This is a genomic window from Pseudomonas sp. B20, assembly GCF_020515755.1.
GTDB lineage: Bacteria > Pseudomonadota > Gammaproteobacteria > Pseudomonadales > Pseudomonadaceae > Aquipseudomonas > Aquipseudomonas syringae.
Genome location: NZ_JAHPJG010000003.1, coordinates 57672 through 115342 on the forward strand (window position 1 = coordinate 57672; position 57671 = coordinate 115342).

A 57671-nucleotide genomic window follows, 5' to 3' on the forward strand; every position below is an offset into this window, starting at 1 on the left:
CGTCCTGCACATCTTCGCCCTGCCCTCGCTGCTGGCAAGCTTTTTCCAGAGCTCGTCGCGCATGACCCGCGAACAGATTCTGCGCTACACACGTGCACTGTACCCGTTCCTGCAATCGGAACTGTTCATTCGCTGGCCGCTGAACGAGCTGGATGAGGTGGTCGATCAATGGCTGGCTGCGTTCGTGGAACAAGGTCTGTTGCGCTTCAAAAAGGACGCCTACGTGCGCCCGGAGCCCAGCTCGCGCGAGTTCGTCTTGCTGACGCTGTTGTCGCGCGCCATCGCCCAGACGCTGCAGCGCTTCTACATGGCGATTGCCTTGTTGCTCAACAGCGGGCAGAACACGCTGAGCCCCGAGCAGCTCGAAGACCTGTGCACGGTCATGGCCCAGCGCCTGTCGATTCTGCACGGCCTCAATGCACCGGAGTTCTTCGACAAGAGCCTGTTCCGACACTTCATCCAGACCCTGCTGGACCTGGGCGTGCTGCGCAAGGACAGTGCCGGCAAGCTGAGCTATCACCCGATGCTGGGCGAACTGGCGGAAGGGGCGGCCAAGCGGGTATTGCCTGCCGAAATCCGTCTTTCGATTCGGCAAGTGGCCTTGCACAGCAATGAAGAGGAGCAGGACGTAGGAAGCGATCAAGAGAAAACGTAGGGCTTTTCCGTAACCTGGCAGGGACATTCAGACAGCTGTTTTCTGCTCTCTGGCCCCTGCTAGGGTTTGGTCTGTACCAATGACTGGTACTTAATCAAATAAGGAAATTGAAATGTCCAGCGAACCCCTAGTAAGCCTTCAGGGTGAAGTTTATTACCTGCCACGTATTGCGTTGCCAACGGGCTGCAAGCTGATTGTCGCCCTGAGTGACATCAGCCTTGCTGACGCACCGGCCCATGTCATCGATGTCAGCGAAACAGAGATTACTCACCAGGTGCCGCTGCCGTTTAAACTGAGCTACGCCGCCGACCGCTATCCCGTGCAGGGCCACAGCTATGCCCTGTCGGCACGAATCGAACACAACGGCACGCTGGTATGGATCAACGACACCGTTCATTCGGTCGAGCTGACCAAAGAAGACCAGAAAGGCCTGCTGATCAAGGTCATTCAGGCAGCCGGCTAATCCGTTCAACACTGATTGCTCCCTTCAACGGCGCGCCTCAACGCGCCGTTGTCGTGTCACAAGGCTTCATCCTCCTCGACATCAGTTGACGTCCATCGCTCACGGGTGCGAGTGCCTGTCGCGACTTCCTGATACGCTTGATCACGCACCGCACCATTATCGATCCGGGTTCAGGTCAGAACCCACTTCAACAAGGACGCTCTCATGCCTCGTTTTTCGTTCTCCCTGGCCGGCCTGTGCGCTGGCCTTCTGCTGTCGGCCAACGTCTTCGCCCTGTCACTGAGCGACCTCTCGCAATCGGACGCAACCGGTGGGCTCAAGGATGCCCTGACTCAGGGCGCACAAGTTGCTGTCAAACAGCTCGGCGTTCCCGGCGGTTTCAGCAAAAATGAAGAGGTGCGCATCGAGTTGCCGGGCAAACTCGGCCAGATCGCGAAAAAGATGAAAATGCTCGGCATGGGCGCTCAGGTCGATCAGCTGGAAACCAGCATGAACCAGGCCGCCGAAGCCGCCGTGCCTCAAGCTCAGGCGCTGCTTGTAGATGCCGTGAAAAAGATGAGCGTTACCGACGCCAAGGCCATTCTCAGCGGTGGCAAGGACTCGGCCACCCAGTACCTGAGCAGCACCAGCCGCGAGCAGATCCGCGCCAAGTTCCTGCCTATCGTCAAGAAGTCCACCGATCAGGTCGGTCTGGCGCAGAAGTACAACGCCTTTGCCGGCAAAGCGGCGGCGCTTGGCGCGCTTGACAGCAAAAGTGCAAATCTTGAAGGCTACGTGACCGAACAAGCGCTGAACGGGCTGTTTGAAATGATCGCCAAACAGGAAGAAAGCATTCGCGCCAACCCTGCTGCTGCCGCTACAGGTCTGGCGAAGAAGGTCTTTGGCGCGCTTTGAGTGTGGGGTTTGCGCCTGTATTCACAGGCGCATCTGCGTTTGATTCGGGCTCAGGCCGTCGACGATAGGCGCTATGCACCGCTCTCGTCTGTGGCTGCCTTGGGCTTCAAGGCCTTCTTCGGGTAGATGTCGTAGCGGCTGGATTTGCCGTCCAGCGCATAACCCGGCTTGAGGCCGTCGATGCAGGGGGCCTTGCGCGGGCGTTTGACCACCACGCGGTGGGTGGCAAGCGCCAGCGCTGCTTCAAGCAACGCAGGCGCATCCATGTCATCACCGACCAGCGGCCGGAACAGACGCATTTCCTTTTTCACCAGCGCGGTCTTTTCCCGGTGCGGGAACATCGGGTCCAGGTAAATCACCTGGGGCGGCTCCCCTGTCCAGGCGCGGATGATGTCGATCGAGTTGCCGGTCAACAGGCGCATCCTGGCAATGATGGAGCCGACGTCACGATCACCGCGCCCGCGGGCCAGACCGTCCTCCAGCAATGCAGCGATAATCGGCTGACGCTCGATCAGGCTCATGTCGCAGCCCAGACTTGCCAGCACGAACGCATCCTTGCCAAGACCTGCCGTTGCGTCCAGCACGCTGGGGCGAACGCCTGGCTGAATACCGACCGCCTTGGCAATCATCTGCCCGGTTCCGCCGCCGAACAGCCGCCGGTGAGCCACCGCGCCCTCGACAAAATCGACACGTACGGCGCCCGGTGCATCGTCGCCCAACTGCTGCAATTGCAGCCCGCCGTCAGTCAGTTGCAGTGCAAAATCAGCGTGCGCATCGCTCAACGGCAGGCCCAGGCGCCGCGCCCACTGCGCCGCCTGCTCCTGTTCGCCAACGGCCAGGGCTTCGACCCGGATACGACTGCCTGCTTGCTGCTCAATCATTGCGCTTACACACTCAAAAATTGTTAATGATCGGCAAACTCTGCCGATAACCAAGTATCCGGCATTTTGCCAGACCCAAGGCCAGTACTGATCGCTATGTCAGAGATTGTTCAATCATCCATCGGCTATTTGTCGCACTCAGGCGACTTTAGCGTACGCAACAGCCGCACACTGGGTGGTGTGACGCAGCTGTGGTCGGATGCATTTGCCCGAGCGATGGCGGATCAGGTCAGTGAAAGCGCTTCAGTACCCGTGCACCCGACGGCTGTCGAGGTGGATGTAGAAACCGGCGAACCGGTCGCTGGCGCAAAAACCCTGAGCAAGATCGTCGAACAACGTACCTGCCCGGTCACCGACACCGAGGTCAAGCCTCCAGAGCCGCTGTTCCTGCCGATTGCCGAGTTCGACCTTGATCTGCTGCCTCCGCCTGCCGAGCCGTTCAGCATGGCTGAAATGATCGAACAGCAACGCCATCTGGAATTCGAGAGTCACTGGGTACGCCCTACCGTTCTGAACCCTTATGACGATAGCGTCAACCCAGGCCCTGGCCCGCAGCCACGCCCGCTGCATCTGCCGATTGCCGAATTCGAATGGGAACTGGCCGACAAGCCTGCCCAGCCGCTGGATGAGCAGACCATTGCCGCCCAACAACGCCAGTTCGACTACGAGAATGGCTGGGCACGTCCGCTGATCCTGCAAAACCTGCGGATGGCGGCATAAGCCCCGAACGCTTACCTGCACACCGACCAGCGCCCCATGTCGACGTGAAAATGATCGCGATGTGCCGCGTTGTACTCCGGCCCGAGCACCGTACTGAAGTTTTTGCAGGCACCGTCACGTAACAGCCTCAGAAAACGCCCCTTGTCCCCCTCGTCGCCCCAATCCTTGAGCACACCGATGCGCTGACCGTCTGCCAGGCGAAAACCTGCCATGTCCAGCGCATTGGCCGTGGCGTGCTGGCTGAGCCGAGCATTGGCGCGGTTGTAGATGTTGCGGCAGGCAAAGCTGCCCAAGTGATCGATCCGCGCTACGCGCTGGCCGAAAACGGCCTGAGCGGCAGGTTGCAATGTGTGGATATCAAACAGCGCATAGGCGACCGCCAACGGGCAACTGGCCAGAAAGCTGCTGCTCAGCGCCACGTCTCCCCCCTGAATACACAGGGTATTTTGCAGAGGGCAACGAGCAGAAGGATCACTGTCGGCCTGGCGACTGAAACGCAACCCAGACGAACCCAGCACCTGATCGCACAGTGCGGGATCGTTCTGCAATCGCGACAGCTTGTAAGCCGTCAGAAAGTTGGGCTCGGCCCGCACATCCAGTGGCGCCCATGGGTTCCAGCGCTCGGGGACATCGACCCAGCCACGCCAGACCGCGAACGCAGCCATTGCACAGAGCAGCAGGAATACCAGCAGCACGCGCATGCTCAACCCTTGGACCGGGCAACAGGTGCGAATCGGATGAAGCGTTTACAAACAGGGGCAAAACAGCGCAGTTGCGAATCCATAAGCGGACTCTCCACAAGGTCGGACTTCATCAGCCCACACCTGGAAGACCTCAGAGCAAGCCCAACTGTTCCACCTGAGGCCCGCGATCCAGCTCGAACAATGCCGGCAAGCCAGGCAATCGCGCCATCAGTTGCTGATGAAAACGCAAGGCCTGTTCGGCAGCCCTGATGTTGTCAGGGGTGTGCAGGAACACATAAGGCGTGCGCCCCTCTTCGATCCACACGGCGACCTTTTCCACCCACTGCAGCAGAGACTGATCGTTGGCCTCCAGGTCAGGACCGCCGATGAAGCGCACTTGGGGAAACAGGGTCAGCGCAGCCGGACGAGGCGGCACCTTGGGCTTTTTCGATTGGGCGTGCAGGACTGCAGGATCACTCGATACACAGCTGAACAACGCCCGGGAATCAAGGCAGATGCGCTCGACGCCTCGGTCCAGCAACAGGCGATTGAGCATGCGCTCTTCGTCACCCTTCATGAAAAACGCCATATTGCGCACTTCCACGGCCAGCGGCACATTGAGCTCATCGAGAAAACCGGCCAGCTCGGCCAGACGCTGCGGCGTGAAGCTGGCGGGCAACTGCAGCCAGAACGGCGCGATGCGCCCGCCCAGCGGCGCAAGCAGGCGAATGAATTCCTCAGCGGCGCCCACCTGCTCACGAAGATCGCCGTTGTGGCTGATGTCTTTATGGAATTTGGCGGTGAAACGAAAATCGTCGGGCATTATTTCTGCCCAGCGCTGCACCGTGGTAGCGGCGGGACGAGCATAGAACGTGGTGTTGCCTTCGACAGCGTTGAATACCTGAGTGTAGAGATTCAGGAAATCATTGGGGCGGGCATCTTCGGGGTACAGCGATTCTCGCCAGGCGTTTTCACTCCATGACGGACAACCGACGTAGTAAGGCAGGCGAGACACAATCAGACGTGCAGATCGAGCCCCGATACTTCAAGGTCCCAATCGACAAAACTGGCAGTGGCCATATAGCTGGCCAGCGCGTGGGCGACACGAGAGCTCATGGAGCGCGGGAAAATGATGTCTTGCGGACGCGCAGGCACGTTGGCAGTGCTGCCAATCGTTGAATCACCCGTTTCACGGCGAGCGCGCGCTGGAGGCGGCGGCAACTCGGCATCAACTACGACTTCCTCAAAAGAACCTTCGACGGTCGAAGGCGTTTTCTGCGGCTTTCGCTTGATGGGGTACGAGCGTGATGAGGTTCCGTCTATGCGCATCGATTAAGTACTCGGCGTCGATAGTGGCAATTTAGCGTTACTGCCTTGTAGTTCGCAAATTGCGTAACGATAACTAGACCACATATCTTGCAACTTGTTATCGCCAAATGAGATTAAAGACCATTCAGACGATAAACGGTAGATGGCAAACTGACATTTTCCAGCACTGGCTGACCGGTTGGCGATGACTGAAAGGCATTTTCCCGAAACGCGGCAGCCTTTTGTGCAAGCTCTGCCCCATTCAGTCAACGTGCCTTCGGCGTAGCCACCTTGTCACGCAGGTAAACCGGCTGAGCATCATCTGCAGGCAGGGCTTCGCCGCGATGCCAGGCAAAGGTCGCCAGCGTCAACAGATCCTGCGCGTGGGGCAGCATGGCTGCATCCTGGCCCACCAGGCTGACCGGCATACGCTCTGCGTAGCCCCAGCCCGTACCGGCACCAAACCATTGCCCGCCGGCATGCGCAGGCAACGCGGCCAATTCGGGCGCCATCACAGCTTCTTCGCCCAACAGACGCATCTCGCCAGCGGTCTCGTGATAGCAGCCCCAGTACACCTCGTCCATGCGTGCATCGATGGCCGATGCCACCTGCGATACGCCGTGCTCGCGATGGGCGCGCTGCGCCAGTACGGCGAGGTTCGACACCGGCAGCACCGGACGTTCCAGGGCGAATGCCAGGCCTTGCACGACGCCGATGGCAATGCGCACGCCGGTGAACGCACCGGGACCGCGCCCGAAAGCAATGGCGTCCAGCGCCGACATGGCAATGCCCGCCTCGGCCATCAGGCTTTTGATCATCGGCAGCAGCCGTTGGGCGTGCAGGCGCGGGATCACCTCGTAGTGGCTCAGCACCTTGCCGTCATGCAGCAAAGCGACCGAGCAGGCTTCAGTGGCGGTGTCCAGGGCCAGCAAGGTGGTCATCGGTGTTTCCGTCGTGGTCAATGTGAAAAAGTGCAGCAGTATAAATGACAAATGGCCCGCAAGCGGGCCATTTATTGTTCAGCCTGCAAGCCTCAGCTCAAGGCTTTCAGTACTTTTGCAGTGATGTCCTCAACCGAGCCGACGCCCGGAATATGGCTGCACTTGGGCTTGCCGTTCTTCGCTTCCAGCTTGCTGTAGAACTCGACCAGCGGCTTGGTCTGGGCGTGATACACCGACAGGCGATGACGCACGGTCTCTTCGACGTCATCCTTGCGCTGCAGCAGCGGTTCGCCGGTCACATCATCGATACCTTCAACCTTCGGCGGATTGAAAATAGTGTGGTAGATGCGCCCGGAACCTTCGTGAACCCGGCGGCCGGACATGCGCTTGACGATTTCTTCGTCATCGACGGCGATTTCCAGCACATGGTCGATTTCCAGACCGGCTTTCAACAGGGCTTCAGCCTGTGGAATGGTGCGCGGGAAGCCATCGAACAGCACGCCGTTCGCGCAGTCCGGCTCGGCCAGACGGTCCTTGATCAGGCCGATGATCAGGTCATCGGAAACCAGACCGCCCGAATCCATGACGCTCTTGGCCTTCAGGCCCAGCTCGGTTTCAGCCTTGACTGCAGCGCGCAGCATGTCGCCTGTCGAAACCTGCGGGATGCCGAACTTTTCAGTGATGAATTTTGCCTGAGTACCTTTACCGGCCCCGGGAGCTCCCAGCAGAATCACGCGCATCGTCATGCTCCTCAAATTTTTTATAGTGAAATCATCGGATTCGCCTCGGGGGCCAATCTAAAAAATGAATCAGGCCAATAGGCCGAAAGGCTGATCAAGATACACAGCAGACCGAGGCCGCACAAGCCGCCGAAAGTCGCAGTAAGCGCAGGCATACCGCCTTGTCAGCCTTGATTTCAGAGTGATATGACCTGTATCAAGGTTTACGGCAGGCCAGCCTGCAAATCCGGCGCTGGCCATCGCCGGACCGAAAAGGCCCGACGATGACATCAGCCTGATCCATCAGCCCGTGTTGCGCAGACCGGCAGCAATCCCCGCTACAGACACCAGCAGCGCCAGTTCCAGAGGACTGTCCAGACTGGCTTCACGATTACGCGAGCGCGACAGCAGCTCTGCCTGGAGCAAATGCAGCGGGTCAAGGTAGGTGTTGCGCAGGCTTATGAATTCCAGCGTTTCAGGGCTATGCGCCAGCAGTTGCGTCTGCCCGGTCAACCCCAGAACCACATTGCACGCCTGCGACAATAGGTCGCGTAAATGTGCGCCCAAATGTTGCAGCTCGGCGCTGACCAGACGTTCGTCGTAGAGTCGGGCGATGTCCGCATCGGCTTTGGCGAGGACCATTTCCAGCATGTCGATGCGCGTTCTGAAGAACGGCCACTGTTCACGCATCTGTGCCAGCACCTCGCCCTCGCCGCGCTCCAGCGCCTTGCTCAGTGCAGCTTCCCAGCCCAGCCAGGCGGGCAGCATCAGACGCGTCTGCGTCCAGGCGAAGATCCACGGAATGGCACGAAGACTCTCTACACCGCCCTCGCGGCGCTTGGCCGGACGGCTGCCGAGTGGCAAACGCCCCAGCTCCTGCTCGGGTGTCGCCTGGCGGAAATACTCGACGAATTCCGGGTTCTCGCGCACCACCGCGCGGTAGGCGCTGACCCCGTCGCCGGCCATCTGGTCCATCATCGTCCGCCACGCCGGTTGTGGAGGTGGCGGCGGCAACAGGGTCGCTTCCAGCACGGCGGCCAGATAAAGATTGAGGTTCTGCTCGGCGATGTCCGGCAGACCGAATTTGAAACGAATCATTTCACCTTGCTCGGTGGTCCGGAAGCGTCCGGCCACAGAACCCGGTGGCTGCGACAGGATCGCCGCGTGCGCCGGACCGCCGCCACGACCGACTGTACCGCCGCGGCCGTGGAACAGCAGCAATTCAACCTGCTGCTCGCGGCAGATCTCCACCAGTCTTTCCTGGGCACGATACTGCGCCCAGGCCGCCGCCGTCGTGCCGGCATCCTTGGCCGAGTCGGAATAGCCGATCATCACCTCTTGCGGGCCGTGCAGACGCGAGCGATAGCCCGGCAGCCCGAGCAGCGTCTCGATCACCGGTCCGGCGTTGTCCAGGTCGGCCAGGGTTTCGAACAGCGGTACCACACGCATGGGCCGCTGCAGCCCGGACTCCTTGAGCAGCAGTTGCACGGCCAGCACATCCGAGGCCGAGCCGGCCATCGAGATCACATAAGACCCCAGCGACGCCGCCGGAGCGGCCGCCACCTCCCGGCAGGTTGCCAGCACCTCTGCGGTATCGGCTGCCGGCTTGAAGTAGCTCGGCAGCAGCGGCCTGCGGTTATTCAATTCACGCAACAGAAAGTCGATACGGGTCTGCTCATCCCACTCTTCGTAGCGACCCAGCCCCAGATAGTCAGTGATTTCGGTCATCGCTGCGCAGTGACGGCTGGAATCCTGGCGAACATCCAGACGCACCAGAAACAGACCGAATGTGACGGCCCGACGCAGGCAATCCAGAAGCGGCCCGTCGGCGATCACACCCATGCCGCATTCGTGCAGCGACTGGAAACACAGCATCAACGGGTCGAGCAGTTCACGGTTGTCTTGCAGCACCGCTTCCGGCTCAGGCAGGGTTTCGCTCAGCGAGGCATTGGCCCAGTTGCGCGTCGCACGCAGGCGCTCGCGCAGGCGTTTGAGTTCCGCCCGATAAGGTTCGGCGCTGTCACCCACGCTGGCACGCAGAGCATCGCTGGCCTGCTGCATCGACAGTTCTGCGGCGAGATTGTCCACGTCACGCAAATACAGGTCAGCCGCCATCCAGCGCGCCAGCAACAGCACTTCGCGGGTGACCGCGGCCGTGACATTCGGGTTGCCGTCACGATCACCACCCATCCAGGAAGCAAAACGGATCGGCGCGGCTTCCAGGGGCAGATGCAGGCCGGTAGCTGCATGCAGCGCATGGTCAGCCTTGCGCAGGTAGTTTGGAATGGCGTGCCAGAGCGAGTGTTCAATGACCGCGAAACCCCATTTGGCTTCATCGACCGGGGTGGGTCGGATGCGCCGGATCTCTTCGGTGTGCCAGGCCTCGGCAATCAGCCGCTGCAGGCGCGAAGTAATCTGTGTGCGCTCGATACTGTTGAGATCGCGATGATCGAGTGCGGCCAGCTGCGCAGCGATGGCGTCGTATTTCTGGATCAGCGTGCGACGTGCTACCTCGGTCGGGTGCGCAGTCAGCACCAGTTCGATTTCCAGCTTGCTCAGCTGACGTGCCAGGGCGTCGGGTGAGTGGCCTTCGGCCTTGAGACGATCGAGCAGCTCGGGCAGTACTCGCGACTCGAACGGCAGCGGCTGTTTATCATCGCGGCGGTGCATGAGCTGATACTGCTCGGCAATATTGGCCAGGTTGAGAAACTGGTTGAAGGCACGCGCAACCGGCAGCAGCTCGTCATCACCCAGCCCGTCGACGCTGGAACTAAGCTGCTCGGCACCTTCCGCGGAACCGCGTCTGCCCGCTTTGGCGCCTTTGCGAATACGCTCGATCTTGTCGAGAAATTCAGCGCCTCGCTGTTCACGAATGGTATTCCCCAACAGCTCACCCAACAGGTGAACGTCTTCGCGCAGACGCGCATCGATATCGGCCATCGTTCCTCTCCCGTTTTTTATCTGGGCTCAGTTGCGTACCCGCTCGGCAGCACGGGCGTACGTGAATTCAAATCCGCTGTGCCAACAGTGCACCAAAAGCCTGCAATTGGACAAATGCTTCAGCAAAAACCTGAACGCCATCAGGGTTATTGAACGTCGTTCGACGCGCCTTCATATGATGACCAACATATTGGCACTCGTCTGAATGCCTCTGAAAAATCCTGACCGCTCAGTAGATATTTATCTGAACTATTCAAAAACCGCGAAGGTCGGAACCATTAACCATTACAGGAAAGCCCGAAAGGCAGTAGGCGGTTGTACAACCTGATGCCCGGACTTGATGCAACGACTGTCATGGATAACCACGTTGGAGTCAGACATTGGAGTTGATCAACATGAACACCCTAACTGCCAAAACCAAGTTCAAAGGCCTGCGCGGTCTCAAGCTGGCTGCGCTGGCACTCGGTAGCACCTTTATCCTGGCCGGTTGTGCCGGTAACCCGCCCTCCGAGCAGTACGCGGTTTCGCAATCGGCCGTCAACAGCGCTGTCAGCGCTGGTGGTACCGAGTTCGCGGCGGTAGAAATGAAGTCGGCTCAGGACAAGCTCAAAGCTGCTGATCTGGCCATGCAGGATCACAAATACGATGAAGCACGCCGTCTGGCTGAACAAGCCGAGTGGGACGCTCGCGTAGCAGAACGTAAATCCCAGGCCGCCAAAGCTGCCAAGGCCGTGCAGGACGCTCGTCAAGGCGTCAACGAACTCCGTGAAGAAGGCCTGCGCCAAGTGCAGTGATTGCCCTGCACACCCTTCTGTTTTCATGAATTCGTAACTGATTAAAGGACGACCCTATTATGCGCAAACAATTGATGATCCCTGCTCTGCTGGCCATGAGCGTTGCTCTGGCAGCCTGTGCAACCAAGCCGAACCCTAACCTGGAACAGGCTCGCAGCAACTTCACCGCGCTGCAGACCAACCCTCAGGCCACTCAGGTCGCAGCCCTTGAAACCAAGGACGCCAGCGAATGGCTGACCAAGGCAGAACAGGCCTTCCGTAACGATGACGACGTACAGAAAGTCGACCAACTGTCGTACCTGACCAACCAGCGTATCGAGCTGGCCAAGCAGACCATCGCCCTGCGCACCTCTGAAGCAGCGCTGCAAAACGCTTCTGCCGACCGCGCCAAGGCCCGTCTGGAAGCGCGCGACGCGCAGATCGCCGCACTGAAAAACAGCCTGAACGCCAAGCAGACCGAACGCGGTACGCTGGTGACTTTCGGTGACGTGCTGTTCGACTACAACAAGGCCGAACTGAAGCCAACCGCCCAGGGCGACATCGGCAAGCTGGCTGGCTTCCTGCAGGAAAACCCTGACCGTAAAGTGATTGTCGAAGGCTACACCGACAGCACCGGTTCGGCTTCCTACAACCAGTCGCTGTCCGAGCGTCGCGCCAACTCGGTGCGCATGGCTCTGGTACGCATGGGTGTAGACCCGGCGCGCGTTGTGACCATGGGTTATGGCAAGGAATACCCGGTTGCTGACAACTCCAGCAACTCGGGCCGCGCCATGAACCGTCGTGTGGAAGTCACCATCTCCAACGACAACCAGCCTGTTGCACCACGCTCTTCGATGAAATAAGCGACTGAGCTGCTGCACAGAAGCCCCGCCTGCGCATACAGGCGGGGCTTTTTCATGGGCGAGGGTTTTTGCGGCGGTCTTATTGCCGGGGCGTTTGCTGGCCAAGGCAACGCACTGCCTGCCTGCGATCATCGATCAATACGCCCGACAGACCTTTTCGCGACGTATCGAACAACACCAGTACGCCATCAACGCACTGCGCCACCTCGGCGGCTGGCGTGGCAGCGACCTTGTAATCCTCGCCGGGGACGGTTTTGAGCAGGGTGAATTCACCGAGCAGCAGTGCATCCTCGGGCTTTGCGAAGTGCAGGTAGCCGTAAAACCACAGACAGCCCACCGTGCCGATGACTGCACCAATGGCGCTGAGGATCATGCCGTTGAGATTACGCTCGCGACTCATGGCGCTGGCGGTGTTGCAGGGGTCGGGTAGTTGGGCACTTCCGCAAGGCGGCGCAGGCCGTTGAAATGCGTCGGGTCGTCCAGATAACGCAGCATCACCTGACGCCAGAGAGGGTCTGCGAACGTCTGCACGTGTTCACCCCGGGTCAATTGCAAGACGCGCGGAGGCGGCGCGGCCTTGTACAGCTCGATGCCGTTGGCGAGCGGCACCAGCGTGTCGTCCATGCTGTGAAAGATCAGCATCGGTGTGCCGGCCAGTTTTGGCAGGCCGTTGACCGCGCTGTCGGCCTCCGGGATAAACCAGGACAGGGGCGTTTTCAATGGCCAGGTCAGCCACGATTTGCTCAGCGAGTTTCGCGCGACGCTGCGGTAGCTGGCCGGCACGCTGTCCAGCACCAATGCCTTGATCCGCGAGCGCTCTTGCGGGTGTTCGGACAGGTAATGCACCGCCAGCGCCCCACCAATGCTTTGCCCCAGCACCACAAGCGGTTTGCCTTGCACTTGCGGCGCAGTGTTCAACCAGTCGAAAGCGGCCTGAACGTCCTCGTAGACCGCTGGCAGGCTTGGCTCGCCCTGCGACTCGCCATAGCCCCGGTAATCCAGCATCAACACTTGATAACCCTGCTCGGGCAACCACCAGACGCCACCCAGATGCCAGGACAGGTTGCCACCGTTGCCGTGCAGATGCAGCACCGTGCCCTTCACCGGCACGCCTTCCTTGGCGGGCAGCCACCAGCCATGCAGGCGCGTACCGTCGGCAGCCGTGAGGTTCACGTCCTGATACTGCAGGCGCGCCTTGTCAGGGGTGAACGGAACACCCTGCTCGGGGTAGAACAACATCGAACTGCAACCGGTGAGCGCAAGGACCAGGGTGAAGATGCCGAGCAGTTTCAAATGAGCTTTCCTTGTTGTTTTCATCGCCACATCACTGCTGTGCTGGCGCGAGACTCAGATTCTCGTTCCCATGTTCCGCGAGCATTGGCCGATAGGCATAATCATGAGCTTTCGGAGAATGTACCTCTCCTTCGCGAACAAGTTCGCTCCTACGGCCTTCGGCCAGAGTCAAAAACAGGCTGGCGTACAGCGAAGATCGCTGCCTACAAAATATTCGAGTAATCCGCTTCGATGCGGTCCAGGCTCAGGTGGTTTAGGAAGTTGGAGAAGCACATCCAGGCCGACAGGGCGTTCATGTCACGGAACTGCTCGGGCAGGTACTTGGGTGCAACCACCAGCCCTTCGTCCACCAGTTGGCGCAGGGTACGCATGTCTTCCAGCGTGGTCTTGCCGCAGAACAGCAGCGGTACCTGTTCGAGCTTGCCCTTGCGCACGGCAAGCTGAATGTAGTTGTAGACCATGATGAAGCCCTTCAGGTAGGACAGGTCCTTGGTGAACGGCAGGCCGTTGGGCACCGAGCCGCGGAAGACGCGACTGGCATTGCCGTAGCTCTCGGACATGCCAAAGCCCTGCTCCTGGTAAAACTCGAACACCTGCAGAAAATCGGCCCCCTGCTCGGCCATGTGAATGGCGCGCGTGCGATTGGTCAGCTTGCGCAGGCGGCTGGGATAGGATGCAAAGGCGATGACTTCCATGAGAATCGCCAGGCCTTCCTGCGTCACCGTCGAAGATGGCGGACCTTTGGACAGGAACGTACAGATCGGCTGGTTTTGCCCGTTCAGCGTGGTGCCCACGTGCACCAGTCCTTCGTGCACTTCCAGCGCGCGTACATCGCGTTCGTTGAACATCGCGTCGGTGCGGATCTTGATGTAGTCGGCACCGGCAGCCGCATCGGCGACGATCCCGTCGGATTCGAAAACCCGGATGGTCTCCTCGGCCTCACCGAACACGCGGTTCAAACGCGATTGCAGCAGCGAAACAGCGTCCTTGGCGGTGAGCGTTTTCGGCTCGTCCTTCAGGTCGCCGCGTCCGGCAATGTTGTTCAGGTAATCCGAGAGCATCAAGCCAAGATCGGCCAGCGTCGGATCACCCGCATGGAAAGCGTCGGATGCCGCGCCGTACAATTCCTGAGAAATCAGCCCGAAGTCGGACGTGCCGCGTGCTTCAAGCATACGCACCACCATGCGGTACTCACGGCACATGCGGCGCATGATCTGCCCGACCGGGTTGAACTGCCCCAGTTGACGCGTGACGTCGCGCTCGATGTTCTGGAACTCTTGCTTCAAGGCGGAAGAGTCGAAACCCAGCGGACGGTTTTCGTAATAAGCGCGGTCCACGGCAGGCAGCGCCTTGCCCTTGGCGGCCAGAAACTCCTTGCGGACGTTCTCATCCCATTTAACTGCATCCAGAATGCGAATCGGCGTCTGTGCAACGACGATCCGATCCGATAAAGCACGAATAGTCTGTTGATACTCGTCCACCGGTACTCCTTGGCTGGCTGTCACGCTACTGCTTGGCGGCGCGGAACAACACGCCACCGCTGGAAAATATCGAAACTGGCAGGCTCGTCAAACCGTCTGAGCAGCCGATCCGGGCACTCGCGCAGCAGTATAGTCACCCTCGAAGCGGCTGCGGCGTCCCCAGCACCAGACGCATCTGCCGGGTCAGGATACAGAGCATTTCTTCGTCCGCCTGACGCTGCGGCCCATGCAGCAGGCCTTGATACTCAATGCGACGAATAAGCCCCGTCAACACCTGAGCATCCTGATAGGGCTGCAGGGAACCGATCACCTGAAAGAACTGACAACTGCCTTGCAGCAAAATTTCCTGGTGGGCCATGACCAATGGCGTCAGGCGCGGGTTGATCAGTGCTTCGTGGTAGAACGCCTGCTCGGCAATCAGATAGTCACGCCGGGTCAGCAGTTGATGGCGGATATGCTCCATCACCATACGCGCGATGTCGTCCGCCAGACGAAAACGGTCGGTCGGACTCCCGGAACTGCGGCTCATCATCTCGCGCAGAATGCCTTCGGTGTTCTGCCACAGCCGCGCCAGATAGTCAGCGCTGCGCTGTACATACTGGGCGAAGGCATCGGTCAGCAGATCATCGATATCCTTGAAGTAATAGGTGGTTGCCGACAGCGGCACACTGGCTTCAGCGGCCACTGCGCGATGGCGCACGGCGCGTACGCCATCACGCACCACGATACGCATGGCGGCATCGAGAATGACCTGCCTGCGCTGCTCACTGCCCTCGCGCGCAGCCTTGCGGCCCTGATACTTGACGCTTTTGGCCACCGCGCTGGCTACTCCGGCGGCCCCTTCTCTGGCAATCGTCACGACAGCTTCCTTATAAGTCGCTCTGAAATGAGTCGATCTGAAAAACACTTAAAAAAAAGCCGCCCAATGAAGGCGGCTGTTTTTCCACTGCTTACGCTTGCGGGCGCATGTGCGGAAAGAGGATCACGTCGCGGATCGACGGAGAGTCGGTGAGCAACATCACCAACCGGTCGATACCGATCCCCTCGCCTGCGGTAGGCGGCATACCGTACTCCAGCGCACGGACGAAGTCGGCGTCGTAGTGCATGGCTTCGTCGTCACCGGCATCCTTGTCGGCCACCTGCGCCTGGAAGCGTTCGGCCTGGTCTTCGGCGTCGTTGAGCTCGGAGTAGGCGTTGGCAATTTCGCGACCGCCGATGAACAGCTCGAAACGGTCGGTAACGTTCGGGTTTTCGTCATTGCGACGCGCCAGCGGCGACACTTCGAACGGGTACTGGGTAATGAAGTGCGGCTGTTCCAGCTTGTGCTCGACCAGCTCTTCGAAAATCATCACCTGCAATTTGCCCAGACCTTCGAAGCCCAGCACCTTGGCACCGGCCTTTTTCGCAATGGCGCGCGCCTTGTCGATGTCCTGCAGGTCGGCAGCGGTCAGCTCAGGGTTGTACTTGAGGATCGAGTCGAACACAGAGAGACGCACGAACGGTTCGCCGAAGTGGAACACCTTGTCGCCATAAGGCACGTCGGTGGTGCCCAGCACCAGTTGCGCCAGTTCGCGGAACAGTTCCTCGGTAAGGTCCATGTTGTCTTCGTAATCGGCGTAGGCCTGGTAGAACTCGAGCATGGTGAACTCGGGGTTGTGCCGGGTCGAAACACCTTCGTTACGGAAGTTGCGATTGATCTCGAAGACCTTCTCGAAGCCACCGACCACCAGACGCTTGAGGTACAGCTCCGGCGCGATACGCAGGAACATTTCCATGTCCAGCGCGTTGTGGTGGGTTTCGAACGGCTTGGCCGCCGCACCGCCGGGAATGGTCTGCAGCATCGGCGTTTCGACTTCGAGGAAGTCGCGCTTCATCAGGAAGCTGCGGATGTGAGCGATGACCTGCGAGCGCACGCGGAAGGTTTCGCGCACTTCCTCGTTGACGATCAGGTCGACGTAACGCTGACGGTAGCGCTGTTCGGTGTCGGTCAGGCCGTGATGCTTGTCGGGCAGCGGACGCAACGACTTGGTCAGCAGGCGAACGCTGGTCATCTCTACGTACAAATCGCCCTTGCCGGAGCGTGCCAGCGTACCTTCGGCAGCGATGATGTCGCCCAGGTCCCAGGTTTTCACCTCGGCCAGGGTTTCTTCAGGCAGGGTCTTGCGGTTGACGTAGACCTGGATGCGCCCGGTCATGTCCTGGATCACCATGAACGAGCCACGGTTGAGCATGATGCGACCGGCAACCTTGACCGGGATCGCTGCCTCTGCCAGTTCTTCCTTGGTCTTGTCGACGTACTGTTTCTGCAGGTCATTGCAGTAGCTGTCGCGGCGGAAGTCGTTGGGGAAGGCCTGACCCTTGGCACGGCCTGCTGCAAGCTTTTCCTTGCGCAAGGCGATCAGGGTGTTTTCTTCCTGTTGCAGGGCTTGCGGGTCGAGTTGTTGGTCGCTCATGTCTTTAAATATTCCATCACAGGTTCGCCCTCGCCTTGCGACGAGGGGCTTGAGGTGTCGGCTGACGGTTTACAGCCCTTGCTTGAGGCTCGCGATCAGGTATTCGTCGATATCGCCATCAAGCACCTTGTCGCAGTCGCTGCGTTCGATGTTGGTCCGCAGGTCCTTGATACGCGAGGCGTCCAGTACGTACGAACGAATCTGGTGACCCCAGCCGATATCGGACTTGGTGTCTTCGAGCGCCTGGGACGCCGCGTTACGCTTCTGCACTTCCTGCTCATACAAACGGGCCCGCAGCATTTTCATGGCGGTGTCCTTGTTCGCATGCTGGGAACGCTCGTTCTGGCAACTGACCACGGTATTGGTCGGAACGTGGGTGATACGCACCGCCGAGTCAGTGGTGTTTACGTGCTGACCACCGGCCCCGGAGGAGCGGTAGGTGTCGATGCGCAGGTCCGCCGGGTTGATGTCGATTTCGATGTTGTCATCGATTTCCGGCGAAACGAATACGGCCGAGAACGAGGTGTGGCGACGGTTGCCGGAGTCGAACGGGCTCTTGCGCACCAGACGGTGAACGCCGATCTCGGTACGCAGCCAGCCAAAGGCATATTCGCCCTTGATGTGCACGGTAGCGCCCTTGATACCGGCGACTTCACCGGCGGACAGTTCCATGATGGTGGCGTCGAAACCGCGCTTGTCGGCCCAGCGCAGGTACATGCGCAGCAGGATGTTGGCCCAGTCCTGCGCTTCGGTACCGCCGGAGCCGGCCTGGATGTCCAGGTAAGCGTTGTTGGGGTCCATGTCGCCACTGAACATGCGGCGGAATTCGAGCTTTTCCAGCGATTCGCGCAGGCGCTCGACTTCGGCGGCGACGTCATCGACGGCGGCCTGGTCTTCTTCTTCGGCAGACATCAGCAACAGGTCTTTGGCATCGGCCAGACCCGAGGACATTTCGTCCAGGGTTTCGACGATCTGCGCCAGCAGGGAGCGCTCGCGCCCAAGTTCCTGGGCGTAGGCCGGGTTGTTCCAGACGTTTGGATCTTCGAGCTCGCGGTTGACTTCGGTCAGACGATCATGTTTGTGATCGTAGTCAAAGATACCCCCGAATGGTTTCGGAGCGCTCGGACAAATCCTTGATGCTGTTTAGGATCGGGTTGATTTCCATGGTAGGCAGCACTCGCAGGCGAAATTTTCAAAGCCGACGAGTATACCCCAGGGCGGACCACGAAAGCAGCACGTCGGGCAGGCGTTGTGAGGCCTATTTTACCGATCGCAGCCGGCGTCAGCCCACCGCGACCTGATTGCGTCCGTTGTTCTTGGCCTGATAAAGCCCCTTGTCGGCATCCAGAATCAGCTGACGGCTGTGCATTCCGAGCTGTGGCGTCATGGTCGCCACACCGATACTCACCGTCAGGCTGGAGCCGGGCGCTGGCGCAATGTGCGGGATATTCATACCTGACACGCTCTGGCGCAGTTTTTCAGCCAGCAGACGCGCCCCGCCCGGTGAGGTATTGGGCAGGACCATGGCGAATTCCTCGCCCCCGTAGCGAGCCGGCAAGTCCGACGGACGACTGCAACTGTTGCGGATGGCCTTGGCGACCTGGCGCAGGGCCTCGTCGCCCTCCAGATGCCCGAAGTTGTCGTTGTAGGGCTTGAAGTAGTCGACATCGATCATCAGCAACGACAACTGGGACTGCTCGCGAATTGCCCGGCGCCACTCCAGTTCCAGGTACTCGTCGAAATGACGGCGATTAGACAGGCCCGTGAGGCCATCGGAATTCATCAGGCGCTGCAGCACCAGATTGGTGTCGAGCAGTTGCTGCTGGCTGACGCGCAGAGCCCGATAGGCCTCGTCGCGCTGCAGCAGGGTCATGTACGAGCGCGAGTGATAGCGAATACGCGCCACCAGCTCGATGTTGTCCGGCAGCTTGACCAGATAGTCGTTGGCGCCGGCCGTGAACGCCGCGCTCTTGATCAGCGGGTCTTCCTTGGTAGACAGCACGATGATCGGGATATCGCGGGTCAGCGGGTTGCTGCGGTACTCGCGAACCAGCGTCAGTCCGTCGAGGCCCGGCATCACCAGGTCCTGCAGAATCACCGTCGGCTTGATCTGCACGGCCTGGGCAATCGCCTGATGCGGGTCGGCACAAAAATGAAAGTCGATAGACTCATGGCCGGCCAGGCCGCGTCGTACGGCTTCACCAATCATGGCCTGATCGTCCACCAGAAGTACCATTGCGCTGTTTTCATCCGGCGTCTTGAGCTCATCCGTTTGCAGGTCATTCATGATCTTTCTCCTGATCGCCGACTGCCACTGAGTTCAGCACAGCAGTCATTGAGTAAATACCTCGATCAAGCGAGGTGCTATGGCGGGCAACGGACAGATTTCCACGGCAGCATCGATGGCTGCGGCAGCCTTGGGCATGCCATACACAGCAGAGCTGGCCTGATCCTGAGCGATGGTCAGAAACCCCCGCTCGCGCATGGCCTTGAGCCCCTGTGCACCGTCGCGCCCCATCCCGGTCAGCAGAACGCCGACCGCCTCACCACTCCAAAAACGGGTGACGCTCTCGAAAAACACATCAATCGAGGGTCTGTAAACTTCATTCACCGGCTCCGCCGTGTACGCCAGCGTGCCGTCCTTGAGCAATCGAATGTGATGATTGGTGCCCGCCAGCAACACCACACCCGGCTGTGGCGTTTCGCCTTCCCTGGCCAGACGTACCGGCAGGCCGGAGGCGGAGCTCAACCAGTCGGCCATACCGGCGGCGAAGACCTGATCGACATGCTGCACAAGGACGATCGCCGCCGGGAAGCTCACCGGAAGCCCCTTGAGCAGAATCTCCAGCGCCGCAGGCCCGCCTGCCGAGGAACCGATCGCGACGAGCCGGTCACGTCTCGACGGCGCGGAAACCGGTGCAGCCGCGACCCGTTCAAAACCGACACGCTGGCCGATCAGCCAGTCGATATTGAGGATCTTGCGCAGCAGGGGCGCCGCCGCCTCTTTGGGATTGGGACCACCGATGGCCGGCGTGTCCACCACATCCAGTGCGCCGTGCCCCATCGCTTCGAACACGCGGCGCATGTTCTGCTCGTGGTCGACGGTCACAATGACGATGGCGCAGGGTGTTTCGGCCATGATCCGGCGCGTGGCTTCCACGCCATCCATCACCGGCATGATCAGGTCCATCAGGATCAGATCCGGGGTCTGCTCGACGCAACACTGCACGGCGTCGGCACCATTGGACGCCACCCAGATGATCTGATGCGCGGGCTCGAAGGCCAGCGCACGGCGCAGGGCTTCGATGGCCATGGGCATATCGTTGACGATGGCAATCTTCATCCTTGCGCGTCTCCTATCAATTCGACGACAGCGTCGAGCAAGGCATCATCGTGGAAACTGGCCTTGGCCAGGTAATAATCGGCGCCAGCGTCCAGGCCGCGACGCCGGTCTTCTTCGCGGTCCTTGTAGGACACGACCATGACCGGCAAGGACTGCAAGCGGGTATCGCGGCGCAACAGAGTCACCAACTCGATACCGTCCATACGCGGCATGTCGATGTCGGTAATCAGCAGGTCGAAGTCTTCGGCGCGCAGTGCGTTCCAGCCGTCCATCCCGTCTACGGCCACCGACACCTGGTAGCCGCGACTGACCAGCAGCTTGCGCTCCAGCTCGCGCACGGTCAAAGAATCATCGACCACCAGCACGCGCTTGCGTGACACCTGGTCTGCCTGGCGATCGCGTCGATCGATGCGTTCCAGGCGGCCGGTATTCAGGAGTTTTTCCACCGAGCGCAGCATGTCTTCGACATCGATGATCAGCACCACCGAACCGTCGTCGAGCAAGGCTCCTGCCGACACGTCCTGCACCTTGCCCAGGCGCGCATCGAGCGGCATCACCACCAGCGTACGCTCACCGATGAAGCGTTCGACGGCGACGCCATAAACCGCATCGCGCTCGCGGATGACCACGACCTTGAGCGTTTCTCCGGCCTTCTGCGCAGGCGGCCGGTTCAGCAGTTGACTGGCCGAGACCAGCCCCACATGCCGCTCTTCATCCCAGAAATGCTGACGCCCTTCCAATTGCAGAATGTCGTCAGGCTGCAGGTCGCGCATACGTTCGATGTGAGCCAGCGGAAAGGCGTAGGCTTCGCCGCCCACTTCCACGACCAGGCTGCGTACCACTGAAAGCGTCAGCGGCATTTCAATTCTGAAGCGACTGCCCTCGCCCGCCCATTGCTGCAGCTCGACGCTGCCGTGCATCTGGCGAACCATATGCTGCACGGCATCGAGGCCGACACCACGGCCGGAAATCTGCGTGACCTTGTCGCGCATGCTGAAGCCCGGCAGAAACAGAAAACTCAGCAGTTCTTCCTCGCTCAACTGCGCAGCGGTTTCGGCAGGCGAAAGCTTGCGGTCAACGATACTCTGGCGCACACGTTCAAGGTCTACGCCACCGCCGTCATCGCTCAACTCAACGACCAGCAAGCCGGCCTGATGCGAGGCCTGCAGACGAATCAGACCTTCAGGGTCCTTGCCGGACGCCACGCGCTGCTCGGGCGACTCGATGCCATGGTCCACGGCGTTGCGCAACAGATGGGTCAATGGTGCATCGAGCTTTTCCAGCACATCGCGATCGACCTGCGTCTTTTCGCCTTCGATCTGCAAGCGGACCTGTTTGCCCAGCTCACGCCCCAGATCGCGGACCATGCGTGCCTGGCCGTTCAGCACATCGGCGAAAGGTCGCATGCGGCAGGCGAGTGCCGTGTCGTATAGCAACTGCGCACGTTGCGCCGACTGCCAGCCGAATTCATCCAGCTCGGCAGTGTGCCGGGCCAACACCTGTTGCGCCTGGGACAGGAGGCTGCGCGCGTCTTCCAGGGCTTTTTGCACATCGGCCGAAGGACCTTCCTCGCCAAAACTGGCACCCAGTACTTCCAGCGCACGGTCGCTGCTGCTTTGCAGGCGCTTGAGCCGCTGCATACCGGCCAGCAGCGGTTTGAGGCGCTGGGTCTCGACCAGCGATTTGCTGGACATGTCCAGCAGACCGTTAAGACGCTCGGCAGTGACTCGCAACACGCGTTCGCCACCTTCGGCCACACGCCGTTCACGCAATGGCGTGAACGGTGCTTCAGGTTCCGGCATCGGCATATCGGCTGGATGGGCGGGCGCAGACGAGTCTGCGGCCGACGGCTCGGGCACAGACTCCGGCACAACTGCCGCGCCGGACGTTTCGAACTGCAGCATCGCGCTGGCGAGCAAAGCGTCCGAGGCCGGGTCCGGCAGCGGCGTACTGACCGCACGCGCTGCGCCAGCGCCGGAAGCCAGCAACGTATTGAGCCTTTCGACGTAACTGTCGATATCAGGCTGACCAATACCGTCGCTGCCAGGCGTGGCAATACGCATCAACAGGTCGGTCCCCGACAGCAGCGCGTCGATATGCTCGGCCTGAAGCAGCAGACGCCCTTCCTGGGCGCTGACCAGACAGTCTTCCATCACATGCGCGACGCTCACGCCGAAATCGACGCCGACGATTCGCGCTGCGCCCTTGAGCGAATGAGCGGCACGCATGCAGGCTTCCAGCTGATCCGCCTGGGTCGGGTTACGTTCGAGTGCCAGCAGGCCCGCACTGAGTACCTGGGTCTGCGCGTCGGCTTCCAGCGTGAACAGTTCGAACAGCGAGGCGTCACGCATTTGATCTGGCGTCATGTGAGGCTCCGATACACCGCCGACAACAACTCATCTTCGTCCAGCCAGCGCAGGCTGCGGCCCTTCCATTGCAGCACGCCACGGGTGAAACGGGCATTGGCGTGCGTGCCGGACGCCGAAGCGGCTTCCAGCTCGCGCTCGTCAATGGCGTGAATACCGTCTACCTCGTCGACCGGCACCACCACCGGGCCGCCTTCGACGCTCACGATCAGCATACGCGGCACCACCCGCGTCGACGGGGTATTCACAACGGTGCTGTCCAGCCCCAGCAGCTCGACCAGTGAAATGCACGCTACCAGAGCGCCGCGTACATTGGCGACACCCAGCAACGCACGCGAGCGCTGGTGTGGCAGTGAATGGATGGTCTGGCTGGGGGCGACTTCCGAGAGGCAGCGCGACGCCAGCCCCAGCCACTCTTCGCCAAGCCGGAATACCAGAATCGAACGGGTCTCGAGGTCGCGCAGCAGCACCGAGCCCTGAAAATGCTCGGGCGACTCCTGGGCCAGCGAATAGCGGTCCAGCAAACGGGTGGCGGCAGCCGAATAAACCGCGCAGTTGCGGCAGTGGATGTGCTCTGCAAGCAACGGGCAGGAACGATCGCCATGAATACCGATGCGGTTCCAGCAATCATCGATATCCAGAGCCTGATCATGGGTCAGACTGGAAAAACCGGACACGCCCGCCATCAGTGGTTTCCTTGTTTATTCGCGCCACGCGCAACGCGGTCCTGCAGGCGCCGCGCGCCGGCAGTGTCACCCTGGGCAGCCAGCAATGCCGCCAGTTGGGCCAGCGATTCTGAGTGCTGCGGTTGCAGATACAGCGCCTTGCGATAGAAGCCCTGCGCCTGTGGCACACGGCCTTCCACTTCGCTGAGCAGACCCAGCCAGTAAAACACCTGCGCGACCGGCTCATGCTGTTGCAGGTAACGCTCGCATGCAGCCCGCGCCTCGGCACTTTTGCCTTCGTTGGCCAGCCCCGCAATCCTGTCGAGCAACGCCGACATCTCGCTGTTGCCCGCCGCAGCGTCTGGTTTTGCAATGGGCGCGAATGCGGCGGAGGTGCGCGGCGCAGGTCGTGGCGCGACCGCTCTGGCAGGTGCCTCGACGACAGGACGGGGCGCAACGGGTGCAGCGACCTGTTTTGGCACCGGGGCTGGCACTGCCGCATCGACAGGTGCGTGCCGGAAGGCGAACGACTGGGCGATCCCCGTCGAGCGCATGCCGATAGCGGCCAGCAGGTTGCCCTCCGCCGGACCGATGAACAGCAGGCCGTCTTCACGGGTCAGTTGTTTGAGCACCTTGAACACATGTTGCTGGGTCTGCCGATCGAAATAGATCACCAGATTGCGGCAGAAGACGATGTCATAGGCCGCTTGCGAAACGAGTTTGGGGTCGAGCAGGTTGCCCGGCTGAAAACTCACACAGGCGCGAACACTGTCAGCGATTTCAAAGCCATCAGCGACCGGATTGAAATACCGCTCGCGATAACTGATGTCGCTGCCACGAAACGAGTTTTTGCCGTAAACACCGTGCTCGGCCTTGGCAATCGAAACAGGGCTGATATCGATGGCATCGACCTTGAATTGCCTGGCATCGACCCCGGCGTCGAATAGCGCCATGGCGATGGAATATGGCTCCTCACCGGTCGAGCACGGCAGGCTGAGTATGCGCAAGGGGCGCGCACCGGCAAGGCTGGCGATACGCTCACGGGCCAGCATGCCCAAGGTGACAAACGATTCGGGATAACGAAAGAACCAGGTCTCGGGAACGATCACCGCTTCGATCAGCGCCTGCTGCTCCTGCGCCGACGAGACCAGAAGATGCCAGTAGGCATCGCTGTCAGCGCAGTGGGCGGCCGCCGCACGCTGACGCAAGGCGCGCTCGATGATCGCTTCGCCGACGGACGTCACATCCAGGCCGATACGCTCCTTGAGAAAGCTGAAGAAGCGCGAATCATCCACCTTCATTGCGCGTCCTCAAGCAATTCGAGGTCAATCGGCGGCACCGGGTACAACAACTCGCGGACCGGCTCGCTCAACAGCTCGTGGACATGAATCCACTGCAACAGGCCCTGCTCATCCTCTCGCACCGGCCCAAGGTACGGCGACAGGCGATTGTCCAGCCCGTAGGCCTTGAACTGCGCAACCGGGCAGCGCAGCGTTTCGGTCGCCTGTTCCAGAATCAGCCCGAGCAACTGCGCCGGGTGCACGTCGTCGTAGCGGTAATGCACCAGCACCATGCGCGTACTGGTACGCGAGCGCGCCGGCTGACCGGAGTTCAGCGCACTGATGTCGATCACCGGGACGATCTCGCCACGATGGGCGAAGATTCCCGCCACCCAGTGAGGTGCCCGGGCAATGGTCTTGAGCTTCACACGCGGCAGGATTTCGGCGATCTCGGTCGCGTCCAGCGCATAGCGGTCTTCGCCGATGCAAAACAGCAGAAAGAGTTTGCTGGCGGTCAGTGGCGTGCCATTGCGCCTCGGCGAGTGATCGCTCATTGATCGTTCAGACCTTGAAACGCGAAACGCCACTGCGCAGCCCGACCGCGACCTGACTCAACTCGTCGATGGCGAAACTGGCTTGACGCAGTGATTCGACGGTCTGGCTGCTGGCATCCGCCAGTTGCACCAGCGCCTGGTTGATCTGTTCGGCGCCGGTGGCCTGAGCCTGCATGCCTTCGTTGACCATCAGCACACGGGGTGCCAACGCCTGAACCTGATGGATGATCTGCGACAATTGCTCGCCGACCTGAGTGACCTCGAACATGCCGCGGCGCACCTCTTCGGAAAACTTGTCCATACCCATCACGCCAGCAGACACCGCCGACTGGATTTCCCGCACCATCTGCTCGATGTCATACGTGGCGACGGCAGTCTGGTCGGCCAAGCGACGCACCTCGGTGGCCACCACTGCAAACCCGCGACCGTATTCACCGGCCTTTTCGGCCTCGATGGCGGCATTGAGCGACAGCAGGTTGGTCTGGTCGGCGACCTTGACGATGGTGACGACGACCTGATTGATGTTGCCGGCCTTCTCGTTGAGGATCGCCAGCTTGGCGTTGACCAGATTGGCAGCGCCCATCACCTGATGCATGGTGTCTTCCATGCGTGCCAGGCCCTGCTGGCCGGAACCGGCGAGCACCGAAGCCTGGTCTGCCGCCGAAGTGACTTCGGTCATGGTCCGCACCAGGTCCCGCGAAGTGGCGGCGATTTCCCGCGACGTCGCGCCGATCTCGGTGGTGGTTGCCGCGGTCTCGGTGGCGGTAGCCTGCTGCTGGCGGGACGTTGCAGCGATCTCGGTGACCGAGGTAGTGACCTGTACCGAAGAGCGCTGCGCCTGCGCTACCAGCGCGGTGAGCTCGGAGACCATGTCGTTGAAGCCGGTCTCGACCGCATTGAACTCGTCCTTGCGCGACAGGTTCAGCCGGGTACTCAAATCGCCCTTGCGCATGACGTCCAGAATACTCACGATCATCTGCATCGGAGAGGTGATCGAGCGCATCAGCAGCAGCCCGCAGGCCGCCGCCGCCATGACCGCGATCAGCAGAGAGAGCACCATGCTGATCTTGGCACCCAGCACAGCGTTGACGATATTGGTGGTGGACTGGTCAGCCAGTTGCTTGTTGGCAACGATCAGGTCTCTGAGCTGCAGACGGCCCTCGCTCCAGACCGGATTGAGCTCGTTGTAAAACTCATCGCGAGCGCCCGCATAATCACCGCGTTCGTACTTGGCGTGAACATCGGCAAGCATGCGCGAATAGACCTCGCGGCGCTTTTCGAACACCGCGAAGCTGGCCCTGTCCGTGTCATCGAAGATGGATTTCTTGTAGCCGTCCATCTGCGACTGAAGGGCGTCTTCAAACCCCTTGAACTGGTCCTTTTCCTGCTTGGTCAGCGGCCGCCCCTGCCCTTCGGCAATCAGCTCCAGCGTGCGGATGTAACTCTCGCCCCAGGCACTGCGCACCAGGGTGCTGTAGTAGACGCCGGGCAACGCATCGAGACGCACATCTTCCTCGCTGGACTCGATGGACAACAACCGTGAATAAGATACAACGACCATCAGTAGCATGATTGCGATGATGACGGCGAAACTCGCCAGAATCCGTTGGCGCAAGGTCCAGTTCTTCACAGTCAGCCCTCAAGAGTTCAACGACGGCGTCGGGCCGTGTTCAAGAAGCGGACCGACGAACGGTCCAAACGGCGTGAGTATAGCCCAGCCGTAAAACGTTACATGGGTAATACAGAACGAAGTCACGACCGCTATCGATCGCCACTCTTTCGTCCCGCTTCATGTCTTGTCGGCCATCGCCACCACTACTTGAGCAACGGTCTTCAGAAACAGCGGGAGTACATAGATAGTTAGCACTTGCACGGCAAGTCGCGGCCGTAAGCTTTGTCGCCTGTTCATTCACGACAAGGCACTTAAATGCTGGATCTATCTCCGTCGGGCAAGGCTCCTGCACTCCCGCATCTGCAACTGATAAAAGACAAATCCCCCGAGTGGCTGCTTCAGGCCGAGCCGGCGACCCATGCAGCCTTGCGCAAGGCTTCGCGGCGCCCCGTGCAATGGCTGGCGAGCGCACGCAAGTCCAACCCTGATCAGCTCGCCGAGCTGCAGCGCCTGTACGCCGAGCACCGCGAGTACGAGCAACAGGTTCGTCCGACGCTGGATCGCCTGTCGACGCTGGAGGACTTCGCAAGGCCCCTGCTGACAGCCGCCATCAAGGATCGCTTCGGACTGCAGGTGGACGTCGCCGACACCTGGCTGTTCCATGCCAGTCGTGCGCGGGTCGACCAATCATTCAATACGGCATCCAGAGACCCGCTAACGCAGGCAAACATTGCCCTGAAGGCCGCGACCCAGAGCCTGCTCAAGGCCGCGTTGCAGAACTTCGAAGCCTGGGAAACAGTTCCAGGCGCAATGGATTCCAGTACCGGCCTCAAGGCCCAGGTGTTTTCTTCGTTTGAAATCATCGGCCCACAGATCAGCGGAAAGTCCCTGCCGCTCTCCCCGACCGGCTTTGCGGCGCTGTGCCGTGAGCTGGACCTGGGCGGCCAATATCAGGCGCATATCCAGGCCGCCTTCAGCGCGCCTTCGACCCCCGACGAAACGGCAGACGCTGCGGCATCGAGACTGCGCCAGAGCTTCATGCAACTGGAAGCATCGTCGATCAGGCTGCAGTTGCAGATTGCCTCCCTGCAACAGCAGGTCAGCCCGGGTTTGCAAGGCGCATTACTGGAGCTTCTCGACGGCAAACAGCATGTCCGACTCGATAACCGGCCGGTCAACTGCAGCGTACTGTGCCTGGGCGATATCGAACTAACCGGCCCTCTGGTGATTGGCAAGAACCGGGATATGGCCACGCAGACAGAACGGATTGTGGTGTATATCCCGGATGATCCCGTTGCGCCGCTGAAGGAGTACGACTCGGTCGAAGTGTTTATACATGCATTGCGCGAGCGGATGTTCATTGACGGCTACCTGAACTTCTTCATGCGCTTCGTACCTGCGCGCCATCGAAGTGCCTTGTTTGAAAAGTTGTCCGAACGCCTGCACCCCAAAGTCAAGAAAGGCGGCATTTTCGAGCGTCAGTGGCTGGAGCGTGAAGCCGACCGAAACGCCCGACTCGACCTGAGAGAAACGCTGTTGCAAGGTCCGCTGCCGGACAACCTGTACGAGCGCAAACGTGCTGCCCTGCGCGACGACGCACTGTTTCATGGTGTGCCTACTGCGGCACAGGACCAGAAGACCTTCGATGAGCGCGTGCAGTACTTCATGGACACCGCCTTCAATGTCCTGAACATCGCCGGCTTCGTCGTCCCGGTACTGGGCGAAGTGATGATGGCCGTTACCGCCGTTCAGCTGGCTCACGAAGTGTATGAGGGCGTGGAGAGCTGGGCCAAAGACGAGAAACAGCAGGCGTTCGCCTACCTGTTCGATGTGGTCGAGAACGTTGCGCTGATATCGGCGCTTGGCGCTGCGGCGACGGGCGCAGCAGGCATCCCGGCGGTACAGGCGCCCGAATTCGTGAACAGCCTCAAGCCTGTGGATTTGCCGGGCGGCATGACCCGCCTGTGGAAGCCTGATCTGACACCCTTTGCCCATGATATCGTCCTGCCCAAGGGGCTACAGCCCGATGCTACAGGTCTGTACACATGGCAGGGCAAACAATGGCTGCCACTTGAAGGACGCACCTATTCGGTCAGCCCTGCTGCCAAAGGCGACGGTTACCTGATCGAGCATCCGACCCGTACGGACAGCTACCAGCCCGCCTTGCGGCACAACGGCGCGGGAGCGTGGCTGCATGAGCTCGATCAGCCGCTGGAGATGGAGGGCCTGACCTTGTTTCGACGGCTGGGCTATTCCAGCGAAACGTTTTCCGACAGCACCGCCAGGCGCATCGTCAACGTCAGCAACACGCCTGAATCGGTGATGCGCGAAGCACTGACCGATCAGCGTCCTCCTCCGGCATTGCTCGAGGACACGGCGCGCCGGTTCAGGCTGGACCAAGAGATCGAGCGGTTCATCGAGCAACTGGAAGCCAACGATATAAACGCGGCGGCACCGCTTCAACTGGAGCTGTTGAGCCAGGATCGTGGCTGGCCGGGCAATCGCGCGCTGGTTCTGGTGGATGCCGAGGGCCACACGCTCCAGACATTCGCCCCGGCGTATCAGCCGGTCGCGGCTGACACCCTGCACATCACTGTACGTGCCGACCAGCCGGATACCCTGCGCCAGGTGCTGGAAAAGCTGAGTAACAGCGAAATCCGCACCCTGCTCAATGAAGAGTTCGGCGCCGGCCAGCTCGGCATGTCACCGCGACTGATCACGCTGCGGGCGCAATTGGCGGCACGCGCCCGCGCCACCCGAGGCTGGCTGTTCGAATCCCGTTACCGCGCATTGAGCGTCGCCGAGGCTGACGGCGTGCAGACCCTGCAGAAGACATTTCCAGGCCTGCCACCGTTGGTTGCCGAGGAACTGGCCAGCCACGCCTTGCCGGCAGAGCGGCTGCAACTGACGACGGAGCGCCGCGTGCCGCTGCCCGTTGCCGAAGAGGCCAGCGCCTATTTACAACAGGTAAGGCTGGCGCGGGCCTATGAGGGGCTTTATCTGACCTCGGTCTTCAGCGCCGACACCGACTGCCTTGCGTTGCACAGCCTTGAAGCCCTGCAGCAATGGCCTGCACAGGTCAGGCTGGAAGTCCGTGACCGGTATTTCGGTGGCCGGCTGATCGACAGCATCGGTGCCGAGGATGCGCCTGTGCGCAAAGTGCTGATCAAGGACGGCGATCGTTACGAGACCCGTGACGCTGACGATCAGCACCTGCATGGGCTCGACGATCTTTATTCGTCCGTGCTGCACGCCCTGCCCGATGCCGAACGCAATCAGTTGGGCTTTGCCCACACCGGCCAGGGCCAGGCGCTGGCCGCGCTGATCCAGGACAATCCCCTGCCCCGCCAGCACCTCGCGCGATGGCTGAACATGCAGGCGATCAAGCCAGGCTCGAAATCCCCCATGCGCCTGGCAGACGGCCGCCTTGGCTACCCGCTAAGCGGCAGTGGCAGGGTCGACTGGCACATGACCGACGAAAGCCTGCTGGACAAGATCCGCATGCTTGAACTGCAGGACGCGTTTCCCGAAGACATCCTCGGCCGCCTGCGCCACGCCGGTTGGGACAACAGAGCCATCGATGCGCGGCTCAACGACCTGCTGGGAGAGCAAATACAGCTGCGCGCAAGTCTCGACACCTGGGCCTATGAAACCGTGGCAATGCCTCCCATGAGTCAGGCTCACATCGGCAGTCGCGCGCGGATCAACGAAGCGATCTGGAGCCACTGGCGCCTCAACAATCTGCCCGAGATCGGACGCACGCTTGAGCCGCTGCGTCTGCAACGGGTTTCGCTGAGTGACTTTCCTCGACATCTGCCGGACTTCGTCTTCAACCGCGTGACCGCGCTGCATCTGGAAAACATCTCGGTCGAGCCCAGAGCGCGCCCGGGGGCAGTTGACCTGACGCCTGCCGGCATGAACCTGCCCCGGCAGTCGACCAACAGCATTGAACTTGGAGCCTTCCTGCAACGCTTCCCGCATACCCGCGCACTGAACCTGATCAGTGAGCCATCTGCCGGGCTGGCCCTCGAGACTTCGGTCTTTCTCAACCTGCCTCAGCAAGTGTCCCGTGTGCTGCCACAACTGACCGAACTGGGGCTGATCAACCAGGGGATTTTTCTGGATCAGACGCAGATGGACCATTTTCGCAGCATGCCTGGCCTGAGGATGCTGAACCTCAGTGGCAATCGACTGATCAGCGTGTTGCCCATGGATCTGAGCTGGCTGCACCTTGATCGGCTGGTGCTGGAGCGGGTCAGCATGCACAGCTGGCCGTCCTGGCTGACCGACATCATCCCGAACAACATCCGCGAGCTGTCGGTGGCCCACAACAACCTGACCGAACTGCCCGGCTGGATCCTCGACAATCCTCTCAGCTCTGGGCATAGGACCGTGATTGACTTGCGCGGCAACACCCTGTCCCGCCACACCGCGATGCACGCGCGTATCAATGAAGCAGTCGCCGGCAGTTCCTTCAGTTTTGTCATGGACACTCCGCTTGCCGTGCAGGCCGCTGTAAACAGGCAATTGAACGAAGGTGCCGAGTTATTCGCCGCCGTTGATCAGTGGACGCATGCCTCCAGTTCGATGGCCGTACCGAGCGAGCAGATCATCGAGTCACGCCGTCATATCGGCAGGATCCTGATCGATCACTGGCGAACCTTCAGCCTCGGGCAAATCCACAGACCCCTGCGCCTGGCAGATATTGCGTTGACCGACTTTCCGCGACAACTGCCGGATTTCTTTTATCGCCAGATACGCTATCTGCATCTGAGCAGAATCACCGGCACGGCCTCTGATCTTGATCAGCTGTTGCGCCGCATGACTGATCTGACCTCGCTGGAATTGAGCGGGCATGTCGCCCCGCTGCTGCAATTGCCGCCGGCGCTGCTTGAGCTTCGATCACTTCGTTCGCTATCGCTGATGGATCAGGGCATGCTGATCGATCAACAGCACATCGATTTCTTCGGCCGGATTGCCACGCTTGAGCGGCTGGAGCTGGACGGCAACCGGATAGGCGCCATCAGCGACCTGGCCAGCCTCAGTGGCACAGCGCTCAACTGGCTGTCATTGAACAATGTCGGAATGGTCGAATGGCCAACCTGGGTGGAGAGCATGGTTCCGGCGCAAATCAGGACACTGTTGCTGGAGGGCAATCTGATCAGCGAATTGCCAGAACACATACTCGCCAACCCCGGCAGCGAGTTTGCGCATACGGAAATAAGCCTGCTGAGCAATCCGCTTTCCGAAGACACCATGCGCCAGGCACATCTGTCAGAACGTTACGGACGCTCCTTCACCTTCGACATGAACCTGCCGCCCGAACTCAGTGCGATGGACTGGACGGAACACCACGACTCGGATTCATCGGTGGCAGAGTACCTGTCGTCAGAGGACAGCCGCGCATCGACACCGGAACCCGCCACCGTCGAGCCCTGGCTGGACGACAGCAACCCGTTGAGCGCCGGGCGGCGTGAGATTTGGGAGCAGCTGGAAGCCCGTGGGGATACCCGTAACCTGCTCGACCTGATCAATTCACTGCGTCACAGCGCCGATTATCGCAACATCGCCAGCCGTACAGCGCTGCGCGAGCGCGTCTGGCGAGTATTGCTCTCCGTGAGTCAGGACCCTCAACTTGGACAGACCCTCAACGCCATCGCCGAAGAGCCGCTCAGGCTGTTTCGTGACAACAATACCTGCCCGGACGGCATCCTTCTGGAGTTCAACCAGATGGAAGTGCTGGTGTTTATCCGGCAGTCGTTGCAGGACGTCGTGGCGGAGCAGCGTGGTGCCCTGTTGTACCGGCTGACCGTGCGGCTTTATCGCCTGTCGGAACTGGATGCCGCAGCCCGCGAACAGACCGGCAGCCGTGATGAAGCCGAGGTACGTCTGGCCTACCGCACGCACTGGGCCAGCGCGCTGGACTTGCCCGTGGCGCCGGAAGGCATGCTGTACCAGGCCCACGCAGCCATCAGGCCGGGGGAATTCGACACGGCACTGCTTCGCGTGCAAAACGGCGAACGCGGCGAGCCCTTCCTGCATTTTGCCCAGCAGCAGGATTACTGGATCAGTTACCTGCGCGAAACCCACGCTGGACGCTTCGAAGCACTCGAAGGCGCCTACAGGACCGAACTGAACCAACTCACCGACGAATTCGAGCAACGCAATATCAGCCTCGAAGACCCGGAGTACGAAGGACGGATTCTAGAGTTCGAAGCCAGATTCAAGGAACAGCAGACAGCGCTGATCAGGGAGCTGACCAACGCTGAAGGAATGGAACATCACTGATTGAGCGGGAGCGCCAGTTTACTGAGCGTTCCGCACCTGGCCCTCAAGCTCGGTCTTGAGGCCGGGTTCCAGTTTCAACTCACGCGCCAACTCATCAAGGTAGGCGCGCTCCATGAAGTGCTCTTCATCCACCAGCATCACGCTGGCGATGTACATCTCTGCCGCCATTTCCGGTGTGGTCGCGGCACGGGCCACCTCGGCCGGGTCCAGCGGTTTGTTCAGCTCGGCGTGAAGCCACTGCTGAAGCGTCTGATCGTTGTTCAGCTTGGTGAACTCACCCTCGATCAGTTCGCGCTCACGCTCATCGACATGACCATCGGCCTTTGCCGCGGCGACCAGTGCGCGCAGGATTGCCTGGCTGTGCTGCTCGGCTTCAGCCTCGGGCAGCCGGTCGATGGTTTGCGGTTCGCGCTGAGCGGCGAGCCCCTGACTGGCCTGCCAGTTGTTGTAAGCCTTGTAGGCCAGTACGCCCAGCGCTGCCAGGCCTCCGTAGGTCAACACCTTGCCGCCCATCCCGCGTGAGCGTTTGCCGCGCAGAAGGCTCATGGCACCTGCGGCCAGCGCACCACCACCGGCGCCAGATAGCAGGCTGCCCAGTCCATTCTGGGAAACGCCCTGCCCTTTGCCACCGCCAAGCAGGCTGCCGAGACCATTGATCAATGAATCGCTGCCCGACGATTGCTTGCCGGATTTGCCTTTGTTCTTGTCCTGCAACATGCTTTGTCCGGACTTGAGCAATTGATCGAGTAAACCACGCGTGTTCACAGAGAGCCTCCTACAAGGTTTGTCAGATAATTCATTGACCAACAACTTGAAGAGAAGTCGCTGTCTGGCTATTACCGGTGTGCTTCCGGATGTTACGGGTGTAAACCCTACCCGTTCGTCAATCTGCCCCGTGCAACGGCGAAATGCGTGCAACCCGCACCTGTGGCAAAGAGTCAATAATGTACAGGCTGCAGGTAAAAGCAGGTACGCAGACCCTCTCCTGAATTGACCAGGCAAAGACCCACATTCATACGAATACCATTGCACTTCCATGCAGATTTTCAGGAGCTTGTCTGACGTGACATCGCCCACTGGTTTCCCGACCGCCAACGGCAAAGCCGCCGGGATTATTCGATCCATGGACTGGAGCCAGACACCACTCGGACCGATCGAGCAATGGCCGGTGTCGCTGAAAAACACCCTGAATCTGATCCTCAATTCCCCGGAATCCATGTACCTGCTCTGGGGGCCGGAACTGGTGTTTTTCCACAATGACGCTTACACCCCGATCCTCGGACCGCGCAAGGACCACGCCATCGGTGCGCTGATCCCGGATCTGTGGGCGGACGTCTGGGATCAAGTCGCGCCGCTGGTGATCGATGCGTTCGCCGGCAAGCCCTGCCGCTACACGAACATGCCGCTGACCATGGCGCGCTACGGCGAGGTCGAGCAGACATGGTGGTCATTCTCGTTTTCACCGGTAATCGACGAGCACGGTGTGGTGGTTGGCATGTTCTGCCTCACCAACGAAACCACTGCGCACGTGCTCAATCAGCAGGCGCTGCAGGAAAGCGAGCGCAAACGCCTGAAACTGATCGATGACCTGGTCAACCTGGAACGACAGCAGACCGCCAGACTTGAACAACGCACGCTGGAGCTGGACACGTTTTGGGAGATATCTCCTGACCCGCTGGCGATACTCGATTTCAACGGCATCTTTCTGCGCGTAAACCCGGCCTGGACAGCGCTGCTGGGCCACCCGGAACATGAGCTGCTGGGTACTTCCATCATGACCCTGCTGCATCCGGATGACGTCAGAAACACCCAGAATGCCCTGAAACACACCATCAACCACGTACTGCCGCTGTTTGAAAATCGTTATCAGCATGTCGACGGCAGCTACCACTGGTTCGGCTGGACCGCTGCACCCGGCAATGGAATCATTTTTGCGCTGGGCAAGCACCTGACCCATGAAAAGGACCGCATCAAGGCCCTGCGTATTGCCGAAGAGGCCTTGATTCAGTCGCAGAAAATGGAAGCGGTCGGGCAATTGACCGGCGGGCTGGCCCATGACTTCAACAACCTGCTGATGGGCGTCACCGGCAACATGGAGCTGCTGCTGTCGAGGATCAGACAGGAACGCTTCACAGAGCTGGACCGCTACATCAACGCCGCACTGGAAGGCTCGCGACGCGCGGCCTCCCTGACACATCGGCTGCTGGCATTCTCGCGTCGTCAGACACTGGCCCCCAAGGCCACGGACATCGATCTTCTGGTCGCGGGCATGGACGAGCTGATCCGGCGCACCGTGGGCCCGGCCATCGACATGCAGGTCAATGCCTCACGCGGGCTGTGGGCGACCCTGGTTGATCCGCATCAACTGGAAAACTCGCTGCTCAACCTGTGCATCAACGCCAAGGACGCCATGCCCGATGGCGGAAAACTGCTGATCCAGACAGGCAACCGTCACTTGACTGCAGTCACGGCGACCAAGTATCAATTGCCCGCAGGCCGCTATGTGGAACTGTCCGTCAGCGACACCGGCACGGGCATGAGCAACGACGTCATGGTGCGAGCCTTCGACCCGTTCTTCACCACCAAACCGACAGGCATGGGCACCGGGCTGGGGCTGTCGATGATTTACGGGTTTGCACGGCAGTCAGGTGGCGGCGTCTACATTACGTCAAAGGTTGGCGAGGGTTCGAAAGTCAGCATTCTGCTGCCGATGCACGAAGGTGAAGCTGAAGCGGTGGCCTTCGATGACAGCCCGCTGCAAGTCCCCGCCTCCAGCACCGGCGACGAAACCATTCTGGTCGTTGATGACGAGCCCGCCGCGCGCTTGCTCATTGTGGAGTTGCTTGAAGACCTTGGCTACGTCGTTTTGCAGGCTGAACGAGGCGCCGATGCGCTGACCATTCTGCAGTCCAAAGCGGCCATCGACCTGCTGATTACCGATGTCGGTCTGCCGGGCGGCATGAATGGCCGTCAGGTTGCAGATGCGGCGCGGGATGTCAGGCCTGATCTGAAAATACTGTTCGTGACCGGTTATGCTGAAAACGCCGCGTTGGCGCATGACACGCTTGAGCCGGGCATGCACGTGCTGCCCAAGCCGTTTGCGATTGCCGAACTGATCGGCCGCGTCACCGAGCTGCTGGAAGGCGAGTAATAAAAAAGAGCGCCATACGGCGCTCATTTTTTGGATGGTGCTTTCGATGAACCCACTGGCGATCAGTCGCGCAGGTCAGACTCATGAATCGGCTGATCACGGTGCGTCGCGCGTTGATACTGCGCAGGCCAGGTTGCCAGGCGGCCACCCAGGTCTTCATCGGCGCGCAGTGGCCAGTACGGATCACGCAGCAGCTCACGCGCCAGCAGAATGATGTCGGCCTGCCCGGTGCGCAGAATATGTTCTGCCTGCGCCGGATCGGTAATCATGCCCACCGTGCCTGTCGCGATGTCAGACTCCTTGCGAACCCGCTCGGCGAAGCGCGTCTGATAGCCAGGGCCGACCGGAATTTCCGCGTTGGCTGACGTACCGCCCGACGATACATCGATCAGATCGGTGCCGAGTGCTTTCAATCGACGCGCCAGCTCGACCGTTTCATCGGCGTTCCAGCCGTCTTCCACCCAGTCAGTGGCGGACACACGAACGAACAATGGCAGCTCTGCAGGCCACACCGCACGCACAGCTTCGGTGACTTGCAGGGTCAGGCGGATGCGGTTCTCGAATGAGCCGCCATACTCGTCGGTGCGCTGGTTGCTCAGAGGCGACAGGAACTGATGCAGCAAATAACCATGGGCGGCGTGGATTTCTACCACTTTGAAGCCCGCCTCCAAGGCACGCCGCGCGGAATCGACAAACGCCTTGATCAACTCCTGAATCTGCGTCTCACTCAATTGCACAGGGGCGGTGTGCTGCGGATCGAAGGCAATCGCCGAAGGCCCGACCGGGGTCCAGCCGCCTTCATTCAGGGAAATACTGCCGTGCTTGCCAAGCCACGGGCGCCAGGTGCTGGCCTTGCGACCGGCATGCGCCAGCTGGACGCCGGCAACCGCGCCCTGAGCGTTGATAAAGCGAGTGATGCGTTGCAGCGGTTCGATCTGTTCGTCGTTCCACAGCCCGAGGTCTTCGGGAGTGATGCGCCCGTCCGGCGTTACCGCCATCGCTTCGGTGATGACCAGGCCGGCACCGCCGACGGCGCGGCTTCCCAGGTGAACCAGGTGCCAGTCATTGGCCAGGCCGTCGACACTGGAATACTGGCACATCGGCGACACTGCAATGCGATTGCGGAGGGTCAATTGGCGCAGGGTATAGGGTTCAAGCAGCAGGCTCATGGCAACCTCTCGTAATGAAAATTCAGGTGCCCAAGCACTGTTCATTCACAGAACAGGTTTGGCAGACCGTGTAGTGTCGACAACCCGGTAGCGAGAGGGGTTCCTGCTATCGTCAGCGTGGTGCGATATGCACCACCATCAGTTGCACGGTTTCATTACCACGAAACTCGTTGAGGTCGAGTTTGTAGGCCAGCTCGACCCAGCGGATATTCGGGTTGGGCCAGATATCGCGGTCGACGCCGAACGCAATGCCATCGAGCTTGACGCTGCCGCACTCGGTCCTGAGCACCATCTTCAAGTGACGCTCGCCCACCACACGCTGCTCGACCAGTTGAAACACGCCGTGGAACAAGGGCTCGGGGAAGTGCTGCCCCCAGGGACCGGCATTGCGCAGCGCGCGGGCCAGTTCCAGGTGAAATTCCTCGACAGCCAGCGAGCCGTCGGACAGCAGACGCCCGGTCAGGTCCTGCTCGTCGAGCTGACGACGCACCTCCTGATCGAACGCTTCGGCAAACGCCGGGAAGTTCTCTTCCGGCAGCGAGAGGCCTGCCGCCATCGCGTGACCGCCAAACTTGCTGATCAGATGCGGATGACTGGCCGCCACGGCGTCCAGCGCATCGCGAATGTGAAACCCCGGTACCGAACGGGCCGAACCTTTGAGCACGCCCTCCCCGGCGCTGGCGAACGCGATGGTGGGACGGTGGTAACGTTCCTTGAGCCGCGAAGCGAGGATGCCTATGACACCCTGGTGCCACTCGGCATCGAACAGGCACAAGCCGAACGGCATCGACTCCAGCGGCAAGTCCTTGAGCTGGGCGAGCGCTTCACGCTGCATGCCCTGCTCGATGGATTTGCGATCCTGGTTCAACTCATCCAGTTGCACGGCCATTTCCCGCGCCAGTGTCGGGTCGTCGCAAAGCAGGCATTCGATGCCCAGGCTCATGTCATCCAGGCGCCCTGCCGCGTTCAGGCGTGGCCCGAGAATGAACCCCAGGTCGGTGGAGGTGATGCGCGAAGGTTCACGGCGGGCAACTTCCAGAATGGCGCGCAACCCCGGTCGGGCACGGCCGGCACGGATGCGCATCAGCCCCTGATGGACCAGAATGCGGTTGTTGGCATCCAGCGGCACCACATCGGCCACGCTGCCCAACGCAACCAGATCCAGAAGCTCGCCCAGATTGGGCTGGGCACGCTGATTGCTCTCGAACCAGCCGGTCTCGCGCAGACGCGCACGCAAGGCCATCAGTACATAGAAAATGACCCCGACACCGGCCAGCGATTTGCTGGGGAAGGTGCAGCCTGGCTGGTTCGGGTTGACGATGGCGTCTGCGGCAGGAAGCTCATGACCAGGCAAATGGTGATCGGTCACCAGTACCTGCAAGCCGGCCGCCTTGGCCGCTGCCACGCCCTCGACGCTCGAAATGCCGTTATCCACGGTGATCAACAGCTGAGGTTCGCGCTGCAGCGCCACTTCGACGATTTCCGGCGTCAGGCCGTAGCCGTATTCGAACCGGTTGGGCACCAGATAATCCACATGCGCCGCACCCAGCAGACGCAAGCCCAGCACGCCCACAGTGCTGGCGGTCGCGCCATCGGCGTCGAAATCGCCGACGATCAACATACGCTGGCCCTCGCGCAGCGCAGTGACCAGCAGGTCTACTGCCGCATCGATCCCCTTGAGTTGCTGATAAGGGATCAGCCGCGCCAGGCTTTTGTCCAGTTCGGCCTCGCAGGCCACACCTCGTGCTGCGTACAGACGAGTGAGCAAGGGCGGCAGGTCGCCAAGGAACGGCAAGGTGTCGGGCAATAGACGAGGTTCGATGCGCATGCGGGTCAGCTGATTCTCTTTGCAGTGTCGATGAATGTGATTTCGATCGGAACCGGCGGCTGTCAGCCACGCTCGCCCGCAAGCCATTGCAACTGGACTTCATGCTGGCCGCGGTCGTCAGTGACGAACACCGTCCCTTCACTGATCATCACATCCCACTTGATGACCCGCGGCATGTCCTTGGCCAGCACTTCCAGCACTTCCTGCGGGACGGCGGCGATATTGACGTTTTTCAGGTTCTTGATCGCCGGGATGACCTTGCCTTCCCAGACGCGCAGGCTGCCATAGGCCAGCAGACTGGTGCGTTCGGTACGACGCGAGCACCAGGTCAGTCGATCGGCGTCCGGCTGCCCCACTTCGATCCAGTGCAGAACGCGGTCATCCAGGCTTTTTTCCCACAGAGCGGGTTCGTCGACATCAGACAGGCCGCGACCGAACGACAACTGTTCGTTGTACCAGAAGGCATAGGCCAGCAGACGCACGGTCATGCGCTCTTCGGTTTCCGAAGGATGGCGGGCAATGGTCTGCTTGACGCTCTCGTAGACGCCGCGATCAAGGTCGGTGAGGTTGAGTTCGAATTTGTAGGTCGTGGACGGCTGGGCCATGAACGGGCTTCTAGAGTCTGGAGGGAAGACGGCAAGTCTACCCGATGCCGGGCCTGTGAACGAACTTGCTCGCGCAAGGATGTGCTTGCCCCCCATTTTCAGGACGAACAAAAATCGATAGTTTGAAACAAATTTCTGATACATATCTGTGCTACAGACGATCTGCAGCGAGCACCCGGACTCCCAACCGGGGCACCTGAATGTGACGCCACTGGCGCAGCGCCATTCAAAGAGCTGCCAACCCTACCTCAGACCGTTGAACCCTTTTCGAGGATGACACCCGCGAATGCCCCTTCCTGCCTCGTACTGTACAACGGCTCGATTGATGCTCGCCCTGTCGCTGGCTGCCATGCCGTGTGTCAGCCAGGCCAGGGAGACGCTGACCTGGCTGATGCGCGACATCCCCCCTTCGACGATTTTTTCCGGCGCCATGCGCGGGCAAGGTGCAATTGATCAACTGATGCCATTGCTGACCGCGCAAATGCCCGAATACGATCACGTGCTGATGCGGGTCAACCGCGCCAGGGCTCTGCAGATGCTGAGCGACGACACGTCTCTCAGTTGTGATCCCACCATGCTGTGGACGGCAGAAAGAGCCAGAACCCTGCTTTTTTCCATACCGATCGGCGCGGTACTGAGCAGCGGCCTGATTGTGCGCAAGGAGGAAATGTCGAAGTTCGAGCCCTACGTCGCGGACGGAAAAATCGACGTCGCGGCCTTGATGGCCAGCCGGACGATCAAATTGGGCATCGTTGCCGAACGCAGCTATGGAGAAATGATCGACCACACGTTGCACGACGTCGATGAAGATGTCCTCGTGCCGCACTACGGTAACGATGCCGTCGGCAGCCTGCTGCAAATGGAGCGTCTGGGGCGTCTGCAAGCCTTTATCAGCTTCTGGCCGGAAGCGCGCTATCAGGCCATGCAACAAGGCATAAGGCCGGAGGAACTGGCCTTCTTGCCGATCAAGGGCAATCCTGCATACCAGTTCGTCTATGTCAGCTGCAGCAACTCGCCCGACGGCGAGCAGGCCATTGCACTGATCAACCGCGAGATGCGCGTGCTGCGCGAAACCCGCCTGATGGGCTTTTATGCGCAGTGGCTGGAACCTGCGCAACGGGCCAGCTACCTGGAGGACGTCAAGGCACTGCTGGACAAGGAATGACCGGACAAAAGAAACCCCGGGCAGAGGGGGACCTGCTCGGGGTAAACATGACCATTGTGGTCAGTACGTCAGCCCTTGATCACCGGAGCACAATGATCAAACCTGACGTAATGGATAGGAGTGCAGCGAACCCGTCAGGTTCCAGTATCGGAGACGTCTGTTAAGCAACTGTTAAGCAAATGATGGGGTGCCGACAAAGGTGCCGCTGATCGCAGCATTGCGCATGGCAGCAATGACGCAGGGTTCGATTCGACCCTCGGCAACCATCAGATCGCGCCGCAGACCGTCTACCACGTCGGTGAGCTGACGCTTGTCGCTCAGTTGATCAGCGCCGAATGCGCGCTCGATCACACTGGTGCCCGCCTTGTCTTTCAGAGTCACCAGACGTTCGCCCCGAGAGCCGGCCGGGCCAATACTGGCCTGATAGGGAGCCAGCGCTTCGCTTAGCAGTAAGCTGATATTTTCCATCCGGATCACCACTCAACAGTTTGAATGCAAAGGTGCTAACCAATGACCATCGGCGACAGCAGAAAGTTCTTTCTATCGCCGGATCGCAGCACCTGTCTGTCATTTCGAGCATGCCTGTTGAATGTGACAAGGAAAAAACCGGACGCCAATGACAACAGAAAGTGAGCTTGTAGGAAGAATCCAACATAATTCCGCTACGCGTCCTACAAGGTGCCTATGCTGTTGATCACTGCGTTAAACACCTCCATCGCGTGCAATACCCGTATAGCCTTTTTCACGGAGCCACCTCTTGAGCGATTCCGCTGATCGCCCGTTGCGGGTCATCGTGGCTGATGACCACCCGATTTTTCTCATCGGCCTGCGGGTCGTACTGGAACAGGACAACCTGGCCAGCGTCGTCGCCGAGGCCTGCAATCCGGACGAACTGCTCCAGGCACTCGAACGCCACGCCTGCGATGTGCTGGTGACTGACTTCATGATGCCCGTCGAACGGCAGAACGATGGCCTGCGTCTGCTGCAGCGCATCCGCCGGGACTTTCCGGCGCTGCCGGTGATCGTTGTCACGACCCTGAGCAATGCCGGACTGTTTCAGTCCATGCTTGACCTGGATGTCCGGGGTCTGTTGAGCAAGGCCAGCCTTGCCGGAGAGCTGCCTGCTGCCATCAAGGGGGTCAGGCGCGGTGAGCTTTTTGTCGCCGATTCGGTTCGCAGCGTGCTGAGCGAAGCCCGTCAGCATGGGCCCGACGCGCTGCTGCCGGCAGATCGCTTGTCGCCAAGGGAGCTGGAAGTGTTACGCCTGCTCTCGGCGGGCCATACGGTTGGCCAGATCGCGGCGCAACTCAATCGCAGCAAACAGACCGTCAGCGCTCAGAAAGTCGCCGCCATGCGCAAGCTCGGACTGGCCAATGACGCGGCACTGTTCATTTATTTGCAGGAAAGCGGCATGTCCTGAGGCGGGCCTTCTCTGGAAACGGCTTGCAGGTCGCCGCCATCACGCTCGGCGACCCAGCGCATGAACGCCGAGGCCGGCATCGGACGGGCGATGAAATACCCTTGAATGGCGGGATCGCCCAGCGCCAGCAGACTGTGGACGTCTTCAATCGTCTCGACACCTTCAACCACGACCGACATCGACAGCCGCTGTGCCATGAGCAAGGCACCGGCCACCACCGCCGATTTACGCGCGTCGTCGGCCATGCCGCGCACGAACTCGGTCGGTATTTTCAGCTCGCTGAAAGGTAATTGCAGAAGCCGGTCGATATTCGAAGCGCCCATGCCAAAGTCATCGATGGACAACTTGCAACCCTGCATGCACAACCTCAACAGGCCTTCGAGCTGCCAGGTTTCCGGACGCGCGGCGTCCTGCTCGAGAATTTCCAGGGTCAGCGCGGTGGCCGGTACGCCATGACGGGCAAGCGCTTGCGTGATCTGCTCGGCGAAATCCAGCTGTTGCAGCACTTGTGGGTCAATGTTGACGGCGACCGACAGCGGCTCGCCCTGCTCGCGCATGGCCTGCGCAGAGAACTGCAGGGCCTGATCCAGCACCCGCCAGGTCAACGCCACGGTCAGCCCTTCAGCCTCGATGGCCTCGATGAATCGCCCGGGTGCCAGCAGGCCATACACCGGATGCTGCCAGCGAACCAACGCTTCGGCCCCCAACAACTCGCCCTGCAGACTGACCTTGGGTTGAAAATAGGTGGTCCATTGTTCGGCAATGGACGCCACGTCTATCGGTCCGCTGCCTGTCGGGTCAAACAATTCGATGGCGGAAAGAGCTCTGAACGCGCTGCCCGGCGATGTCTGCTCTATACAGTCCGAGCGGCCAGGCCCATATGCCTCGAGCAACTCGTACAACGCCCCTGCGGAGGCCGGTTTCTGCACATAGCCTAGAACGTTCAGGCCTTGGGCGAGCGCCAGTTGCGCAGCCCCTTCCAGCACGCAGGCGGCATAACAGCTGACAATGATCAGCGCTCGCGCCAGGCCGTTCTCAGCCATGAAGCGGATCAGTTCCAGACCATCAGGCCCTTCCATCTGCAAGTCGCAGATCGCGATGTCGACAGGGCCGCGGCTTTGCAGGGAAAGCCTGGCAACCTCGACGCTGTCGGCCACCAGCACATCGAACACCTGATTGGCGTTAAGCATCTGATGCAGAGCCATCAGCTGGAAGGGATGGTCTTCGAGAATCAGAACCTTGAGTGAGTGCACGATCACGCCTGCGGAGTCAGAGCCATCGGCCCGGGATAACATTAACTGTAGCTCGTCCAGGGCACCGGCCCCATAGGACATGTCCTAAACCCGTCACACGTTGTCGGCAGGATTCAACCGCCTGGCACCGCCGTCTCGGGCACGACTACCAGTTGCAATTCGATATCAGCGCGCAGACCGGTCATGGCCAACTCCAGTGCCTGCCAGCGGTCGGCCAGACTGGCTGTGCTCTGCAGCCGGACACTGTCGTCCAGCGCGGCACAGGCCTTGGCGAGCGGCACTGCGTTGACCAGACTCGCCGCGCCCTTGAGCCGATGCAGACAGGCGCTCAGGGTCTTCCAGTCATTGGCCGACACAGCGGGCTCCAGCAAAGCGTGCTCATGCCTCAGGTTCTTCCATAACTCGCCCAGCAACCGTTGCATCTGTTGCGGGTTGGCCTGAGTCATGGTTTGCAGCGTGCCGATGTCGAACGTCGGCTCACGTACCCGATCCGCCAACTCCTGGGCCAGACGCGCCAGTGACAGCGGCTTGATCAGCAGGCCGTCCATACCTGCCTGCTCGCAACGTGCCGCCTCGTCACTCATCGCGTTGGCGGTACAGCCGATCACCGGGCAGCGCTGACGCTGCTCTTTCTCTTCGATCTGGCGAATGGCCTGGGTCAATGCGTAGCCGCTGATACCCGGCATGTTGCAGTCGGTGATGACCGCATCGAACGCCCCTTCACACCAGCTCGACAGGGCCGCCTTGCCGTCTTCGACCGCCGTTACCTGATGGCCAAGAAACTCCAGCTGCCGGGTCAGTACCAGACGATTGGCGGACATGTCATCGACCACCAGCAGATGAAGGCTACGCGTGTCGACAGGCGTATCGGTCACCTCGTCCGCGGGCAAAACCGGCTCGCTCACCCTGGTCAACGGCAGGTCGATGGTGACCAGGGTGCCCTTGCCCGGCTCGCTGTACAGGCTGATGTCGCCCTTCATCAGCTCCACCAGTTGCCGGGTGATACTCAGCCCTAGCCCGCTGCCTCCGTAGTGTGCGGCCGTGTCATCGCTTGCCTGGGTGAAAGGTTGAAATACCTGCTGCTGACGCTGCGGATCGATACCTTCGCCGCTGTCCTGAATACCGATGCGCACACGCGTGGACTCAGGCGAGTCATGGGTCACATCGAGCATCATGACCACCGCACCTTGCCGGGTGAACTTCAAAGCGTTGCCCAGCACGTTGTGCAGCACCTGGCGCAATCTCAAGGGATCCAGCCAGTAGTCGCCCCGCGCCTGCGCGGAGAATTCCAGGCGTAGTTCCACACCCTTTTCCCCAGCCTGCGCGGAAAAAAGCTCCATCACACCGTCGAACAGCTCTTGCAAGGAGGTGACAGCCAGTGACAACTGCATGCCGCCCGCTTCGATTCTGGCCAGATCAAGACTTTCGCCAATCAGCGCGACCAGCTCCGTAGCCGAGCGGTGGGCCACTTGCAGGCCCTGCGATGGAATCTTGCCCAGGCGCAAGGCCTGTTCGCATTCCAGCTCCAGCAAGCCGGTGATTGCCCCCATCGGCGTGCGAATTTCATGGCTCATGCTGGCCAGGAAAGCGCTTTTTGCCTCGTTGGCCTGAGCGGCCAGTCGCATGGCTTCCTGAAGCTGCTGTTCCAGTTGCTTGCGCTCGGTGATATCGATCCAGCCGCCGAGCAGCCCCTGCAACTGTCCATCGGCGGCGAAGAAAGGCACCGTCCATTGCCAGACGTCCATACGTTTGCCCGGCAGTTCGATGGTGCGATCGGAAAACACCGGCTGATGATTTTCCAGCAGATTGAGGTAATCGGTGTGCATCTGCTCGGCCAACGCACGCGGGATCAGATTGACGTCAGTGAGGCGTCGGCCATTCATCTGTTCGAAACTGATGCCCAGACTCTGCTCGTAGCTGCGGTTGCAGGAAATCAGGCGCCCCTTGAGATCGCGCACATAAATCGGATTGGGGATACCGTCGAGCAGAGCATGTTTGAAGGCCAGTTGATCATTGAGCTGTCTTTGCGCCCTCTGGCGCTGGCGAATCTGCACCTTGAGGCGACTGCTCCAGGTCAGCGACACCAACCCGGTCAGCAACGCCAGGCACACTACCCAGAATACCCACTGCGGTATGCGCCCCCAGAGCGATGGCTGAGGCAGCGCCGATCCCAGCCACTTCAGGCGGATCGAACGCAACTCGGCCACCGGGAACTCTTCCAGCGCCTTGTTCAGAATCCCCAGCAGTTCGGGCTGGGTCTTGATCACTGAAAATCTGTCGGGCGACCACTGGCCTTCGACACTTCTGGCGACCTTCAGTTGTCCGGAGGGAAACAGGTAAGCCCCCACTTCATTCTGAATGGTCGCGTCGGCAGCGCCGCTTTCCACCAGCGCACGGGCCTGATCGTAGGTGTCCACCAGTCGCAGCTGGATCAAGGGATGCTCGCGCCTGATCAGGTCCTCGAGCGCATGCCTGGCCGGAAGGGCCAGTACTTTCCCGGCCAGACTGTCCAGCGATATGCGCGACGAGCGGTCGGAGCGCACCACGAACATCCAGCTATTGCCGCCGAACGAATAGGTAAAATCCAGAAACCGTCGGCGCTCGGTGTTTTCCGCGAGCGTCGTGTTCATGTCGGACTGACCGGCGCGCAGCATGTCGATAGTCTGCTGTGTGGAGGATGATTCCTGATGGACGAACTGCAATCCGGTCATGCGCGAGATGCGTGACAGCACATCTGCGTTCAACCCCACCCAGTGGCCGTTCTTGTCTTTGTAGATATACGGTGGGTGCTGCACGGTCGCGATGGTCACACTCGGATGCTTGAGCAACCAGCGTCGCTCGGCACTGGTAAGGCGAATGCGCTGCCCTTCCACGTCAGCGCCCAGCCCCATGGTCCAGCGCCCGAGCACTTCACGACTGGTCGAAGATGCAATGCTGTCCAGGGCCCGATTGATGAAGGTCAGCAAGCGCTGCTCGTCATCACGCACCGCAAAGGAAAACCCCACCGGAGGCAAACGACTTTCGAATTTGATCTGCAAACCGAGATAGGGCCGCAGCGCGGTGTAGGCACGGACTATGACTTCGTTGCCGATGAACACGTCCACTTCACCCTGGCTCAGGGCTTCCAGAGCACTGTAGAGGTTAGGCGCGATAATGATCTGACTGTCAGGATAAACGCGGTGCAGCACGTCCGAATCGGCATACCCATCAAGCAGCACGACTTTCTTGCCGGCCAGGTTCGACGACAGGCTCAGATCGTTGCCGCGGCCAACGGCTACCGACCGATCGGGCATGTATTCGGTTGAGAACGACAGCCCTTTCACACCGCGCTCGAAACCATTGGCACTGGTCAGCAGGTCTATCTTGCCGTCGCGCAGCGCCTCGATAGCCTCGTCACGCTTGGCATACCCGGTGACCTGCACCGGAAGGTTCAACTGGTCGCTGACCAGCCCCAGGTAATCGGCACTGATGCCCTGATAACGGTTGCGGTCACTGGTGATATCGATCGGCTCGTAGTCTGCGATCGCAATGCCGACCCGAAGTACCTTGCGCTGGTCGAGCCAGGTCCGGTCCTGATCTTCGAGGTTCAGATCCGCTGAAGCCACAAAAGGGGCTGTCAGTGAAAACGGCAAGCTTTGCGCCGCATTGGCTGCCCCGGCAAAAATCAGCGCCAGCAACACCCATACCCTGCGCCATGCGCGGTACCTCGATGTACTGCCTGCCTCCCTGACTACGCTCTGCATACTTGCCTGCTTCACTACGAATGACCCAACTCTATGGTTCGAAAAACCAGCGAAGTTTGGCACGTAGAAACAGAAAGGCCCGCCAGATGGCGGGCCTAAAGTTGTTACACGACGCTTCTGTCAGAGCGGTTTTCCGCGATTGCCGTGCTGGCTGACAAACGCCTGTATGGCTTTCAGGTCATTTGGCAGAACAGTGCAGCGCTCGTCCCGCTCGAACAAATCAGACAAATGTGCAGGTAGTTCAAGCGTTTTTCCTACACCGGCTTTTTCCACCGCCTCCGGGAACTTGACCGGATGCGCCGTGCCCAGAATCACCATCGGCGTGTCCAGACTGCGGCGGCATTCGCGCGCAGCCTTCACCCCGATAGCGGTATGCGGGTCAAGCAACTCGCCGGTGCTGGCGAATACTTCGGCGATGGTCGCGCAGGTGTCCTCGTCACTGACCGCCAGCGAATCGAACAGTTTGCGGGTTTCGGTCCAGCGCTCTTCCTCGACGCTGAAACCGCCACCCTGGCGGAACGTGCTCATCAACTCGGCAATGGCAGCGCCGTTGCGACCGTGCATGTCGAACAGCAGGCGCTCGAAGTTGGACGACACCATGATGTCCATGGAAGGCGACAGCGTGGCGTGCAGGGTTTCCTTGACGTACTGATTGCCGCTCATGAAGCGGTGCAGGATGTCGTTGCGGTTGGTGGCGACGATCAACTGGTTGATCGGCAGCCCCATGTTGCGCGCCAGATAGCCGGCAAAGATATCGCCGAAATTACCGGTCGGCACCGAGAACGACACCGAACGCGCAGGTCCGCCCAACTGCAGTGACGCGTGGAAGTAGTACACGATCTGAGCCATGATCCGCGCCCAGTTGATCGAGTTGACCGCAACCAGCGGTGTGCCCTTCAGGAAGCTCTGGTCAGCGAAGCTGGCCTTGACCATTTCCTGGCAGTCGTCGAAGTTGCCTTCGACTGCGATGTTATGGATGTTGTCGCCGAAGATGGTGGTCATCTGCCGACGCTGTACATCCGATACCCGGTTATTCGGGTGCAGGATGAAGATGTCGACGTTGTCGCAGCGACGGCAGCCTTCGATGGCCGCAGAACCGGTGTCGCCCGAGGTCGCGCCGATGATCACGACACGCTGGCCACGCTTGGCCAGAATGTAGTCGAGCAGGCGGCCAAGCAGTTGCAGTGCGAAGTCCTTGAACGCCAGCGTCGGACCATGGAACAGTTCGAGTACCCACTCGTTGCCATGCAGCTGGCGCAGCGGCGCGACAGCGCTGTGGGCAAACACGCCGTAGGTCTCTTCGAGAATCTTTTTGAAGTCGGCATCCGGGATGCTGCCAGCCACGAAGGGGCGCATCACCCGAAAGGCCAGTTCGTGATAAGGCAGACCTGCCCAGGAAGCGATCTCTTCCTGCGTGAAGCGCGGCAGGTTTTCCGGCACGTAGAGGCCGCCATCGCTGGCCAGACCAGTCAACAGCACGTCTTCGAAATTCAGGGCCGGCGCCTGGCCGCGAGTACTGATATAGCGCATGGGATCAAACCTTTGGTCTGGGCTGAAAACCAGGGCTCCGAGGCTGCAAGGTCGAAACGATCGGCTTGCGGCCTGGAGCTGACAGCTTGCAGTTGATGTTAATTAAGGTGCTCGACGCGGATACGAACCACCGGGCCAACGACGTCCTGCAGGGCTTCCAGGGCTTGAATGGCGTCATTGATACCCTGCTCCACCACCCGGTGAGTCAACAGGATCATCGGCACCAGGCCATCGTGTTCTTCGACATCCTTTTGCATGATCGATTCGATGTTGATGCCGCGCTCGGACAGGATGCTCGCGACCTGAGCCAGCACGCCCGGGTGATCCTTGGCCTGAATGCGCAGGTAGTAGGCGCTCTCGCAGGCTTCGATCGGCAGGATCGGGTGGGCAGACAACGAATCGGGCTGGAAGGCCAGATGAGGGACCCGGTTTTCCGGGTCGGAGGTCATCGCACGGACCACATCGACCAGATCGGCCACCACCGAAGACGCGGTAGGCTCCATGCCGGCACCTGCGCCGTAGAACAGCGTCGAGCCGGACGCATCGCCATTGACCATCACCGCATTCATGACGCCGTTGACGTTGGCGATCAGGCGATCGGCCGGGATGAGCGTCGGGTGTACGCGCAGTTCGATGCCTTGAGCCGTGCTGCGTGCAACGCCCAGGTGCTTGATGCGATAGCCCAGCGCTTCGGCATAGTTGACGTCTGCAGTCGTCAGCTTGGTGATGCCTTCGGTGTAGGCCTTGTCGAACTGCAGCGGAATGCCGAAGGCAATCGAGGCAAGGATGGTCAGCTTGTGCGCCGCATCGATTCCTTCCACGTCGAAGGTCGGATCGGCTTCGGCGTAGCCCAAAGCCTGAGCCTCGGCCAGAACATCGGCAAAGGTACGGCCCTTCTCGCGCATTTCGGTGAGGATGAAGTTGCCGGTGCCGTTGATGATGCCGGCAACCCAGTTGATACGGTTCGCCGACAGGCCTTCACGAATGGCCTTGATGACCGGGATGCCACCGGCAACAGCTGCTTCAAAAGCGACGATCACGCCCTTCTCACGCGCCTTGGCGAAAATTTCGTTGCCATGCACCGCGATCAGCGCCTTGTTGGCGGTCACCACGTGCTTGCCGTTTTCGATGGCCTTGAGCACCAGTTCGCGGGCGACGGTATAGCCGCCGATCAGTTCCACGACGATGTCGATTTCAGGGTTGGTCGCAATGGCAAACACATCGCTGGTGGTCGGCGTACGGGTAATCTGGCAATTGGGATTTGGTGTACGAACCGCAATTTGCGCAACTTCGATTCCACGTCCGGCACGGCGGGCAATCTCCTCGGCGTTACGCTGAAGTACGTTGAAAGTACCGCCACCGACAGTACCCAGCCCACATATGCCTACTTTGACCGGTTTCACTGATGATCTCCCCGAAAAACAGCCGAACCTGAATCGGCTGTGGAAAAAACTGCCGCATGGCGCCATGCGGCTGAAATTTTGACGACACTCCGGCTACTTGCGCCCTGTCTGCACAAGGCGCGTCTGAAAACACCGGCTTATTTGGCGCCCAGTGCCAGCTTGGCAACCTGAGCTGCAGGCTGATAACCCGGAATCACCTGACCGTCGGCCAGGACAATCGCAGGCGTGCCGTTGACGCCGATCGACTGGCCGAGCTCATATTGCTTGCTGACCGGATTGTCGCATTTGGCGGCCTTGATGTCCTTGCCATCGACCATGCGGTCCATCGCGCCTTTGCGGTCCTTGGAACACCAGACGGCCTGCAACTGCTCGTCACCCGGAGAGCCAAGCCCCTGACGCGGGAATGCCAGGTAACGGACTTCGACACCCATCTTGTTCAACTGACCCACTTCTTCGTGCAGCTTGTGGCAATACGGGCAGGTCGTGTCGGTGAATACCGTGATGTGCGACTTGGTCTCGCCCACCGCCGGATAGATCACCATCTCGGAAGCAGGAATGGCGTTGATGGTCTTGGAAATGGCCAGACGCTCGGTCTTCTCGGTCAGGTTGACCGGCTTGCCGTTCTGCACTTGAAACAGATAGCCCTGCATCACGAACTGACCGTCGGCGCTGGCGTACAGGACGCGGCCGCCCTTGAGCTTCACTTCATAAAGGCCATTGAGCGGGCTCGGCGAGATGCTCTCGACCGGCAGTTGCAATTCCAGTGAGTCGAGCGTCTTGCGGATAGCCTGATCGGGGGCTGCATCAGCCAGGGCAGACATACTGAAGGTGCCGGCCAGCATTAAAGCTGCGGCAGCGAAAATCTGTGGCAAACGCATGAAAACTCCTATGACGGCGGACAGGCTGGCAACTGTCGAAAAAAGGCGTGCCAGCCTTGATAGGCGAAACCGGCAAAGCCTACCACATAAGGCTCGCGGGGCCGACTCGGAGCGACATAAGAAGCTTCGCAAAATACGTCGCGAATCAACCCCGAGGATGATGCCTGGCATGCAATTCCTGCAACCGCGCTCGCGCCACATGGGTGTAGATCTGCGTCGTCGAGAGATCACTGTGCCCGAGCAACATCTGCACCACGCGCAAGTCAGCGCCGTGGTTGAGCAGATGGGTGGCGAAGGCATGGCGCAGGGTGTGCGGCGACAGGGATTTTCCGATGCCCGCAACAGTCGCCTGATGCTTGATACGATGCCAGAAGGTCTGGCGGGTCATCTGGTCGCCGCGGGTGCTGGGGAACAGTACGTCGCTGGGCTTTCCGCCCAGCAACTCGTCGCGGGCACCGCGCAGGTAACGCTCGACCCAGACGATGGACTCTTCGCCCATGGGCACCAGTCGCTCCTTGCTGCCTTTGCCCATCACGCGCAGCACGCCCTGACGCAGATTGACCTGCTCCAGGGTCAGGCTGATCAATTCGGTCACGCGCAGACCGCAGGCATACAGCACCTCAAGCATGGCGCGGTCCCGCTCGCCGATGGGCTCGCTCAGGTCGGGAGCAGCAAGCAATGCTTCGACGTCAGCTTCTGAAAGCGATTTGGGCAACGGTTTGCCCAACTGAGGCATGTCGATCTGCAGGGTGGGATCGACGGAAATCAGCTTCTCGCGCAACAGATAGCGGTAGAAACCACGTGCGCCGGACAGAAAACGCGCCGTGGAGCGCGGCTTGTAGGCATTTTCAACGCGCCACGCAAGATGATCGAGGATGACTTCACGCCCGGCACTGATCAGATCAACGTTGCGCTCCTGCAGCCAGCCGTTGAACAGCGCCAGATCACTGCGGTAAGCATCCCGGGTGTTGTCGGACAGGCCCTTTTCGAGCCAGAGCGCGTCCAGAAACCGGTCAATCAGCGGGTGGTCGATGGCAGCCATATTCACTCAGTGCGTGTGTCGGTAAACAAGGGGTGAATCATCAAACAGCAGACAGCAAAAAGGCAGCCCTGAGGCTGCCTTTTTTATGCATCGAAAAACTGTATCAGGACAGTTTTTCCTTGATGCGCGCTGCTTTACCGGACAGGTCACGCAGGTAGTACAGTTTGGCCTTGCGAACGTCACCGCGACGTTTCACAGCCATGCTGTCGATTTGCGGGCTGTACGTCTGGAAAGTACGCTCAACGCCAACACCGTTGGAGATTTTACGAACAGTGAAAGCACTGTTCACGCCACGGTTACGCTTGGCAATTACAACGCCTTCGAATGCTTGCAGACGAGCGCGGTCGCCTTCCTTCACTTTAACCTGGACGACGATGGTGTCGCCTGGTGCAAAGGTAGGGATCTCTTTGGTCATCTGCTCTGCTTCGAGGGCAAGAATGATTTTGTTAGTCATGCTGGTGCTCCTAAGGTAATCCGTCTGGATCGACCATCGATACGTTAACTATCGTCCCGCTCGCGGATGTATTCCGCCAGCAGCTTCTTCTCTTCTCCAGAAAGCGAGCGGCTTTCCAGAAGATCAGCGCGTCGTTCATAGGTCCGCCCAAGGGACTGCTGTAAACGCCAACGCCGGATGTGCGCGTGATTACCACTTAGCAACACGTCGGGAACACGCTGATCCGCATACACCTCAGGTCGGGTGTAATGCGGGCAATCCAGCAGACCGTCCGTGAAGGAATCTTCCTCCGCGGAGTCCACATGCCCTAAAGCTCCAGGCAGCAGCCGCGTAACCGCGTCAATCAGGACCATCGCCGGCAGCTCGCCACCGGAAAGAACATAGTCACCAATCGACCACTCTTCATCGACATGAGCATCAATAAAACGCTCGTCAATGCCTTCATAACGACCGGCGATGAGGATAATCGCTTCCTCCTGCGCCAGTTCGCGTACCGCAGACTGATTCAGTTGGCGGCCTTGTGGCGACAGGTAAATCACCTTCGCCGCATCCCCTGCCGCTTGCCTGGCCTGAACCAGAGCATCTTCAAGGGGCTTGATCTTCATCACCATGCCCGGACCACCGCCAAATGGGCGATCATCCACAGTGTGATGGCGATCAGTGGTGTAATCCCGCGGATTCCAACAAGTGAGCTGCAACAGCCCTTGTTTCACCGCACGGCTGGTAATGCCGTATTCGCTGATGGCGGAAAACATCTCGGGAAACAGACTGATGACTTCTATGCGCAGGCTGGCCATGGCATTCAGAAGTCCGCGTCCCAATCCACCTTCATCTCGCCAGCAGCCATATCGATTGCCAACACGCATTGCTCTGTATAGGGCAACAGGCGTTCACGATCATCCAGGCTACCCGCGCAGGGCTTTACAACCATTACATCGTTCGAACCGGTTTCGAGCAGGTGATCGATTTTCCCGAGCAATTGCCCGAGTTGGTCGATGACCTTGAGGCCTTCAAGCTGGTACCAGTAGTACTCGCCATCGTCCAGATCAGGGAACAGGTTACGCGGCACGCAGATTTCGTAACCGGACAGAAGACGGGCTTCTTCACGATCATCGAGACCCTTGAGCTTTGTGACCAGAAACTTGCTTTGCAAGCGTCCGCTGACCAGCTCCACCTGTTTATCAACGCTGCCTTCGCGCCGAAGCGTCCAGGTTTTGTAGTCCAACAGGTTTCCAATCGGATCAGTAAAGGAATAAACCTTCACTTCGCCGCGAACGCCATGAACCGAGTAAATCTTGCCAATGACGATCAGATCGTCGGCAGATGCAGGCGTCGCGCTCATAAGACTCAGGCCGCGGCCTTGGTCTTGTTGTGCTCTTTGAGCAGCTGGGCAACGCGCTCGGAAGTTTGTGCACCCACGCTCAACCAGTAGTTGACGCGTTCTTCGTTAACGGACAGACGGATTTCCTGACCACGGGCAACAGGGTTGAAGAAACCAACCTGTTCCTTGTGGGAACCGTCACGAGCATTGCGGCTGTCGGTTACGGTCAGGTGGTAAAACGGGCGCTTTTTGGAGCCGCCAAGGGCAAGACGGATGGTTAGCATTGAACATCGTTCCTGTAGTCGGTGCTGCAAATCTAAGATGCACAGCGGGCATAGGTGCCCGAAAGGCCGCATATTCTAAGGAATATCCCGACTTTTGCAAATGTCTTTTTCCGGCGCCTATCGGCATGCCTTCCAGATTTGCGAGGGAGCTGTCGGTATGACAGCCGGCAAAAGCCCACATAGTGCGGGCTGACTGGGGGTCGCCCCCCAGATGGGACGCGTGCAAAGCGTCTTGCACGCGACGCAATTACATTTTTGGCATGCCGCCGCCGGGGAGCATTCCACCCATGCCGCGCATCATTTTGGCCATTCCGCCCTTGGCGGAGAACTTCTTCATCATCTTCTGCATCTGCTTGTGCTGCTTGATCAGACGCCCGATGTCCTGAACCTGAGTGCCCGAACCCATCGCAATGCGGCGCTTGCGCGAACCACTCACCAGATCCGGATCACGGCGCTCGGCAGGGGTCATCGAGTTGATGATGGCTTCCATCTGCTTGAACTGTTTTTCCGCTGCGCCCTGGGCGTTGCCCATCTGCGACAGGTTGACGCCGCCGATGCTCGGCAGTTTGTCCATCAGGCCACCAAGGCCACCCATGTTCTTCATCTGCTGCAGCTGGTCGCGGAAGTCTTCGAGGTCGAAGCCTTTGCCCTTCTTGAGCTTTTTCGCCAGCTTGTCGGCCTTGTCCTTGTCGAGGGTCTGTTCGGCCTGCTCGATAAGGCTGAGCACATCGCCCATGCCGAGGATGCGCGACGCGATGCGGTCCGGGTGAAACGGCTCCAGCGCCTCGCTCTTCTCGCCCATACCGATGAACTTGATCGGCTTGCCGGTAATGGCACGCACCGACAGCGCCGCACCACCGCGGGCATCACCGTCGACCTTGGTGAGGATCACGCCGGTCAGCGGCAATGCATCACCGAAGGCCTTGGCGGTATTGGCCGCATCCTGGCCGGTCATGGCATCGACCACGAACAGCGTCTCGGCCGGTTTGACCGCTGCATGCAGCGCCTGGATCTCGCCCATCATCTCGATATCGACGTGCAGACGACCGGCGGTGTCGACGATGACCACGTCAATGAACTTGAGCCTGGCTTCTTTAATGGCCGCCTGGGCGATGTCCACCGGCTTCTGGCTGATGTCGGAGGCGAAGAACGTCACGCCGATGTCGTTGGCCAGGGTTTCGAGCTGTTTGATGGCTGCGGGACGATAAACGTCGACCGACACCACCATCACGGTTTTCTTCTTGCGCTCTTTAAGGAAGCGCGCCAGTTTGCCGGCAGTGGTGGTCTTGCCCGCGCCCTGCAAACCCGCCATCAGGATGACGGCAGGTGGCGTGACATTGAGCACCAGGTCTTCGTTGGCCGCGCCCATCAGGCTTTCGAGTTCGGCCTGGACGATCTTCACGAACGCCTGACCCGGGGTCAGGCTGCGCGACACCTCGGTGCCGACGGCGCGTTCCTTGACGTTATTGACGAAGTCTTTGACCACCGGCAAGGCGACGTCGGCTTCGAGCAACGCCATACGCACTTCGCGCAAGGTATCTTTGATGTTGTCCTCGTTCAGCTTGGCCTTGCCAGTAACATGGCGCAGCGTCTGCGAGAGGCGGTCAGTCAGATTTTCAAACATGCGCGATCCTTTCAGGCTCTCGTCGAACCCCGGTTGATGCGGCCCGGCCCGTAATGCAGAAATGGCGCTCGGCGAGCCTGCGGCTTGAGCAGGTCGCAGATTATAGCGAAGACTCCGTCGCACGGACACCACGCAGACTGCTTCTGTGGTCTTTCGTGATTTACCGGTTCTATGCCAAACTCAGCGTCTTTTCAGGCCCGTCCATCAGGATCTATGTCCCCTTTGCCACCCAGCCTGCTTCCCAGCCTCGCCGCCGCCATCATTTATGCCGCTGCGACCGTCTATCAGAGCCTGCGCCTGAGCCAGGCCGTCAAGCCCGACAAGCGGCTGCTTTGCCTGCTCGGTACACTGGCGGTCATCGCACATGCCACTGGTCTGTTTTCCCAACTGACGCACTCGGTCGGCCTTGGCCTGGACTTTTTCAACTCCGCCAGCCTTATCGCGGCTTCGGTGATCGTCGTCACCCTGATCGCCACGTCGCGCATCCCGGTGGAAAACCTGCTGGTGCTGTTGTTCCCGCTGGGCATGGTCACCGTACTGCTTGCCCAGTTCGCCCCTAGCGGCACCGTGCAGCCGATCATGGAAGAGCCGGGCATCCTCAGCCACATCCTGCTGTCACTGCTGGCTTACGGGATGTTTACCATTGCTGCATTCCAGGCGCTGCTGCTGCTGTTGCAGGATTACCGCCTCAAGCACAAGCACCCTTCCGGGTTGATCAAGAACTTCCCGCCGCTGCAAACCATGGAAAGCCTGCTGTTCGGTTTCCTGTGGGCTGGCTGGTCATTGCTCTCGCTGTCGCTGATTTCCGGCTGGCTGTTCGTCGAAAACCTGTTTGCCCAGCACCTGGTGCACAAGACCCTGCTCGCCTGTCTGGCCTGGATCGTGTTCAGTGTGCTGCTGTGGGGGCGTAACCGCCTTGGATGGCGTGGGCACAAGGCTATTCGCTGGACGCTGGGCGGTTTCTGCCTGCTGATGCTCGCCTATTTCGGCAGCAAGCTGGTACGCGAATTCATCCTGCACATCTGACGGGCCCTGATCATGGATAATCTGCCCCTGGGCCCGTTGCTCGGTGTCCTCGCCCTACTGCTGCTGTGGGCCGGCCTGCTGACCGCGGTCGAAGCCGCTCATCATCAGGTCAAGGCGATGCGCGCCGCCAGTCGCCCGGAAAAGTCGGCTCCGCTCCCAGAGCTGGCGTTCAACCTGAACAGCCTGATTCTGGGCAATACCCTGATCAGGGTACTGATCACTGTCATTGCGACGCTTATCGCCGCCAATTACTGGTTCTACAACGGCCCGACCGTGGCCTGGCTCGTTACCGTGAGCATCATGCTGGTGTTCGCCGAATACATGCCGCGCCGCCTGGCGAACCGCCATCCCGTCTCGACACTGCTGCTGGGCAACGGTGTGCTGCGCATCCCGATGAAGATCATCTGGCCGCTGGCCTACGTGTTCAATGTTCTGGCCAAGACTCTGCTGCGTCCCTTCCTGTCTCGCGCCGTACAACAGCAGGATCAGGCTTTCGAAGACGACACGCAAAATACCCCGCGCAGTGATGCTGCCCAGGAATATTCGCCGCGCGCCAGCGTGCTGTCAGGCATTCGTGCGCTGGACAGCATTACGGTCAAC

48 protein-coding genes (2 of these 48 cut by a window edge) are annotated in these 57671 nt (G+C 60.1%); 12 read left to right on the forward strand and 36 right to left on the reverse strand.

Annotation, left to right across the window (positions count from 1 at the left end; translation table 11 throughout):
* The 3 genes from plsB to LIX91_RS04050 form a co-directional block, all read left to right on the forward strand.
* A protein-coding gene (gene plsB / locus LIX91_RS04040) for a glycerol-3-phosphate 1-O-acyltransferase PlsB (protein ID WP_046270744.1) crosses the window boundary here: on the forward strand, window positions 1-655 show its 3' end. 1847 nt of this gene lie to the left of the window's left edge; 655 of the gene's 2502 nt are visible here — the last part of the coding sequence; its start codon lies beyond the left edge, outside the window; the stop codon is at window positions 653-655.
* A gap of 112 nt (window positions 656-767) precedes the next feature.
* Window positions 768-1118, forward strand: coding sequence for a YbaY family lipoprotein (locus LIX91_RS04045; protein ID WP_226488005.1), 351 nt, complete (start codon window positions 768-770; stop codon window positions 1116-1118).
* 204 nt (window positions 1119-1322) lie between these two features.
* Complete coding sequence (locus tag LIX91_RS04050) at window positions 1323-2012, forward strand: DUF4197 domain-containing protein (RefSeq protein ID WP_003415511.1); 690 nt, start codon at window positions 1323-1325, stop codon at window positions 2010-2012.
* A 71-nt stretch (window positions 2013-2083) separates the two neighbouring features.
* Here the strand turns inward: LIX91_RS04050 and LIX91_RS04055 are convergent, their stop codons facing one another.
* Entirely contained in the window at window positions 2084-2893 is an 810-nt protein-coding gene (locus LIX91_RS04055) for a class I SAM-dependent methyltransferase (protein WP_226488006.1), read from the reverse strand.
* A gap of 96 nt (window positions 2894-2989) precedes the next feature.
* Between LIX91_RS04055 and LIX91_RS04060 the strand changes: the two genes are divergently transcribed.
* Window positions 2990-3613, forward strand: coding sequence for a hypothetical protein (locus tag LIX91_RS04060; RefSeq protein ID WP_003415508.1), 624 nt, complete (start codon window positions 2990-2992; stop codon window positions 3611-3613).
* A gap of 11 nt (window positions 3614-3624) precedes the next feature.
* On the opposite strand, the gene LIX91_RS04065 is transcribed toward LIX91_RS04060, so the two are convergent.
* The 6 genes from LIX91_RS04065 to ppc form a co-directional block, all read right to left on the reverse strand.
* The gene (locus tag LIX91_RS04065; RefSeq protein WP_226488007.1) at window positions 3625-4314 is read right to left on the reverse strand and encodes an extensin family protein; all 690 of its coding nucleotides are present in this window, start codon (window positions 4312-4314) and stop codon (window positions 3625-3627) included.
* A 133-nt stretch (window positions 4315-4447) separates the two neighbouring features.
* Window positions 4448-5311: a DUF72 domain-containing protein gene (locus tag LIX91_RS04070; RefSeq protein WP_226488008.1), complete on the reverse strand. Its 864-nt coding sequence runs from the start codon at window positions 5309-5311 to the stop codon at window positions 4448-4450.
* A 2-nt stretch (window positions 5312-5313) separates the two neighbouring features.
* Window positions 5314-5625, reverse strand: a complete 312-nt coding sequence (locus tag LIX91_RS04075) for a hypothetical protein (protein WP_003314268.1) — start codon at window positions 5623-5625, stop codon at window positions 5314-5316.
* A 245-nt stretch (window positions 5626-5870) separates the two neighbouring features.
* On the reverse strand, window positions 5871-6545 hold the full coding sequence (gene tsaB, locus LIX91_RS04080) for a tRNA (adenosine(37)-N6)-threonylcarbamoyltransferase complex dimerization subunit type 1 TsaB (RefSeq protein WP_003415505.1): 675 nt from the start codon (window positions 6543-6545) through the stop codon (window positions 5871-5873).
* 92 nt (window positions 6546-6637) lie between these two features.
* Window positions 6638-7285, reverse strand: a complete 648-nt coding sequence (gene adk, locus LIX91_RS04085) for an adenylate kinase (protein ID WP_003409269.1) — start codon at window positions 7283-7285, stop codon at window positions 6638-6640.
* 282 nt (window positions 7286-7567) lie between these two features.
* Window positions 7568-10204, reverse strand: a complete 2637-nt coding sequence (gene ppc / locus LIX91_RS04090) for a phosphoenolpyruvate carboxylase (protein ID WP_226488009.1) — start codon at window positions 10202-10204, stop codon at window positions 7568-7570.
* A gap of 380 nt (window positions 10205-10584) precedes the next feature.
* On the opposite strand from ppc, the gene LIX91_RS04095 reads away from it, so the two are divergent.
* Window positions 10585-10998: a DUF4398 domain-containing protein gene (locus tag LIX91_RS04095; RefSeq protein WP_003409265.1), complete on the forward strand. Its 414-nt coding sequence runs from the start codon at window positions 10585-10587 to the stop codon at window positions 10996-10998.
* A 59-nt stretch (window positions 10999-11057) separates the two neighbouring features.
* Window positions 11058-11840: an OmpA family protein gene (locus tag LIX91_RS04100; protein ID WP_003409263.1), complete on the forward strand. Its 783-nt coding sequence runs from the start codon at window positions 11058-11060 to the stop codon at window positions 11838-11840.
* Between the two features lie 79 nt (window positions 11841-11919).
* Here the strand turns inward: LIX91_RS04100 and LIX91_RS04105 are convergent, their stop codons facing one another.
* From LIX91_RS04105 to LIX91_RS04165, 13 genes are all read right to left on the reverse strand, one after another.
* Entirely contained in the window at window positions 11920-12240 is a 321-nt protein-coding gene (locus LIX91_RS04105) for a hypothetical protein (protein WP_100072177.1), read from the reverse strand.
* Complete coding sequence (locus tag LIX91_RS04110; protein ID WP_003415499.1) at window positions 12237-13133, reverse strand: alpha/beta hydrolase; 897 nt, start codon at window positions 13131-13133, stop codon at window positions 12237-12239. Before LIX91_RS04110 ends, LIX91_RS04105 begins: the two co-directional genes overlap by 4 nt.
* Window positions 13134-13336: 203 nt before the next feature.
* Window positions 13337-14614 carry a flavohemoglobin expression-modulating QEGLA motif protein gene (locus LIX91_RS04115; protein ID WP_003339622.1) on the reverse strand — a complete coding sequence of 426 codons (1278 nt, stop codon included), beginning with the start codon at window positions 14612-14614 and terminating at the stop codon, window positions 13337-13339.
* Window positions 14615-14747: 133 nt separating this feature from the next.
* Window positions 14748-15473, reverse strand: coding sequence for a TetR/AcrR family transcriptional regulator (locus LIX91_RS04120; protein WP_003409252.1), 726 nt, complete (start codon window positions 15471-15473; stop codon window positions 14748-14750).
* Between the two features lie 91 nt (window positions 15474-15564).
* Window positions 15565-17067 carry a lysine--tRNA ligase gene (gene lysS, locus LIX91_RS04125; protein ID WP_003415497.1) on the reverse strand — a complete coding sequence of 501 codons (1503 nt, stop codon included), beginning with the start codon at window positions 17065-17067 and terminating at the stop codon, window positions 15565-15567.
* 69 nt (window positions 17068-17136) lie between these two features.
* A protein-coding gene (gene prfB, locus LIX91_RS04130; protein WP_096102164.1) for a peptide chain release factor 2 occupies window positions 17137-18232 on the reverse strand; the annotation gives its coding sequence in 2 pieces (ribosomal slippage) (window positions 17137-18159 and window positions 18161-18232; 1095 coding nt in all).
* Window positions 18233-18349: 117 nt separating this feature from the next.
* On the reverse strand, window positions 18350-19354 hold the full coding sequence (locus LIX91_RS04135; RefSeq protein ID WP_226488010.1) for a PleD family two-component system response regulator: 1005 nt from the start codon (window positions 19352-19354) through the stop codon (window positions 18350-18352).
* A 45-nt stretch (window positions 19355-19399) separates the two neighbouring features.
* Window positions 19400-20410 (reverse strand): chemotaxis response regulator protein-glutamate methylesterase, encoded by a 1011-nt coding sequence (locus LIX91_RS04140; protein ID WP_226488011.1) that lies wholly within the window; start codon window positions 20408-20410, stop codon window positions 19400-19402.
* Window positions 20407-22776 carry a hybrid sensor histidine kinase/response regulator gene (locus LIX91_RS04145; protein ID WP_046236702.1) on the reverse strand — a complete coding sequence of 790 codons (2370 nt, stop codon included), beginning with the start codon at window positions 22774-22776 and terminating at the stop codon, window positions 20407-20409. Before LIX91_RS04145 ends, LIX91_RS04140 begins: the two co-directional genes overlap by 4 nt.
* Complete coding sequence (locus LIX91_RS04150; RefSeq protein ID WP_003409240.1) at window positions 22773-23462, reverse strand: chemotaxis protein CheW; 690 nt, start codon at window positions 23460-23462, stop codon at window positions 22773-22775. The genes LIX91_RS04145 and LIX91_RS04150 overlap by 4 nt, the downstream gene beginning before the upstream one ends.
* Window positions 23462-24742, reverse strand: coding sequence for a CheR family methyltransferase (locus LIX91_RS04155; protein WP_226488012.1), 1281 nt, complete (start codon window positions 24740-24742; stop codon window positions 23462-23464). Before LIX91_RS04155 ends, LIX91_RS04150 begins: the two co-directional genes overlap by 1 nt.
* On the reverse strand, window positions 24739-25275 hold the full coding sequence (locus tag LIX91_RS04160; RefSeq protein WP_100072182.1) for a chemotaxis protein CheW: 537 nt from the start codon (window positions 25273-25275) through the stop codon (window positions 24739-24741). Before LIX91_RS04160 ends, LIX91_RS04155 begins: the two co-directional genes overlap by 4 nt.
* A 7-nt stretch (window positions 25276-25282) precedes the next feature.
* Entirely contained in the window at window positions 25283-26905 is a 1623-nt protein-coding gene (locus LIX91_RS04165; RefSeq protein ID WP_003409235.1) for a methyl-accepting chemotaxis protein, read from the reverse strand.
* 297 nt (window positions 26906-27202) lie between these two features.
* Here LIX91_RS04165 and LIX91_RS04170 point away from each other — a divergent pair, with 297 nt between their 5' ends.
* Window positions 27203-33175: an NEL-type E3 ubiquitin ligase domain-containing protein gene (locus LIX91_RS04170; RefSeq protein WP_226488013.1), complete on the forward strand. Its 5973-nt coding sequence runs from the start codon at window positions 27203-27205 to the stop codon at window positions 33173-33175.
* An 18-nt stretch (window positions 33176-33193) separates the two neighbouring features.
* Here the strand turns inward: LIX91_RS04170 and LIX91_RS04175 are convergent, their stop codons facing one another.
* Window positions 33194-33940, reverse strand: coding sequence for a tellurite resistance TerB family protein (locus tag LIX91_RS04175; RefSeq protein WP_003409230.1), 747 nt, complete (start codon window positions 33938-33940; stop codon window positions 33194-33196).
* Window positions 33941-34238: 298 nt separating this feature from the next.
* On the opposite strand from LIX91_RS04175, the gene LIX91_RS04180 reads away from it, so the two are divergent.
* Entirely contained in the window at window positions 34239-36326 is a 2088-nt protein-coding gene (locus tag LIX91_RS04180; RefSeq protein WP_410524744.1) for a response regulator, read from the forward strand.
* Between the two features lie 62 nt (window positions 36327-36388).
* Here the strand turns inward: LIX91_RS04180 and LIX91_RS04185 are convergent, their stop codons facing one another.
* The 3 genes from LIX91_RS04185 to LIX91_RS04195 form a co-directional block, all read right to left on the reverse strand.
* Window positions 36389-37495, reverse strand: a complete 1107-nt coding sequence (locus LIX91_RS04185) for an NADH:flavin oxidoreductase/NADH oxidase (RefSeq protein WP_003415484.1) — start codon at window positions 37493-37495, stop codon at window positions 36389-36391.
* 112 nt (window positions 37496-37607) lie between these two features.
* Complete coding sequence (gene recJ / locus LIX91_RS04190) at window positions 37608-39323, reverse strand: single-stranded-DNA-specific exonuclease RecJ (protein ID WP_226488014.1); 1716 nt, start codon at window positions 39321-39323, stop codon at window positions 37608-37610.
* A 62-nt stretch (window positions 39324-39385) separates the two neighbouring features.
* On the reverse strand, window positions 39386-39928 hold the full coding sequence (locus LIX91_RS04195; protein ID WP_003314240.1) for a YaeQ family protein: 543 nt from the start codon (window positions 39926-39928) through the stop codon (window positions 39386-39388).
* Window positions 39929-40253: 325 nt separating this feature from the next.
* Here LIX91_RS04195 and LIX91_RS04200 point away from each other — a divergent pair, with 325 nt between their 5' ends.
* Window positions 40254-41093, forward strand: a complete 840-nt coding sequence (locus LIX91_RS04200; RefSeq protein WP_003409222.1) for a TIGR02285 family protein — start codon at window positions 40254-40256, stop codon at window positions 41091-41093.
* Between the two features lie 171 nt (window positions 41094-41264).
* Here the strand turns inward: LIX91_RS04200 and LIX91_RS04205 are convergent, their stop codons facing one another.
* Window positions 41265-41561, reverse strand: coding sequence for a DUF3509 domain-containing protein (locus tag LIX91_RS04205; RefSeq protein ID WP_100072188.1), 297 nt, complete (start codon window positions 41559-41561; stop codon window positions 41265-41267).
* A 289-nt stretch (window positions 41562-41850) separates the two neighbouring features.
* Between LIX91_RS04205 and LIX91_RS04210 the strand changes: the two genes are divergently transcribed.
* Window positions 41851-42513 carry a response regulator transcription factor gene (locus LIX91_RS04210; RefSeq protein ID WP_046236696.1) on the forward strand — a complete coding sequence of 221 codons (663 nt, stop codon included), beginning with the start codon at window positions 41851-41853 and terminating at the stop codon, window positions 42511-42513.
* On the opposite strand, the gene LIX91_RS04215 is transcribed toward LIX91_RS04210, so the two are convergent.
* From LIX91_RS04215 to ffh, 11 genes are all read right to left on the reverse strand, one after another.
* Window positions 42486-43808, reverse strand: coding sequence for an EAL domain-containing protein (locus LIX91_RS04215; RefSeq protein WP_226488060.1), 1323 nt, complete (start codon window positions 43806-43808; stop codon window positions 42486-42488). The two genes, LIX91_RS04210 and LIX91_RS04215, sit on opposite strands and share 28 nt — an antisense overlap.
* Window positions 43809-43879: 71 nt before the next feature.
* Window positions 43880-47509 carry a transporter substrate-binding domain-containing protein gene (locus LIX91_RS04220; RefSeq protein ID WP_103697047.1) on the reverse strand — a complete coding sequence of 1210 codons (3630 nt, stop codon included), beginning with the start codon at window positions 47507-47509 and terminating at the stop codon, window positions 43880-43882.
* 120 nt (window positions 47510-47629) lie between these two features.
* On the reverse strand, window positions 47630-49039 hold the full coding sequence (thrC, locus tag LIX91_RS04225; RefSeq protein ID WP_226488015.1) for a threonine synthase: 1410 nt from the start codon (window positions 49037-49039) through the stop codon (window positions 47630-47632).
* A gap of 98 nt (window positions 49040-49137) precedes the next feature.
* Window positions 49138-50442: a homoserine dehydrogenase gene (locus tag LIX91_RS04230; RefSeq protein ID WP_226488016.1), complete on the reverse strand. Its 1305-nt coding sequence runs from the start codon at window positions 50440-50442 to the stop codon at window positions 49138-49140.
* Window positions 50443-50579: 137 nt separating this feature from the next.
* Window positions 50580-51320 carry a bifunctional protein-disulfide isomerase/oxidoreductase DsbC gene (gene dsbC / locus LIX91_RS04235; protein ID WP_003409174.1) on the reverse strand — a complete coding sequence of 247 codons (741 nt, stop codon included), beginning with the start codon at window positions 51318-51320 and terminating at the stop codon, window positions 50580-50582.
* A 145-nt stretch (window positions 51321-51465) separates the two neighbouring features.
* On the reverse strand, window positions 51466-52362 hold the full coding sequence (gene xerD / locus LIX91_RS04240; RefSeq protein ID WP_003415466.1) for a site-specific tyrosine recombinase XerD: 897 nt from the start codon (window positions 52360-52362) through the stop codon (window positions 51466-51468).
* A 103-nt stretch (window positions 52363-52465) separates the two neighbouring features.
* A complete protein-coding gene (rplS, locus tag LIX91_RS04245; RefSeq protein WP_002552524.1) occupies window positions 52466-52816 on the reverse strand; it encodes a 50S ribosomal protein L19 in 351 nt (116 codons plus the stop codon).
* A 44-nt stretch (window positions 52817-52860) separates the two neighbouring features.
* Window positions 52861-53613, reverse strand: a complete 753-nt coding sequence (gene trmD, locus LIX91_RS04250) for a tRNA (guanosine(37)-N1)-methyltransferase TrmD (RefSeq protein WP_002552523.1) — start codon at window positions 53611-53613, stop codon at window positions 52861-52863.
* Between the two features lie 5 nt (window positions 53614-53618).
* Entirely contained in the window at window positions 53619-54158 is a 540-nt protein-coding gene (gene rimM, locus LIX91_RS04255) for a ribosome maturation factor RimM (protein WP_003314225.1), read from the reverse strand.
* A gap of 5 nt (window positions 54159-54163) precedes the next feature.
* Window positions 54164-54421 (reverse strand): 30S ribosomal protein S16, encoded by a 258-nt coding sequence (rpsP, locus tag LIX91_RS04260; protein ID WP_002552521.1) that lies wholly within the window; start codon window positions 54419-54421, stop codon window positions 54164-54166.
* 247 nt (window positions 54422-54668) lie between these two features.
* Window positions 54669-56045, reverse strand: a complete 1377-nt coding sequence (ffh, locus tag LIX91_RS04265) for a signal recognition particle protein (RefSeq protein WP_003415464.1) — start codon at window positions 56043-56045, stop codon at window positions 54669-54671.
* 213 nt (window positions 56046-56258) lie between these two features.
* Here ffh and LIX91_RS04270 point away from each other — a divergent pair, with 213 nt between their 5' ends.
* Both LIX91_RS04270 and LIX91_RS04275 read left to right on the forward strand, forming a co-directional pair.
* A complete protein-coding gene (locus tag LIX91_RS04270; RefSeq protein WP_003415463.1) occupies window positions 56259-57071 on the forward strand; it encodes an inner membrane protein YpjD in 813 nt (270 codons plus the stop codon).
* A 12-nt stretch (window positions 57072-57083) separates the two neighbouring features.
* Window positions 57084-57671: the 5' portion of a CNNM domain-containing protein gene (locus LIX91_RS04275; RefSeq protein WP_003415462.1), read on the forward strand. Its footprint extends 660 nt past the window's final position; only the first 588 of its 1248 coding nucleotides appear in the window; the start codon lies at window positions 57084-57086; its stop codon lies off the right edge, out of view.

Excerpts from the sequence above, each read along its gene's own strand:
- LIX91_RS04195 (WP_003314240.1), bottom strand. The coding sequence starts at position 39,928 with ATGGCCCAGCCGTCCACGACCTACAAATTCGAACTCAACCTCACCGAC.
- LIX91_RS04145 (WP_046236702.1), bottom strand. The coding sequence starts at position 22,776 with ATGACGCCAGATCAAATGCGTGACGCCTCGCTGTTCGAACTGTTCACG.
- LIX91_RS04200 (WP_003409222.1), top strand. The coding sequence starts at position 40,254 with ATGCTCGCCCTGTCGCTGGCTGCCATGCCGTGTGTCAGCCAGGCCAGG.
- LIX91_RS04170 (WP_226488013.1), top strand. The coding sequence starts at position 27,203 with ATGCTGGATCTATCTCCGTCGGGCAAGGCTCCTGCACTCCCGCATCTG.
- LIX91_RS04155 (WP_226488012.1), bottom strand. The coding sequence starts at position 24,742 with ATGAAGGTGGATGATTCGCGCTTCTTCAGCTTTCTCAAGGAGCGTATC.
- LIX91_RS04270 (WP_003415463.1), top strand. The coding sequence starts at position 56,259 with ATGTCCCCTTTGCCACCCAGCCTGCTTCCCAGCCTCGCCGCCGCCATC.
- LIX91_RS04215 (WP_226488060.1), bottom strand. The coding sequence starts at position 43,808 with ATGTTATCCCGGGCCGATGGCTCTGACTCCGCAGGCGTGATCGTGCAC.
- LIX91_RS04135 (WP_226488010.1), bottom strand. The coding sequence starts at position 19,354 with ATGAATGACCTGCAAACGGATGAGCTCAAGACGCCGGATGAAAACAGC.
- LIX91_RS04205 (WP_100072188.1), bottom strand. The coding sequence starts at position 41,561 with ATGGAAAATATCAGCTTACTGCTAAGCGAAGCGCTGGCTCCCTATCAG.
- thrC (WP_226488015.1), bottom strand. The coding sequence starts at position 49,039 with ATGCGCTATATCAGTACTCGCGGCCAGGCGCCGGCCCTGAATTTCGAA.
- LIX91_RS04140 (WP_226488011.1), bottom strand. The coding sequence starts at position 20,410 with ATGAAGATTGCCATCGTCAACGATATGCCCATGGCCATCGAAGCCCTG.
- LIX91_RS04045 (WP_226488005.1), top strand. The coding sequence starts at position 768 with ATGTCCAGCGAACCCCTAGTAAGCCTTCAGGGTGAAGTTTATTACCTG.
- LIX91_RS04105 (WP_100072177.1), bottom strand. The coding sequence starts at position 12,240 with ATGAGTCGCGAGCGTAATCTCAACGGCATGATCCTCAGCGCCATTGGT.
- LIX91_RS04075 (WP_003314268.1), bottom strand. The coding sequence starts at position 5,625 with ATGCGCATAGACGGAACCTCATCACGCTCGTACCCCATCAAGCGAAAG.
- ppc (WP_226488009.1), bottom strand. The coding sequence starts at position 10,204 with ATGGCCGATATCGATGCGCGTCTGCGCGAAGACGTTCACCTGTTGGGT.
- lysS (WP_003415497.1), bottom strand. The coding sequence starts at position 17,067 with ATGAGCGACCAACAACTCGACCCGCAAGCCCTGCAACAGGAAGAAAAC.
- LIX91_RS04160 (WP_100072182.1), bottom strand. The coding sequence starts at position 25,275 with ATGAGCGATCACTCGCCGAGGCGCAATGGCACGCCACTGACCGCCAGC.
- LIX91_RS04050 (WP_003415511.1), top strand. The coding sequence starts at position 1,323 with ATGCCTCGTTTTTCGTTCTCCCTGGCCGGCCTGTGCGCTGGCCTTCTG.
- tsaB (WP_003415505.1), bottom strand. The coding sequence starts at position 6,545 with ATGACCACCTTGCTGGCCCTGGACACCGCCACTGAAGCCTGCTCGGTC.
- dsbC (WP_003409174.1), bottom strand. The coding sequence starts at position 51,320 with ATGCGTTTGCCACAGATTTTCGCTGCCGCAGCTTTAATGCTGGCCGGC.
- LIX91_RS04220 (WP_103697047.1), bottom strand. The coding sequence starts at position 47,509 with ATGCAGAGCGTAGTCAGGGAGGCAGGCAGTACATCGAGGTACCGCGCA.
- LIX91_RS04100 (WP_003409263.1), top strand. The coding sequence starts at position 11,058 with ATGCGCAAACAATTGATGATCCCTGCTCTGCTGGCCATGAGCGTTGCT.
- adk (WP_003409269.1), bottom strand. The coding sequence starts at position 7,285 with ATGCGCGTGATTCTGCTGGGAGCTCCCGGGGCCGGTAAAGGTACTCAG.
- recJ (WP_226488014.1), bottom strand. The coding sequence starts at position 39,323 with ATGCGCATCGAACCTCGTCTATTGCCCGACACCTTGCCGTTCCTTGGC.
- LIX91_RS04150 (WP_003409240.1), bottom strand. The coding sequence starts at position 23,462 with ATGGCGGGCGTGTCCGGTTTTTCCAGTCTGACCCATGATCAGGCTCTG.
- xerD (WP_003415466.1), bottom strand. The coding sequence starts at position 52,362 with ATGGCTGCCATCGACCACCCGCTGATTGACCGGTTTCTGGACGCGCTC.
- trmD (WP_002552523.1), bottom strand. The coding sequence starts at position 53,613 with ATGGCCAGCCTGCGCATAGAAGTCATCAGTCTGTTTCCCGAGATGTTT.
- rplS (WP_002552524.1), bottom strand. The coding sequence starts at position 52,816 with ATGACTAACAAAATCATTCTTGCCCTCGAAGCAGAGCAGATGACCAAA.
- rpsP (WP_002552521.1), bottom strand. The coding sequence starts at position 54,421 with ATGCTAACCATCCGTCTTGCCCTTGGCGGCTCCAAAAAGCGCCCGTTT.
- rimM (WP_003314225.1), bottom strand. The coding sequence starts at position 54,158 with ATGAGCGCGACGCCTGCATCTGCCGACGATCTGATCGTCATTGGCAAG.
- LIX91_RS04065 (WP_226488007.1), bottom strand. The coding sequence starts at position 4,314 with ATGCGCGTGCTGCTGGTATTCCTGCTGCTCTGTGCAATGGCTGCGTTC.
- LIX91_RS04060 (WP_003415508.1), top strand. The coding sequence starts at position 2,990 with ATGTCAGAGATTGTTCAATCATCCATCGGCTATTTGTCGCACTCAGGC.
- LIX91_RS04185 (WP_003415484.1), bottom strand. The coding sequence starts at position 37,495 with ATGAGCCTGCTGCTTGAACCCTATACCCTGCGCCAATTGACCCTCCGC.
- ffh (WP_003415464.1), bottom strand. The coding sequence starts at position 56,045 with ATGTTTGAAAATCTGACTGACCGCCTCTCGCAGACGCTGCGCCATGTT.
- LIX91_RS04055 (WP_226488006.1), bottom strand. The coding sequence starts at position 2,893 with ATGATTGAGCAGCAAGCAGGCAGTCGTATCCGGGTCGAAGCCCTGGCC.